The following is a 55357-nucleotide window of genomic DNA, read 5'->3' as shown; positions in this document are numbered from 1 at the left end:
CGGGCGGACGCCGCCCGCCGCCGGCGCGAGGACCGCGTCGACGAGGAGCCGGCGCCCGGGCCCGCGCCCGCGGTCGACGACACGCTCCAGCTCTACTTCCTGTGCGCCCACCCGTCGCTGACGCCGTCGTCCGCGGTGGCGCTCACCCTGCGAGCGGTCGGCGGGCTGACCACCCGCCAGATCGCCCAGGCCTACCTTGTGCCCGAGGCGACCATGGCGCAGCGCATCAGTCGGGCCAAGCGCACTGTCTCCGGCGTGCGGTTCGACCAGCCCGGCGATGTCGCCACCGTGCTGCGCGTCCTCTACTTGGTCTTCAACGAGGGCTACTCCGGCGACGTCGACCTCGTCGCCGAGGCCATCCGGCTCACCCGGCAGCTCGCAGCCGCGATCGACCACCCAGAGGTGGCTGGGCTGCTCGCCCTCATGCTGCTCCACCACGCCCGGCGCGCCGCCCGGACCGCGTCCGACGGCAGCCTGGTGCCGCTCGCCGAGCAGGACCGCGGCCGCTGGGACACCGAGTCGATCGCCGAGGGCGTCGAGATCCTGCAGGCGGCCCTCGCCCGCGACCGGCTGGGCGAGTTCCAGGCCCAGGCCGCCATCGCGGCGCTCCACGCCGACGCGCGCACCGCCGAGGAGACTGACTGGGTGCAGATCGTCGAGTGGTACGACGAGCTCGCACGCCTGACCGACAGCCCGGTCGTCCGACTGAACCGCGCGGTGGCCGTCGGCGAGGCCGACGGACCGCGCGCCGGCCTGGCCGCGCTCGCGGCAGTGGACGACACGCTGCCCCGCCACACCGCGGTGGCGGCCTACCTCCACGAGCGGGACGGCGACCTGACCGCGGCGGCACAGCTGTACACCGAGGCGGCCCAAAAGGCCCCCAACCTCGCCGAACGCGACCACCTGACGCGCCAGGCCGCCCGGCTCAACGCCCGCGGGGGTCGTTGACGGTCGCTTTCGGATTTGCCCGCGGCACTCGGCGCGGCCCCGTGGCCAGAGCGGGCGCCTCCATGTGAGCCAGAGAGGGCGCCTCCACGTGAGTAGGCGGTCGAGACCAGCTGCACGACGCGTTGCCGGTGGGGAAGCCAAGGTTGAGGCTGCCGGAGTGTCCGAGGGCGCCGACACACACCCGACCCACTCCGGCTCGTCGCCACCGTCCCCACCCACCGTTGCCGGGCGGGTGCCGCGCACGAACTCGGGGGTGGGTCAACGCCGTCCGTGCGAAATCGACGCCAGTACCAGAGGGTCGTGTTGTCGGGGGCGCCGATACCGGGCTTCGGCCACTCCGGAGAGTCCTGTGACCACGACGTCCATCCCGTCCGACCGCAAGATCGTCCTCGTGACAGGGGCGTCCAGCGGCGTCGGCGAGGCGACGGCCCGCCACCTGGCCGCGGCCGGCCGCCACGTCGTCCTCGGGGCCCGGCGCGCCGATTGCCTCGCACTGCTGACCAAGGAACTGAGTGCGGCCGGGCACAGCGCCGGGTACGCCGGACTGGACGTCACCGACCCGGCCGGCGCCCATGTCTTCGCAGAGGCGGCACTGAGCCTTTTCCAGCCTGATCCGGTGGCTTTCAAGACAGCACTCGCCGGGCTGCTCCCGGGCTCAACTTCCCTCGGGATCGAGCCGCTCGGCGGCTTGGAGCACGTACTCGGGGAGCTTCGACGTAGCGGCCAGGACCTCGATGCCGATAAGACGGCCCTGCTCGTCGAAGTCGAGGTTGATCATGCCGTCGACGTCGATCGGATCGCAGGGATAGGTATGTGCTGATCTCACGCTGACCTGCGGGTCGGTGAAGTATATGTACGCCGCGTTCGCGGTCTTGTCGTAGGTGACTTTGACGTCAGGCACGATGCTGGGGTCCCTTCTGTGTTGTTGATCCCGGTCTCGTCAGTGCGCTGCGAGTTGCAGGGCGAGGATGGCCTTGACGATCGTGGTGATGCGGGTCGTACTGCAACGGAGTTTGCGCAGGAGCCGCCAGGTCTTGAGGGTGGCCATGGCCTGTTCGCCGAGGGCTCGGATCTTGGCGTGGGAGGTGTTCACGGCTCGCTGGCCTGCGGAGAGTTTGTCCCAGCGACCGCGGTAGGGGACGCGGATGGTGCCGCCGGCTCCTTGGTACGCCTTGTCCGCCCAGCAGCGGACGCCGGTTTGGGTCAAAGCGGCGGGGATGCCGTGGGTGCGGGCGGCCTTTATGTCGTGGACCGCTCCCGGTAGTGCTGGCGAAACCCAGAGCAGGCGGCCGAAGGGGTCGGTGATGACCTGCACGTTCATGCCGTGCTTCTTGTGCTTCCCGGAGTGTGCGCCGTGAGGCGCTCGTTGTTCGAGTGGCGGTGAAAGGACGCCACCACCGTCCTGTCGCAGCAGGGCGGTTGAAGCTGGGGGCAGCCTGAACCGGGAGGTGCCGGGGAGGGCGGGAAGCAGCCCCGACAAAGCCGGGACGTGCCAGTACTGCCAGATGGTGCGGGTCCGGCAAGCGAGACGGAGAGGAGTACGCGAGGAACCGGCGTCTACGCCTCCTTAAGGCACGCCAGCTCGAACCTGGTGGATGAGGGCTGGATGCGGTGCGTCCCTGCTGGATATTCGGCTGGCGGGGAACTTCCCGGGTGGTCTATTTCGGTCGCGAGGGGAGGCCACGGTGAAGTGCTGCGGGGTAGCCGTGGCGAGGCCGCGGGGGCATAGCCGGGCTCCTACTCCGACGATCGAACAGCGAGCGAACACGGGAACCGTCCCGGTTCCGCCCTCCTGCCGCGTGTCCAGCTCGGGCGGAGGGCTGGGTCCATCGTCGGCCGATCAGACCGGGACGGGGCGGAGCCGCCGTAGTACTCCGAGCCGGGGAGAGCCCGGCACATGGGGAAGGGCGGCAGCGGTTTCGAGGAGGGAAGGAGGCTGCAATGCCGAAAGACGCACCGCTGAACAGTGGTGCTCCCGAGGCCCCGTTGGGGTCTCATCAGCGGGTATCGGGGATGCAGACCAAGCTTCACCGTTGGGCGGTGGCTGACCATGGCCGCAGGTTCGACGATTTGTTCAACCTCGTATGCGACCCGGCGACGCTGCTCGTGGCGTTCGAACGGGTCGCGGGCAACAAGGGAGCCCGGACCCCGGGTGTCGACGGCCTCACGGTCGTCAACGTCGAGCGGGAACTCGGTCTCCCGGGCTACCTGGAGGACCTGCAACGCGTACTGAAGACGGGTGAGTTCCGCCCGTTGCCGGTACGCGAACGCAAGATCCCCAAGCCCGGGGAAGCGGGAAGGTGCGCAAGCTCGGCATCCCGACCGTCTCCGACCGGGTGGTCCAGGCAGCCCTCAAGCTGGTGCTGGAGCCAATCTTCGAGGCCGACTTCCTGCCGGTCTCCTACGGTTTCCGGCCCATGCGGCGCGCGCACGACGCGATCGCTGAGATCCACCGCTATGGCACCAGCGGCTATCGCTGGGTGCTGGATGCGGATATCGAGGCGTGCTTCGACTCCATCGACCACACGGCCCTAATGGACCGGGTGCGCGCGAGAGTCAAGGACAAGCGCGTGCTGCGGCTGGTCAAGGCGTTTCTCAAGGCTGGCGTCCTCACTGAGGGCGGCGGCCGCGAGGAGACCTTCACCGGCACTCCGCAGGGCGGCATCCTCTCCCCGCTGCTGGCGAACATCGCCCTGTCCGCGCTCGACGGCCCTGTTCCAGGCGGATGTAGTAGTCGGCGCTCACGCCCGCCGGCACGGCGACCTCTTCCCGGCGCGGGCCCTTCACGTGGCGGGTGCCGCCGCCGGGCAGCCCGACGTCGGAGGGGATCCAGGCTGCGCGAGCGGCCGAAGGCGTTGACGGCGCCCGCGGACCGACACGCCCGGCCCGTCGATCAATCAGGCGTCTCCGCCGACTCGGTCGGCTCGGAGTCGTTGGTCGGCGCGGACCGCTCGATGTCGTCGTCGGCCGCGGCCCGGCTGGCCAACAGGTTCAGGGCCTCTCGCGAGGGTGACCCGGGCTCGGCGGTGTACGTGAGAAGGCTCTGGCCGGCGTCGGTCCCCAGTGAGAAGGCCGCGAAGGGCAGGTCGAGGTCCCCGACGACCGGGTGATGAAGGAGCTTCACGCCCGAGGTGTGGATCCGGACGTTGTGGGCGGCCCAGCGACGACGGAACTCCTCACTGCGGGTGGACAGCTCCCCGATGAGGTCCGACAGTCGCCGGTCGTAGGGCTCGCGGCCCACCTCGGCGCGCAGCATGGCGACCGTGTCGCCTGCGACCTTGTCCCAGTCGCGGAAGAACTCGGTCGCGCCGGGGTCGAGGAAGACGAACCTGGCGTTGTCGGGCGGCCGCACCGGGTCTGCGTAGACCGGCGAGAACAGCGCGCGCCCGAGAAGGTTGGCGGCCAGGATGTCCAGGCGTCCGCTGAGTACGAACGCGGGCGTGCCGAGCATGGAGTCGAGGACACGCTGCACCGTGGGGCGGACGCGCTGCTGGGCTGGGCGGCGGCGCGGCGGACGGGTCGTGTTGGCGCCGCGCAGGAGGTCCAGCAGGTGGGTTCGCTCAGCCTCGTCGAGCCGCAGCACTCGCGCGATGCCGTCGATGACACTCTCGGAGACGCCCGTGGCGTTGCCGTGCTCCAGGCGGGCGTAGTACTCGCTCGAGATGCCCGCGAGGAGGGCGACCTCCTCGCGGCGCAGCCCGGTCACTCGTCGGCGGTTTCCGTACACGGGCAGTCCGACCTGCTCCGGGGTGACCCTGACCCGTCGCGTGCCCAGGAATTCCCGGATCTCCGCGCGGAAATCGCCATGGATTTCGCGGTCGGTGTCGTAAGGGACGTTTCTGCATGCCATGGGCTCCACGAGCGCTTCCGCACGGCTGGGGGTCCCTCTCCGACGGTGTCGCCTACATGGTCACCCGGCCCCGCACCATCGGCGAACTGTGGATCACGCCCACCGACCAAGCCTGAGCCCGTCCGACCCGGGGTCATTCTCGTCACCGGCGCCGGACGCGGGCTGGGCACGCACATCGTCCGCGAAGTCCTCGCCGCCGGCCACCAGGTCGTCGCCACCGGCCGCCGCCCCGAAGAAGTCGAGAAGAGCTTGGGCGGATCGCAGGACAACCTGCTGGTCACCAAGCTGGACGTCACCAGCCTGGAGGACGCCGAAGCCGCCGCCCAGGCCGCCGTCGACCGCTTCGGCCGCATAGACGTCCTGGTCAACAACGCCGGCAATTTCTTCGCCGGTTACTTCGAGGAGATCACGCCCGCGCAGATGCGCCGGCAGATCGAGACCAACCTCTTCGGTCCGATGAACGTCACCCGCGCTGTCCTGCCCGTTCTGCGGAAGCAGCGCGCCGGCCACATCATCACGCTCTCCTCCTCCGCCGGTCTGATCGGCCAGGAGTTCTGCGTCGCGTATGCCGCCTCCAAGTTCGGCGTGGAGGGCTGGATGGAGTCGCTGCGCTACGACGTGGAGCCCTACGGCATCCGCACCACGGTCGTGGAGCCCGGCTTCTTCCGCACCGAGCTGCTCGTGGACGCCTCCACCACCTGGCCCGAGCCGACCATCGACGACTACGCCGAGCGCACCACCGCCACCGTCGCGGCCTGGAAGAACATGAACGGGCGACAGACCGGCGACCCCGCCAAGCTCGCCCGCGCCCCGCTCGCCATCGCCGACCAGGACAAGCCGCTGCTGCGTTTCGTCGCCGGCGCGGACGCCATGGAAGGCGTCGAGGCCAAGGCCAGGGAACTCCTCGCCCAGGCCCAGGCCTCGCGCGAACTGGGCGGCAACCTGGCATACGACGACACCACCGCCTGAACGGGGACGCGGTTGGTGCCGCCGACGCCTCGCTGGTCTCGGCCGTGCGGACCGGTCAGGCCGGTTCACTGGGATCGCCGTGCGGACCGTGCACACCGGCGTTGTTGATCAGGACGTCGACACGCCTCCGTCGCCGCAGCGGCGACGGAGGCGTCGCCTCCTGGCCGGTGTTCGCACACAACGGTGACGACATTCGCAGCACACCGCCGCTTCGGCGTCACCGAACCGGTGTCGACGGACGAGCCGATGACGCCGCGCTCCGGGGCCGCCAGCAAGAATAGGTCGAAATGTCGAAATGCGGATGCCCGCCAATTCCGCCCTAAAAGCCCAAAACCCCGCGCCCGATCCGGCTGTCGACTTCGCCCTGGTCGAGGCGCTGTGCACCGAGATCCCCGCGAAATTCCGCCAGCACGGCATCCGCGTGGAGTCGGCAGTGGCCGGGTTCACACTCGGCCGTCATCGGAACGATTCGGGCGGTCGCTTCACACTGTCACCGACTTTCCCCGCAACGTAGCGAGTACATTTCGACGGTGTTTCCAGCGGTGTGCCGAACTTGGGATTTGGTCAAGAATGGGATTCAACCCTTGTCGCCCGTCGGATCACCGACACACCATGTGCCGAACATAACGACGCTTATCAGCAGGAGGCCCGGGTGTCCGCTGGTCTGTCCAAAATCGAGGTGGATACCACCACTCTCGCAGCGGAGTCCGAGCGGAACAAACTCCGCAAACACTTCGGCCGCTTCGACATCCTGTTCTTCCTCGTCTGCACCCTCGTCGGCCTCGACACCATCGGTACGGTGGCCGCTTCCGGAGCGGAGGCGTTCACCTGGCTGATCGTGCTGGCCGTCATCTTTTTCGTCCCGTCAGCGCTGCTCACGGCGGAACTGGGCACGGCCTTCGCCGAGGAGGGCGGTCCGTACATCTGGACCAGCCGGGCCTTCGGACGGCTGGCCGGAGCGGTCAACAACTTCCTCTACTGGGTGACCAATCCGGTCTGGCTCGGCGGCACTCTCTCCGTCTCGGCGGTCGCCGCGTTCACCACCTTCTTCAATGACGGCAAGGATCTGAGCACCCCCGCCTTCTACGTCTTCACCCTGCTCTTCATCTGGGTGGGCGTGCTCGCGGCGATCCTCTCCTTCGATGTCGGCAAGTGGATCCCCACCGCCGGGGCGTGGTCCCGCTTCGTGCTGCTCGGCCTGTTCACGCTCACCGTGGTCATCTACGCCTTCAAGCACGGCCTGCACGGTTTCGGCTTCGGCGACTTCTCCCCAACGTATGCCGGATTCGTCGGTCTGGTCCCGGTCCTGATGTTCAACTACGTCGGCTTCGAATTGCCCAACACCGCGGGCGACGAGATGACCGACGCGCAGAAGGACGTCCCGTACGGCATCTTCCGCGCCGCCGGGCTCGGCGTGCTGCTGTACGGCCTGCCGATTCTCGGCATCCTGCTGGTCCTCCCGGTCAAGGCCATCACCGGTCTCGGCGGCTTCCTCGACGCCATCCGCCAGGTTTTCACCGTCTACGGCGGCCACGTCGCCTCCGACGGCACGGTCACCCTCAGCGGAGCCGGGACCGTGCTGGGCGATCTGGCCGCAGTGCTGTTCATCCTGACTGTGCTCTCCTCCGGCGTCACCTGGATCATGGGATCGGACCGTGCGCTGGCGGTCTCCGGGTACGACGGCGCCGCGCCGCGCGGCCTGGGTGTGATCTCCGAGCGGTTCGGCACGCCGGTCCGGGTCAACCTGCTCAGCGGAGTGCTCTCCACCGGCGTACTGATCCTCGCCCACCAGCTCACCGGCGGTAACGCGGGCAAGCTCTTCGGCGCCGTGCTCGGGCTCGCCGTCTCCACGACCCTCATCAGCTACCTCGGCATCTTCCCGGCGCTGCCGGTGCTCCGCCGCAAGTACCCACAGGTGGAGCGTGCCTACCGGGCTCCCGCTGCCTGGCCGATCACGATCGTGCTGACGCTGCTGATCCTGTTCGCGTCGGTGCAACTGCTGGTCCCGGGCGCGCCCTTCGACTGGTTCAGCTCGGACTTCCGACCGGACGGCTGGAACTACAGCGAGCGCTGGACCTATCTGCTGACGGAGGCGGTGCCGCTGGCCGTCTTCATTGTCACGGGCGTGATCTTCTGGGCACTCGGCGCACCGACCCGCGCCAAGACCAAGAAGACGACCGCCACAGGAGTGACCCAGGGGTGAGCACCTGACCACTGGCCGAAGTCTGAGGCCGCGCTCCCCGTGGTGAACCGCGACCTGATGGCAACCCTGCCCGGCCCGCACCCGTGGGAACACAAGAAATGAGCGGAAACGGGGCGGGTCTGGCGGCCGAGTTCGTCGCGGTACTCGAGCTATGGGCCTGCCGTTCTCCGAGCCGATCGAGGCGCAGTTCGGGAAGCTGAGGTGATCTGGGGCTTGTTGAGGGACTGACCTGGGGCGGAAGGGGCGTCGACCTCTGGTGGCTGGTCTCCTGGTTCCCCGGTGTTCCCCGCAGTTCCCCATACGATCTGGCACGCGTCTGGCACGACCTCTTCGTCCCGAACTCTCGGCGGGTAGGTCATTGATGGTTCCCGAGCTGCTCAATCAGCCGTGGACGGCTGTTGGGGTGCAGCCTTGGTCACTGAGGTTGCTGTACTTCCGTGCTGTACAGCTTCGGCCTTCTGACGGGCGCTTGTGTAAGTGCACTGTGCAGGCGGCTTCTGGGCAGTGAAGGCGCCGCTGTCGGCGTCGGTCGACACGAACGGCCCAGGCGCCGCTGCACCCGTTGGGAGCGGCGGGGCCTGGGTCCGGTAGCGGGGTCAGTCGGGCGGGTAGATGAGTGTGCCGGAGTCGGTGTCGTTGACGTATCGGCCGGCGAGGTCGGCGTAGTACGCGTCTCAAGTGATGCTGGCCATCGTCGCTTGCGGTGTCCCCGTTGACGCTCTGGTCTCCGTAGAGGACCAGCGAGCCGGTGGGGTTTGAGGTGGAGGTGGTGACGTCGATGCCGGAGAGGTACGGCAGACCAGCGTACGTGGTCTGCGTGTAGTGGGCTGCGGCTGTGTCACTGGTGCGGTTGGCGTGGTCACTGACCCGAGGCCCAGGTGCCGACCCAGTGCTGGGCGCTGGATCCGCTGCCGGTGACGGTCATCGGCCGTACGCCCAGCCCGATGATGTGCAGGGCGGGTTGGCCCGCCTGGACACCGTTGGTGAACTGGGGAAGGGAGATGCTGCTGATGACCGAACCGGGGCAGGCCAGCGGGACGCTGATGGCGTAGGCCTTCGGGCCGGAGCTCGGGCTGGTCTGGGTGTTGTTGCTGTGGTTCTCGTGGACCAGGGAGATCGAGGCTGCGGAGGACGGGCCGGAGAGCCAGTCCGGCACGGTGTCCAGGCGGTAGTCCTGGTCGGTGGGGTCGCGGTTGGGGTTCAGGCAGTTGTTCTTGGCGTAGGTGATGGTGCCGGTGGCGTCCTTGGCTGCTGCGCCTGTGGCGAACGCGAGGAAGACCACGGCGTCGCCGGTGTTGACCACGCTGCTGCCCGGCAGGGTGACGGTCTGCCCGGAGGCCGGCATGTTGTCGTAGGTGCCGGTGCCGAACTTCGGCAGCGTCATGGTGGCGCCGTCGATGGTTACGGTTTTCCGCCCTGCCAGCCCGCTGTCCGCGTCAGGTCGTCGGCGTTGAAGCTGTTGCCGGAGCCGTCGGCGTCGGCAGGGCTCGTCGTGGTGGTGAAGGTGCTGGTGGCGGTGTTGTTCAGGCAGCCGCTGGTGTCGTTGATCGCACAGCTCAGTTGGGCCGCGGACTGGGAGCCAGTGCTGTTCGATGTAGTACGGGGTACTTGAGCGGGCGTGTCAGACGCCGCGTGGGCCGGCGCCGTGGTCGACAGTGACCCGGCAGCCAGGGCGGCGGCCACGACAGTGCCGGCGACGATCGGCCTTGACGCGGGACGTCTGGAGGCAGGCACGAGTAAGCGAAAGACGGACATGGACGTCGGGATCCTTCCCGGGGCACAGGAGTCCCCCGTGGGTCCGCGCCGCTGTGCATTCTGGGAGGTCGGTATGTGCGCGGTCCATCGCAAATTGATCGCCGCGCTCCGGCCTGAGTCCGGTTTGGGGATGTGTGGCTAGAGATGCACCCCATGGTGGGTGATTTCCTTTATGCTTCCCGGGAAGATTCTTTGCGCTCTGTTTCGCCTTCGGGGCCGGATCCGCGTGCGGCCAGGTTGTGGGCCGTGCACTCGAAGATCGAGCGGGTGCGGTCGAAGCCGAACCGGATGATGGCGAGGGGCTGCCTGGCAGGCCCTGTCGAACTCACCACCTGCGGACCCCGGTTCCGCGTGAGTCCCCGTCTGTTCCGGCGCGAGAGTAGTGCGGCCCACAGACCGCTGCTGTTATCCGAGAGTGCGGAGACCACGCCCCCGAAGCATCCGGAAGGCCAGGACCGCCACCGTGACTATCAGCGCAAGGTTGAGAGCGTCCACGACCATGACGACAGGGTGTGGAGCGTGCAACAGGTGGGGCACCTTGGCGCCGATCAGCTCCATGCCCATGAGCAAGGGAAGCCAGGCCGCGGAGAAGCGACTGCCCTGATCGGGACTTGCCCGCTCTTTGGCCTTGGTCCGCTCCCACCACCAGCCGCCGAGACTCGCGAAGACCAGTACGCACCCCAGCGCTAACCTCGTGCTTTCACGAGGTGGCCTGTCCGAGGCTTGATCAGAAACGCGAGAAGTGCTCCTGACCTGGAACGATAGGACTTGTCGAGGGTCCAGATCGTGCCGTGGAAAGAAGCACTTCTCAGGTGAAGAAGCGTATCGGGTCGTACCCGCGTGTCCGCGTTGAGGGCAGCGGTCGTGGAGTGGTCTCGCAGGCCGGGGCCGTGCTGCTGGTGGAAACGGTCCGCAAGACGGGCCTGGATACTGCGATATCGGGGGCTCTGGCGCCCTGGCGCTAGCCGCGGGCGGTGCATGATCCCGGCAAGATCCTGCTGGATTTGGCGCTCGCGGTCGCCCTCGGCGGCGACTGCCTGGCCGATGTCGGCATGCTACGGGCCGAGCCGGCCGTGTTCGGGCCGGTGGCCTCGGACCCGACGGTCTCTCGGCTGATCGACACGCTCGCCGCGGGCGGCCACCGCGCCTTGAACGCGATCCGTAGCGCGCGGTCCCAAGTGCGTCAGCACGTATGGAAGTTGGCCCGGCAGACCGCGCCGGATGCGACCGGGTCTGTGACCGTGGACCTGGACGGCGTCCTGGTGATCTCGCACTCCGACAAGGAAGACACGGCTGCGACCTGGAAGAAGACCTTTGGCCACCACCCACTGATGGGCTTCGTCGACCACGGGAAGGGCGGGTCCGGCGAGCCGATGGCCGCTCTGCTCAGGCCCGGGAACGCAGGCAGCAACACCGCCGCCGATCACATCACCGCCACCCCACTGGCCCTGACCCAGCTGCCCAAGTCCTATCGGCGCGGGCGCCGGACGCTGATCCGCACCGACTCCGCGGGCGGCACCCACGAGTTCGTGGCCTGGCTCGCGAAACGCGGCCGGTGGCTGTCGTACTCGGTCGGCATGACCATCACCGACGCAATCCACCAGGCCGTACTCAAGGTGCCGCCCGCGGCATGGACGCTGGCCGTCGAGCCCGATGGAGAGATCCGCGACGGGGCCTGGGTCGCCGAACTCACCGGCGGCATGCTCGACGGCTGGCCGAGGGGCATGCGACGGTCGTTCGAAAGGAACGGCCGCACCCCAGTGCCCAGTTGAGGATCACAGACGCCGACGGCATGCGGATCACGTGCTTCGCCACCAACACCACCAGCCGGCCCGGCTGGGGCAGCCCTGGCGCTGGAAATGGGACACGTCGAGCCGGCTCCTGTACCTCACAGTGTTCAGGTCCCGTCTCGGCAGATGTTCCTGCGCCGTCGTTCGAGTTGTGGGAGCCGGTGTTCGGGCGGCTGGGATCGGTGGCCGCTACCGCCCAGCCGTCGTCTTATTGGGGGTTGCGGCGCGCCGAGCTGCGCGGTGGGTCTCGTGTGAGGACATCCCTGATGAGTTGTCCCATGGCATCGGGGATGTCCCGATCGGGGTCGTTCAGAAGGAGAAGAAGGCGCGGGGAGCAGTTTGCAACCTTGGCCGGGGCGTCCTTCTGATCGAGAACATCCCCGCGGGCGCGGGGAGCAGGCCGGATACCGCGCCGAGCAGGTCGACGCCTGGGGATCATCCCCGCTGGCGCGGGGAGCAGCGGTACTGCACGGTCGGCCAGTTCGTCGAGCCGGGATCATCCCCGTTGGCGTGGGGAGCAGACTGTTTGACCTGGGTGTTTGACTCCGAGGTGACGGATTTCAGAGCACTTTTCCTGAATCCGACAATCAGCCCAAATCACCCCAATGCCTTTTAGGCTCTTCCGAAGCGTCGGCGTTTGGCCGCCTTGCTCCATCCGGGAGGAGCCGCGGCGGGTTGGGGCTCCTGCGGAGGTGGGGGTTTCATGTCAGGGCGGTGGATGAGGGTGACGCCGTCGTGGTCGACGGGGTGCCATGCGTGATCGTAGGTGCGGCAGGTGAAACCCTGTTCGTTGTTGGTGGTGTGGGCGAGCAGGGCGCGTCCTTGGCCGGCGTATTGCTGGACCTCGTGCCAGAGCGCGTCGCGGATGCGGGCTGACGGGTTGCCCACGAACACGCCTGCGGAGATTTCCAGGAGCCGGCGGGTGAGGAAGCCGCCGCAGGATCAGGTGCCCACGTCGTTCGCTGCCCGTGCGGCGAGTTGCGGGCTGCGGCTGTCCATCCAGTTCTCCTACGCCGAGACCCTCGACAAGGCCATCGCGGGCCGCCGGTGAAACCCAGACAGGCCACGGCGGCAGCAAGGCATGCGGCGACAATGGTGCGCATAGTCGATCTCCCACAGGACGAGCGAAGGCTCAGACATCCGATGAATGTACGGAACCATGTCTCCAAGTCCTGGACTCGGGACGGAATTTGTATGACGACATCCGACCTGTCTCGGGGTGAGTGCGGCAATGCGGCGATGTTCACCGGCTTCGACGACTTCTCCACTCCGAGCGTCCTGTGCGCTTCCGGGCAGCCCGAAGGCACTGACATCGATGTGCGGTGTCGCCGTCAGTGCCTTCGGGGGTTCAGGGGAATGTGGCGAACGGGAGAGGCTCCCCCTCGGTGTCGTCCACACACTCGCGGTGCACGGGTTTCGACGCGATCAGGCCTTGCGGGCCCGGATCTCCTCCGTGAGACGGGGCACGACCTCGAACAGGTCGCCGACCACGCCGTAGTCGGCCAGGTCGAAGATCGGTGCCTCGGCGTCCTTGTTGATCGCCACGATCGTCTTCGAGGTCTGCATGCCGGCCCGGTGCTGGATCGCGCCCGAGATACCCGCCGCGACGTACAGCTGCGGTGACACGCTCTTGCCCGTCTGGCCGATCTGGTGCGCGTGCGGGTACCACCCGGAGTCGACGGCCGCGCGGGACGCGCCCACCGCCGCGCCGAGCGAGTCGGCCAGGGCCTCGATGATCCGGAAGTTCTCCGCTCCGTTGACACCGCGGCCGCCGGCGACGACGGTCTCCGCCTCCGTCAGCTCCGGGCGTCCCGTCGATTCGCGCCGGGTCCGCGAGGTGATCCTGGTGCCGGTCGCCTGGTCCGAGAAAACCACCGCCAGCTCCTCGATCGTGCCGGCGGCCGGGGCGGCCTCCACCGGGGCCGAGTTGGGCTTGACGGTGATGACCGCGATGTCCCGGGTCACGCGCGAGCGGGTGGTGAAGGCGGCGGCGAACGCCGACTGCGTGGTGACCGGGCCCTCGGGGCCGGCCTCGACGTCGACGGCGTCGGTGACCAGGCCGGCGCCGACGCGCAGCGCCAGGCGGGCGGCGATCTCCTTGGCCTCGGCCGAGGAGGGCAGGAGGACCGCGGCCGGGGACACGGCGGCGCAGGCGGCCTGCAGCGCGTCGACCTTGGGGGCCACCAGGTAGTCGGTGTACTCGGGGGCGTCGTGCGCGAGGACCTTGACCGCGCCGTTGTCGCCCAGGATCCTGGCGGCGGCCTGCGCGCCGGCGCCGAGATACACGGCGACCGGCTCGCCCAAGCGGCGGGCCAGCGTGAGCAGTTCGAGGGTGGGTTTGCGCACGGCTCCGTCGACGTGGTCGACGTAGACGAGGATGTCAGTCATGGACGTGTCTCCTGCGAAGGAAGAAGAAGGACGTGGGCGGGTGGGCGTCGGCTGGACTCAGATGTACTTCTGGGCCGCCAGGAACTCCGCGAGCTGCTTGCCGCCGTCGCCCTCGTCATTGACGATCGTGCCTGCGGTGCGGGCCTGGCGCTCGGCCACCGCCTCGACCGCGGTCCAGGCGCCCTTGAGGCCCACCTCGTCGGAGTCGATGCCGAGATCCGACAGGTCGAGGGACTCCACCGGCTTCTTCTTGGCCGCCATGATGCCCTTGAACGACGGGTAGCGGGCCTCACCGGACTGGTCGGTCACGGACACGACCGCCGGCAGGGACGCCTGAAGCCGCTCGGACGCCGCGTCGCTGTCCCGGCGGCCCGTGACCTGACCGTCGGCCACCGAGACCTCGGACAGCAGGGTGGCCTGGGGGACGTCCAGGCGCTCCGCCAGCAGTGCGGGCAGGACCCCCATGGCGCCGTCGGTGGAGGCCATGCCGCAGACGACGAGGTCGTAGCCGATGTGTTCGAGGGCCTTGGCGAGCACGAGCGAGGTGCCCAGCGCGTCCGTGCCGTGCAGGTCGTCGTCCTCCACGTGGACGGCGCGGTCGGCGCCCATGGAAAGCGCCTTGCGCAGCGCCTCCTTGGCGTCCTCGGGCCCCACCGTCAGTACGGTGATCTCCGCGTCGTCCGACTCGTCGGCGATCTGGAGGGCCTGCTCGACCGCGTACTCGTCGAGCTCCGAGAGAAGACCGTCGACGTCTTCACGGTCGACCGTCGAGTCGTCGGCGAAGTGCCTGCCGCCGGTCGCGTCGGGCACGTACTTCACACACACGGCGATCCTCAGGGGCATGACTGTTCTTCCTTCTGCTTGCGCGTTGTCGTGCGATTCGTTCGTCGTGCCGGGGGGGCGCGGGCCGTACTCCGCCGTCCGGTCCGGCAGGGCTCTGGCCGTGGGTGGCTTTCGGCGTTCGGTGGCCGGCGTCGGGCCCGTCGGAGGAGGCTCGGCCGCGCGGGCCACAGCGATCCGTTCCCGAGTGCGGTGCGGGGGGCGCTTGCCTCAGGCGCCGGCGATCGGCGGGACGGCGCCCGGTTCGGTGAGCGGCAGGCCGAGATGCGCGCGCTCGGTGACCCAGCGGGTCGGCCGGTACCGCGGGTCACCGGTGCTGCGGTGGAGCCCTTCCTGGAGGGCGAGCAGGCGCTGGGCCCCAATGCGGTCGCCCCAGGCCAACGGGCCGACGGGATAGCCGAGTCCCGCCGTGACCGCGATGTCGATGTCGCCGGGGGCCGCGATGGAGCGCTCCGCGACGGAGGCCGCCACCGAGATGATCGACGCCAGCACCCGCTGGGCGACCGAGCCCGCCGTGTCGCGCACGACGGACACCGGGACGGCCGCGGCACCGCCGGCGGCCCGCGCCAGCACCGCGCGCGCGTCGCGCACCGCGGTCTCGTCGGACGCCGGGGTCATGGACAGCACCCGGCGACGGGCGGTGAGGGACAGCGGGTCGACGCCCAGCGTGCGCTCGGCCGGCAGACCGTCCTCGGCGATCGCGCAGGCGACGGTCGTTCCCCAGACCGGGGACAGCACGAGAGCCTGCGCCGAGGGCGCGGATGCCATTTCGAGGGCCGCCCCCGACTCGCTGAGCACCGTGCGCAGTGTGTCGCTGTCCCGGCTCTCGCCGGCGACCCACACCGGCCGGTCGGCATCGCCGGTGACCGGTTGTTCCGGCAGGTCGGCGGGGGCCGGGATGCCGGGCCCGTACGCGTAGAAGCCGCGCCCGGTCTTGCGGCCGTGCAGGCCCGCCGCTACCCGGTTGGGAGCGAGGTAGGAGGGGCGCAGCCGGTCGGAGTGCCGGAAGCCCTGCCAGATGGAGTCGGTCACCGCGGCGGTCACGTCCAGGCCGGTCAGGTCCATCAGCTCGAAGGGGCCCATGCGCAGTCCGAGGACGTCGCGGACGATGCGGTCGATGCCCGTCGTGTCGCAGACGGACTCCTCCAGCAGCGCGAACGCCTCGGTGATCAGGCCGCGGCCGACGTGGTTGATCAGGAAGCCGGGGGTGTCCGACGCGACTACCGCGGCGTGTCCGGTACCCCGGACCAGTTCGCCGAGGGTCTGGGGGATCTCGGGGCGGGTCAGCGCGCCCGGAATGACCTCGACGGTCTTCATCAGCGGCACGGGATTGAAGAAGTGCAGGCCGCAGAGGCGGGACGGATCGAGGAGTCCCGACGCGATCTGCGTCACGGGCAGCGAGGACGTGTTGGTCGCGAAGATCGCACCCGCGGGCAGGACGTCCTCCAGCTGCCGGAACAGCTCCGTCTTGGTGGCCAGGTCCTCGCGGACCGCCTCGATGACGAGCTCCACGTCGTCGCCCGGCGCGGCCGGCGAGTCCACCGGGAGCAGCCGCGCCGCAGCGGCTCCGGCGGCCTCATCGGTCATCCGCTGCTTCTGCGCGGCGCGTTCGAGCATGCGCCGGACGAACCCGATGGCCTCGCCCACGGCCTCCTGCCGTACATCGGCGACTTCGACGGTGTGGCCGGCGACCGCCGCCCACTGGGCGATACCGCGGCCCATGGCACCGGCGCCGACAATCCTGATTCGCATGTGGATCTCGCCTCCCTCTCGGTTCTCGGATTTCCGCGCCCGCTCCAGTGGTGCGGGAGCCGGATCCGTCCTGCTGACCCGGTCGTTGCGGTCCGCAGCCGCCGGTGGAAACGCCCGCCCTCCCTGCCTCCCGCGCCCGGGCCGCGGTGACACCCGACGCATCGTGGCCCGGGCGCGGTGACCACCCACCGCCGGCGCACCCCTCCGGACCGCCGTCGGCCTGACCGCTCCGCTCTGGGAGACGCAAGTCCGCGCGAACGGCCGCCGTCCGAGGCGGACGGACGTGTCCGCCGGTGTGCCACGCCAGAACGCCCGTCACATGTCGCCAGGCCGGGCCTGCGCGGAGCGGTTGGGCGGACGGTCTTACGGTGCCAGCCGTAATCCATTAATGTCCAATACTAAATGGCACACGCTTTGAGACGTTCATTCGATGAATGACCGGGATGCGTCCCGGAGTCGGAACAGTGGGAACCACCATGGAACTGCGCCGCCTGGTCGCCTTCGTAGCCGTCGCCGAAGAGCTGCACTTCGGCCGTGCCGCCAAGCGGCTCCAGATGGCCCAGCCACCGCTGAGCCAGCAGATCCGGCAGTTGGAGAAGGAGCTGGGGGTCCAGCTCTTCGAGCGCAACACCCGCTCGGTCAAGCTCACCAGCGCCGGCCAGTCCTACCTGGAGCCGGTGCGTACCGTGCTCAAGGACCTCGACCTGGCCACACGGGCCGCCAGGGCCGCCGGGCTGGGCCAGTACGGGCAGGTGACCGTGGGCTTCGCCGGCGCCTCCAGCCATGAGAGCCTGCCCCGGCTGACCCGGGCCGTCAGGGCCGTCCACCCCGGCATCGAGCTGGTCCTGAAGGGGCAGACCTACGCCAACGCGGCCCTTGCGGGCGTCGCGGAGGGCTCGCTGGACCTCGGTTTCGTACGGCTTTCGGCCACTCCCCCGGGCGTGACACTGCGGGTCATCGGAGAGGAGGAGATGATCTGCGCGCTGCCCTCCTACCATCCCCTGGCCCAGCGCGATCGCATCCCGATCGCCGCCCTGGGCGAGGAGCCCTTCGTGAGTTTCCCCGCCAACGCCGGGTCCAGCCTGCGCGACGCGACGTTCCAGGTCTGCGACACGGCCGGGTTCACGCCGCGGGTGGTCCAGGAGGCTCCGGACTCCCACACCATCCTGGCGCTGGTGGCCGCCGGGGTCGGGGTGACGCTGACCCTGACGTCCTGCCTGCACGTCCAGCAGACCGGCCTGGTGTACCGCCCGCTGGCCGGGCCTCCCATCCGGCTCCAGGCGGCGCTGGCCTGGCGTACGGACAATCCGTCGGCCGCGCTGCACTCGGTCCTCGCCGTGGCCGAGGACGCCCTGCCGACCCCCACCCTGAGCACCTAGACGATTTCCGTCCGAGTCTGACGTGAATCAGGTATTGGATCTTCTTGGTGTCGGAGTGCGAGGCTCGGCAGGAACGGTTCCGCCGTAGAACTTCCCCACCAGGGAAAGGCAGTCGCATGTCCGAACAAGCCGATGTCGTCATCTGCGAGCCGCTGCGAACGCCGATCGGCCGCTTCGGCGGCGCGCTCGCGGGCCAGCGGGCGGCCGGTCTCGCGGCGCTCGTCATCGCCGAGATCGTCGGCCGCACCGGGATCGACCCCCAGCGGATCGACGAGGTGATCCTCGGACACGCCTACCCGACCTCCGACGCCCCCGCGATCGGGCGGGTCGCCGCCCTCGACGCGGGGCTGCCCGACTCGGTCACCGGCATCCAGGTCGACCGCCGTTGCGGATCGGGCCTCCAGGCCGTCCTCGACGCCGCCATGCAGATCCGCAGCGGCTTCAGCGATGTCGTCGTCGCGGGCGGGGTGGACGTCATGAGCGCGGCCCCCTTCTACACCCACGACGGCCGGTGGGGCATCAAGACGCCGAGCCTCGAACTCCACGACTCGCTGGCGCGCGGCCGGGCCACCGCCGGCGGTGTCAACCACCCCGTCCCCGGCGGCATGATCGAGACCGCGGAGAACCTCCGCCGCGCGTACTCCATCTCCCGCGAGGACCAGGACGCCCTCGCGGTGCGCTCGCAGCAGCGCACCGCGGCCGCCATGGCGGCCGGGCTGTTCAAGGACGAGATCGTCCCCGTCGCGGTGCGCACCCGCAAGGGCGAGGTCACCGTGACCGAGGACGAGCATCCCCGCCCCGGCACGACGGCGGAGCAACTGGCCGCGCTCCGGCCGATCATGGGCAGGTCCGACCCGGAGGCGACCGTCACCGCGGGCAACGCCAGCGGTCAGAACGACGCGGCGGCCGCGTGCCTGGTGACCACCCGCGCCACGGCCCAGCGGCTGGGCCTGACCCCGCTGGTGCGACTGTTGTCCTTCGCCCGCGCCGGGGTGCCTGCCGAGACCATGGGGCTAGGCCCGGTGCCGGCCACCCGCAAGGCCCTGGAGAGGGCCGGGCTCTCGCTCACCGACATGGGCCTGATCGAGCTCAACGAGGCCTTCGCCGCCCAGGTACTGGCCTGCACACGGGTGCTGGGTCTGACCGACGCCGACCACGAGCGGATCAACGTCAACGGCTCCGGCATCTCGCTCGGCCACCCCGTCGGGGCGACCGGCGCCCGGATCCTGGCCACCCTGGTGCGCGAGATGCACCGCAGGGGGACCCGCTACGGCCTGGAGACGATGTGCATCGGCGGAGGCCAGGGCCTGGCCGCGGTGTTCGAACACATCACGGGCTGACGCCCCACCGGACCGTAGGCACCGGTCGGCCGATGGCCGGCCGTCATCCAACGAGGCACTGAGCCAAGGAAACCGGAGTCCATCGTGACACTGACCGTCAACGGCATACCGGAGATCGCGAAGCTGGCCGGCCGCGACCTCGGACACTCCGAGTGGAGGGAAGTCACCCAGGCGCTCATCGACACCTTCGCGGCGGTCTCCGGCGACGGCCAGTGGATCCACACCGACGTCGAGCGCGCGGCCGAAGGCCCGTTCGGGCGCACGATCGCGCACGGCTACATGGTGCTCAGCTGGGGCATCCCCATGGTGGCGGAGCTCCTCCAGGTCACCGGCGTGGGCATGGCCCTCAACTACGGTGTGAACAAGGTGCGTTTCCCCACGCCCGTGCCGGTCGGCAGCAGGATCCGCCTGCACGCGGAGATCACCGAAGTACGCGAGGTGAGCCGGGGCGGGATCCAGGTGCACCGCGCCTTCACCTTCGAACTCGAAGGATCCGACAAGCCCGCCTGCGTCGCGGAGTCCCTCACGCACTACTACCCGTAAAGTGAGCCGTCCCCGGAAAACAACGACCTTGGCGGCCAGGCACCCTCGATTCCTCTGGCCGCCAAGGTCGTTCCTATGCCTCCGGCGGGTGACGTGCGACGCCCGGCAGAACCGCGCCCCCGGCCGCGAACCCGGCCACCTGTCCGTCACCCGCGCCGTCACGGTCCCGCGGCGGCGCGGGACGGCCGAAGACGTCGGGGAGGTACGAAGCATCCACGAGCGACGACACGGGCCTCAGATGGGCGAGTACGTCCGAGAGGTGGGTGTGTCGTGCCAGGGGTGGCACGAGGGCGAGGTGGGCGAGGCAGTCGAGGTCGTAGCGCAGCGCGGCGAGGCCGGGTTCGGTCAGTTCGACGGCGCCGGAGCGGCGGTGGGCCCGGCGGGAGCCGTTTCCGTAGACCGGACCGAGCGCGTGTCCGGGACGCGCGGTGAGGAGCGTGGTGCCCTCGTCGTCCGCGTCGGGGAGGAACGCCCGGTCATGGGCCCCGGCCTCGGCCAGGGCCCGGGCGAGGACCGCGGGTTCGATCAGCGGCAGGTCGGCGGGGAGCGCGGCGACACCGCACCCGGGATGGCCGGCGCGGGCGGTCAGTTCGCCTTGGCGCAGGGCCCCGTTGAGACCCGGGCCGGTCCCGAGGACGTGTCCGACACCGAGGCCGGCGACGGGTTCGAGGTCCTGGATCCGGTCGACCACGACGATCACCGTGGACACGCCGGGCGTGTGCCGCGCGGCGGCCACGGTGTCGCGGAACAGGGCACTCGCGACCCGCTGCCGGTCACGGGAGTCGAGTGCGAGGCGGCTCTTCGCCAGGCGGAGGTCCTTCTGCGGGATGACAACGGCCCAACGCACTTCGGAGCGCGCACGGTTGTCGCGGTGTCCGCCCATGCCGGCCGGGTGGTGGGCCCGGCCGTCCGCACCCCCGTCCGCGTGGCCGTGGTCGTGCCGGCCGGTGGTCATCGTACGAATCCGACACTCAGGGGTACGACCCGGTGGACTTCCGTGTCGAACCGGCGGGCCGCTTCCGCGCGTTCCGCGCTGACCTGGCCGTAGGTCGTCGAGCGCTGCCGGGCCGGCCGGCCGGCCGCTGCGGCGAGGGCCTCGATGTCCGCGATGGTCTTCATCGACCCGTTCGTCGAGCCCGCCATCCGGCTGATGGTCTCCTCCATCAGCGTCCCGCCCAGGTCGTTGGCACCCCCGCGCAGCATCTGTTCGCACTGCTCGGGCGACAGCTTGACCCACGAGCACTCGATGTTGTCGATGTACCCGTGCATCAGCAGGCGCGCGAGGGCGTGGACGGCCCGGTTGTCCCGGTGGGTCGGGCCCGGCCGGGCGATCCCGGCGAGGTAGATCGGGGAGGAGTGGTGCACGAAGGGCAGCGGTACGAACTCGGTGAACCCGCCCGTCTCCCGCTGGATGTCGACCAGGGTCCGCAGGTGCCCGACCCAGTGCCGAGGCTCGTCGACGTGTCCGTACATCATGGTCGCGGTCGTGGGGATCCCCAGTCCGTGCGCGGTCTTCACCACCCGGATCCACTCCGCGGCGGGGAGCTTGCCCTTGGTCAGGATCCAGCGGATCTCGTCGTCGAGGATCTCCGCCGCGGTGCCCGGCACGGAGTCCAGCCCCGCCTCGCGCGCCCCGGCCAGCCACTCGGACACGGAGATCCCCATCCGGGACGCGCCGCTGATGATCTCCATCGGGGAGAACGCGTGCAGGTGCATGTCGGGGCAGCGTTCCTTGACCGCGCGGGCGAGGTCGTGGTGGACGCTGCTGGGCAGGGCCGGGTCGATACCGCCCTGCATGCACACCTCCGTCGCGCCCACGGCCCAGGCCTGTTCGACCCGGTCGCCGACCTCGCCCAGCGACAGCCGGTAGGCGTCCGCGTCGGTCTCCCGCTGCGCGAACGCGCAGAACCGGCAGCCGACGTAGCAGACGTTACTGAAGTTGACGTTCCGGTTGACCACGTAGGTGACGGTGTCACCGACTGCGGACCGGCGGACCTGGTCCGCGAGCCGGCACATCGCGTCGAGCTCCGGACCGTCCGCATGGGCCAGCGCCAACGCCTGCGCGTCCGTGATGCCCGCAGGGTCTCGCTCGGCCGCCCGCAGGGCGTCGGCGACGTCGCGGTCGAGGCGCTCCGGCCCACTCGTGCCGGCCCCGGCGGGGAGGCTGCTGACCTGGTCGGCAAGGACCTGCCAGTCGCCGAACGCGTTGTCGAAGTCACCGCGCGCGGTGGTGAGGCGGCCTTCCCGGTCGATCGCGGTGTGCAGGTCGGTACGCCCGGACGAGACGGCCTCGGCGGCTTCCTGCCACGGCCTGCCCACCGGCAGCACGTCGGCGGCGAGGCCGGTGTCCGGGTCGGCGAGTGCCCGCAGGTGCGGCTGGACGCGGGCGTCCGCCCACGGGCTGCCCGCACGGATGTACTCCGGCTGCGCCGCGAGGCGTTCGCGCAGTTCGAGTCCGGCTCCGGCGGTGAGTTCCGCGAGGCGCTCCAGCTGCGGCCAGGGCCGTTCCGGGTTGACGTGGTCGGGTGTCAGGGGTGACACGCCGCCCCAGTCGTCGACGCCGGCCGCGAGCAGGAGCCGCAGCTCGTTCGGGTCGGACAGGTTCGGCGGGGCCTGGATCCGCATCTTCGGCCCCAGCAGGATCCTCGCGACCGCGATCGCCGCGAGGTACTCCTCCAGGTCCGCGTCCGGCACCGACTTCATGGCCGTGTCCGGCTTGGCCCGGAAGTTCTGCACGATCACTTCCTGGACCGCCCCGTACTGCCGGGCGATGCGGCGGATCTCCAGGATCGACTCGACCCGGTCCTCGGCGCTCTCGCCGATACCGATCAGGATCCCCGTCGTGAAGGGGATACTGCTACGGGAGGCGTCCTCGATCGTCCGCAGCCGCACCGCGGGGTCCTTGTCCGGGGACCCGTAGTGGCAGCCCCCCGGCTCCGCCCACAGCGACCGTGCCGTCGACTCCAGCATCAGGCCCATCGACCCTGCGACGGGCTTCAGGCGCTGCAGTTCCGTCCAGCTCATCACCCCGGGGTTCAGATGCGGGATCAGGCCGGTCTCCTCCAGCACCAGGATCGCCATCGCCCGCACATACGCCAGGGTGTCCTCGTAGCCGTGTACGTCCAGCCACTCCCGGGCGGCCTTCCACCGGGCCTCCGGACGGTCCCCGAGCGTGAACAGGGCCTCCTTGCAGCCCAGTCGGGCTCCCTCCCGGGCGATGTCGAGGACCTGCCCGGGTGTGAGATAGGCCTCCTCGACCCGGCCCGGGGTGGTCGCGAACGTGCAGTAGTGGCACCGGTCCCGGCACAGCCGGGTCAGCGGTACGAACACCTTCCTGCTGTAGGTGACGATGCCGGGCCGCCCCGCGTCGAGGAGACCCGCCGAGCGCACGGACCCGGCGACCTCGCACAGCGAGGCCAGGTCGTCGCCGCGCGCCCCGAGCAGGGCCGCCGCCTCCCGGCGGTCGATGTTCTTGCCCGCCCTGGCCCTGGCCAGGGCACGGCGTACGGGTGTGGAAGTCACCGCGGTCTCCTCACGTGGACGCTCGTGCATGGTCAGTGGGCGCGCAGGCCCATGGACCGCGCGATGAAGTTCAGCTGCACCGACGGCGGTCCGGCCACCACCCGGGCGATGATCCCGTCCGAGTGGTGCATCGGCAGCGTGTGGTCGCGGACGTAGCCGTACGCGCCCTGCAGCTGCACCGCCAGCGCCGACGCCTCGGCGTAGATCTGGCCGCACAGGAACTTGGCCATCGTGCTTTCCGTCTCGCACGGCAGGCCCGCGTCGAAGAACGCCGCCGACCGCTGCACCGCGCAGCGGGCCGCGTCCTTGCGAACGAACATCTCCGCGAGCGGCAGCGTCACACCCTGGTACGACGAGATCGTCTTCCCGAACTGCTCGCGCTCGTTGGCGTACTCGACCGTCATGTCCAGGACCTGTCCGACACTGCCCAGGAACCCCGAGCTGATCATGATCCGCTCCAGGACCAGCCGCTCCTTCAGGATCTGCCAGCCCTGGCCCGGCTCGCCCAGCAGGGCCTCGTCGGGGACCAGCACGTCGTGGAGGAACACCTCGTAGATCCCGCTGATGTTGCGGCCCAGGGCCGGCATCCGGCGGATCTCCACACCCGGGTGGTCTGAGGGGACCAGGAAGACGGCGAGGTCGTCGCGCTTGCGGCCGCTGTCGCCGGTCTTCGCGAACAGCTCCATCACCGTGCCCGGGATCCCCGCACCCTCGCAGTAGGTCTTCTGCCCGTTCAGCAGCCAGCCGCCCTCGACGCGTTCCGCCGTCGTCGACACGCTCGCCGCGTCCGAGCCGACGTCCGGTTCCGAGACCGCGATGGAGAACCTGCCGTCGCCGCGCAGCACGGGCTCGGCGTACTTCTCCCGCTGTTCGAGGGTGCCCCAGCGGATCAGGTCGCGGATCCCGCTGATGTTCAAGTTCAGCAGCGCGACCAGGTCCGAACTCGCCCGCCCGACCTCCTCGCACAGCGCGATCAGCAGGCCGGCCATGCCCTCGAGGGGTTCGTCGTCCGCGACGATGTCGTACCAGCCCAGCTGGGCGATCTCGCGGTAGAGGTGCTCGGGGTAGGAGCCCTCCTCGTCCCAGATCCGCACGTCACGCTGGGGAGCGTGACGTGCGATCACCGCACGGGCCGTGGCCCGCAACTGCTCCTGGTCCTCGGATTCGATGAAGGGGTTCGCGCTCATGGTTGTCGCCTTTCCGAAGGGGATCGGGCGGCCGGGTGGATCGGGTGGTCCGAACGGTGCGGTCGCCGCGGGGGAAGTCAGGTGGTGAGAGCCGTCCGAAGGGTCCGGACAAGATCGGACGGTGCGGCCGCGAACTGCTCGGCGAGGTGCCGGGCCCGGTGGCCGAGGTCCGCGGCCTCGACTACGTCGACCAGGCCGAGCCGGGCCAGGTCGTCTCCGGTGAAACGTTCATCCGCCACCAGCAGCCGGAACGCCGCCGCGGGACCGACGGCGGCCCGCAGGCGGCGGACCGTCTGGTCCGGGGGCAGGAAGCCCAGCCGGAGCTCCGGGAAGCGGAACATCGCGCCCGGAGTCGCCAGCGTGGCCACGGCAGCGACGGCCAGGGCCCATCCGCCGCCGACGGCCGGGCCCTGCACGGCGGCGACCGAGGCGGGGAACGCTTCGACGAGGTCGCACGCCTCCTCGATCAGTTGCCGGCGCAGGCCGGGCCGGCCCCCCGCGGTGCCGTCGTCCGACCGCACGTCGGCACCCGCGCAGAAGGCCGGGCCCTCCGCCTTCAGCAACAGGACGTCGACGCCCTGTCCGCGGGCGTCCTTGAGCGCCGCGACCAGCTGCTGGAGCAACGGGATGTTCATGGCGTTGCGCGCGTCGGGGCGGTTCAGCGTCACCGTCGCGACGCCGCTCACGATCTCCGACAGGCACAGCGGTGTCTGGTCCGCAACGGCGTTCATATGAGCTCCGGAAGGACTTCGGTGGTGAGCAGGTCCACGGCTTCCGCCGGGTCCGGGCCGACGGGGGCTCCGACGTATGCCTCGGTGAAGCCGGCCCCGCGGGCGTAGTCGAGGAGTTCGGCGAGCAACGCGATGCAGTCGCCGGGCGTTCCCGAGATGACGAGCTGGTCGGCCACGTACTGGGGCAGGAGTTCGGCCGCTGCGGCGATCCCCTTGCCCGCGTGGACGGCCTCGCGGGTCGCCGCGTAGTCGGGCTGTTCGAAGCCGACCTGCTGCAGGCTCTCGTGCGGCTGCTGGGAGACGATCAGGGCGGCCTGCCGGCGGGCGGCGGCGTTGGCGCGGTCACGGTCCGCCGAGACGGACACGTTCACTCCGTATATGCGGGTGAACTCCGGGCGGTCGCTGCGCTCCCGCCCGGCGTCGAGGCGGTCCAGGTTGCTGACCGCGTCGAACTGGCCGCTGCGGAAGGCCGCGAGGCTGTGCGCCGGGAAGTTGCTCGCGCAGATCACGCCGTCGGCCAACTCGCCCGTCATCTCAAGGACCTTGGGACCCGTGCCGGCCACGATCACCCGGACCGCGGGGTCGTCGACCCAGTCGAGGGACGCGCGACCGTCCGCACGCAGGCCCAGGTCCGCGCAGGTGAGGGGGTAGTCGCCCATGCGGACGCTCTCACCCCGCCAGAGCGCGCGGCAGAACCGGATGAGTTCGGCGACGCGGCCGACGGGCTGCCCCCGCTCCATCAGGGCGCGCACCAGGCCACCGCCGGTGCCGATCCCCATGCTCACCTGGCGGCCCGCCGGCATGAACTCGGCCAACGTGGCCATCGTGGACGCCTGTTCCAGGGGGTTGCGCCCGAACGGGAACGTCACCGCAGTGCCGACACCGGCACCGGTCCTGGCCGCGATCGCCCCCAGGACGGCGCCCACTCCTCGCGACTGCATCTGGTCGGTGACCCAGATCGTCTCGAAGGTCCGAGCGGCGACCTCGGCGACCTCGACCAGGCTCGGTCCACCTGCCCAGGCGTGTAGCTGAATACCCTTGATCATCGACTCTCGATTCACGACGGTGAACTTTGTCCACGATGCTGAATAAAAGGGATGCGCGAATCCATTCCGGCCGAGATTTCGAACATCTGTCGGCCGGTCATGGCGAGGCCGAATGCACGACCGCATCCGGCCTCGCCGGAGAATCAGCGACGAGCTGCCACGTAGTCGGGCTCAGTGAGGTACGTGCTCACGATTTCCTCGATCAACGGGCCATCGGCCTCACTGCGTTCCTTCAGCTCGATCCACCGCGGATCCGCCCTGAAGGCATCCCAGAACACGACTGCTGCGTTCACGTCATCGAACGCGCACAGGTAGTAGATCCGCCGCCGGTCGTCGACGACGTGCCAGAAACCCCTGAGGTCCAGACCGAATTCCCTGAAGAGGTCCAGGGTCTCGTCGGCGAAGCGCCGGTGCAGGTCCTCAGTCCGGTCCGGCAGCGCGATGTACTCGCGCAGTTCGAGGATCATGCCGGGATCCCGGAGACCGAGACGCCCGAACGGGTCTTGTAGCGCCGGTTGATGTTGATGAGAACGGCGGTGAGCGGCTCCAGCTGACGGGCCAGGCGCAGGACACCGCCGTCGATGCCGGGGCGGCCGGTGATCGTCGCGGCGAGGGCGGCGACCTTCTCCTTGGCGTCCTTGTCGTCGCCGACCACCAGGACGTCCTCGTGACCGAGGGGGCCCTCGGCCTCCCACAGGGAGACGGCGGACAGGTGGTGGAACGCGCCGACGACCACGGCGTCGGGCACGAGCCTCTGCGTCTGCTCGGCGGCGCTGCCGTCCTCGACGTCCAGGCCGTACGCGCCGCGCTTGTCGAAGCCGAGCGGGTTGACGCAGCTGATGACCAGCTTCCCCGCCAGCACCGGCGCGAGAGCCCCGATCAGTTCCTCGTGGCCGTCCCACGGCACGACGATCAGGACGGCCTCGGCCGCCTCGACGGCACCCCTGTTGTCCAGGCCGAGGACGTCGACGGCCGAGCCGACCCGCGCGCGGATCTCGGCCGCGGCCTCCTCGGCGCGCCCGGCTGAGCGGGATCCGATGACGACCTTGTGGCCGGCGCGGGCGAAGTGCAGGGCCAGGCCCTTGCCCTGTGGACCGGTACCTCCCACAACGGCGATAGTGTGGCTGTCCATGGTTCGTGCTCCTCAAGAAGGTGTCCGCGACCGGCGGTGCGGGTTCACAGGGCCGGCGGTGCGGGCGCCAGGCCTGTGGGTCTGGTGGGATCAGCCGGCGGATCGCTCCGGGCCCGCCTCCGGGTAGTCGGCCGGTACCCGGCCGCCACTGCGCACCGTGATGGCACGCGCGGCGGTGACCAGGTACGGGGCCAACTCGTCGATGTCCTGCGGCGTGAGATCCGTTCCCACGCCGAGCAGGCTGATCACGAGGCAGGGCTGCCCGTCACGGTCGAAGACGGGGAAACCCATGACGTTCAGCTCGGGGGCGTACTCCCCGAAGACGACTCCGAAACCGCGGGAGCGCACTTCCTCGCGGCGCGAATCGTCGTCCGCGGCCGGCACGCCGTCACGCCACGCGTCCGTCAGCCGGCTGAGCAGTGGCGCGTCCCGGTCGAACCGGGAGCCGATCTCGATGGTGATCTTGATGTCCTTGCGGCTCTCGATCTTCGCGATCGCGGTGAAGTGCCCGTCGGGCATCGGCGAGATCGCGAGACACGCCAGCTCGGTCCGCTCGGCCAGCCGCTCCATGAACGGCCGTGCCTCGGCGACCGGGGTGGTCCTGGTGACCGCCGCCACGCCGTACTCCACGAGCAGCGGTCCCAGGTTGTAGCGCCGGGTGTCGGAGCTGTACTCGATGAGACCTTCACTGACCATCGTCCGGATCAGGTTCGACGCCGTGCTCTTGGCCAGCCCACACGATTTGGCGAGCTCGGTGACCGTCGCCCCGTCGGCGTGCCGGACCAGGTGGTCGAGTACCCGTACCGTGCGCGACACCGCCGGCACGAGAACCCCGGCTCCCTGGTCGGCATCGTCGTCGACGACCACGTCGCTGGATTCGGAAGGCCCCTTCGCCACGACTCCTACTTTCCGGTCAGGGAAGTCTCAGTGCTTGGCTGAGTTCCCTACCAACTCGACAAAGTGGAACAGCGTACCGTCGGGGTCCGCCGCGAAGAGGATCTTCCACCCGTTCACCCCGTCGGGAGCCATGACGGTCTGAGGGGTGTGCAGGAACTTGACGCCCGCGACGCTCAGGCGGTCGTACTCGCCCTGGATGTCGTCCGTGAGGATCGAGAAGCGGCACAGGCCGGGGTTGACGGTGTCGGCGACGGACCGCTCGCGGGTCGCCGGCACGTCGCGCCACTCGATGATGTCGAGCATCGCTTCATCGGGCGCGTTGTTCAGGCGCATGTGCGCGAAGCGCAGCTTGCTGCCCTGGTCGATCATGAACGCCCGCGCGAGGTTGGCGTCGTCGACCTCCTTGTCCTGCACGACCTCGAAGCCCACGAGTCGGTAGAACTCGATGGTGCGGTCCATGTCGGTGACGTTGAGACCGACATGCCAGAATCTACGCATAGGTGGTCCCTCTCGTGATGTGTGTCTGTACGTGATGTGTGTCTGCAGGTGCCATCCGGGCACGCGCGCCGCCGGGCCGCCGTCTCGGGCGGCAGCGCCGCGGAAGGGAGCCGGTCAGTGCCGGGCCGGTGCGAGTTCGCGCCGCAGGAGCTTCCCGGTCTCCGTCCTCGGCAGGGACGAGACCACTTCGAACTCACGGGGTTTGGCGTGCGGCCCGACCGTGGCGGCCACCAGGTCGCACAGCTCCGAGCGGAGCGCCTCACCGACCTCACCGCCGGCCTCACCGTCGGTGAACCGCAGGAAGACCTTCACCCGCTGACCGATCCTGTCGTCCGGGATGCCGACCGCGGCGGCCTCGGCCACCAGCGGGTGGTTCACCAGGGCGTCCTCGATCTCCGAGGGGCCGATCCGGTAGCCGCGGCTCTTGATGACGTCGTCCGCGCGGCCCAGGTACTCCAGGCGCTGTCCATGAGCACGCCTGGCCAGGTCGTTCGTCCGGTGCCAGTCGCCGGCCGGGGGCACCGGGCCCTCGGTCCTCGCATCCCAGATCCCCAGGAGCGCGACCGGGTCGGGAAGCCGCAGGGCGATCTCGCCGACCTCACCGTGAGCGACCTCCCGGCCGTCCTCGCCGAGCAGCGCGATGGTGTGACCCGGATACGGGGCACCCATCGTGTCGTCGTCGACGGAGCCCAGCGCCGCCGAGTCACCGATGAGACCGTTCGCCTCGGTCTGGCCGTACGCCTTGTTCACGGCCTGCGACAGGTGCAGCCGGGACCACGCCATCTCCGAGCGCCCCGCCGGCTCGCCGCCGGTGACGACGGCACGCAGCCTGCGCTCGGGCGCCCGGCCGTTCGCCTGCAACAGGCGCAGGACGGAAGGCGGCAGGAAGGCGGTCGTGACACCGCACCGCGCGAACAGGTCCAGCGTGGCGTTCGCATCGAAACGCGTCTGCCGCTGCGCGACGACCGGGACGCCGAACGACCACGGGACGAGGAGCCCCAGCATGAGGCCACCGATCCACCCCCAGTCGGCCGTCCCGTAGTAGACGTCCCCGGGCTGGAACAACTCGAAGGCGTAGTCCACTCCGGCGTGGCCGAGCAGCACCTGGTGGCCGTGCAGGATGCCCTTGGGCGGACCGCTGGTGCCCGAGGTGTACATCAGCAGCGCGGGGGTCGTCGGACCGGCCGGCCAGGGTGCGGCGGAGTGGTCGTCGACCTTACGGCCGGCAATCCCCTTCCCCTCGGTCCCGTCGACCGTCAGCACGGCGAGGCCCTCGACGTCGCAGCCCGTCGACCGCAGCCGGTCAAGACCCAGCCCGTCGGTGACGAGCACCTTCGCCCCCGAGTCGCTCAGGCGGTGAGCGACCGAGCCGCCGGCCATGAGACGCGGGATCGGAAGGAGCACCGCCCCGGCGGCCAGCACTCCGAAGACGGCCTCCGCCGCGGCCGGCGAGGGGTCGAGGTAGAGCGCGATCCGGTCGCCCGGGGCGACGCCCTGCGCCCGCAGTACGTCGCCGATCCGCAGCGCGGCCTCCTGGACCTCGCCGAACGTGATCTCGCCGACTTCCTGCGGTCCGGCCGTGAGCACGGCCACCGCGTCCGGATCCTGCGCGAAGAGCGCGTCCTGCGCGATCGAGTAGTCCGCGGCCGGCGACCACCGGGAGACACCCCGAAGGTCCCGCAGGCGGGCGACGACCGGGACGTCGGCGCCCTGCGGCGCTAGTCCAGACGTGCCCATACGCTCTTCTCCTTCGTGAAGCTCTCGATCGCGCTGCGACCGAGGTCACTGCCGTAGCCGCTGTGGCGGAACCCGCGGTACGGCGAGGCCGGGTTGAGCACGCCCCAGCTGTTGATCCACACGTTCCCCGCGTCCAGCGTCCCCGCGAAGCGCAGGGCCCGGCCGACATCGCGGGTGAACACACCGGCCGCGAGGCCGTAGATCGTGTCGTTCGCCAGCTCGATCGCCTGCTCCTCGCCCTCGAACGGCAGCACACCGAGGACGGGGCCGAAGATCTCCTCGCGAGCGATCCGCATGTCCGGGGCCACGTCCGCGAACAGCGCCGGCCGGTAGAAGAAGCCCGGACCCTCTGCCGGAGCCTCGGTGCTGCCCGCCAGCAGACGGGCACCCTCCTCGGCGCCCGACACCACATAGGAGTGAACCGAGTCGCGCTGCGCCGCGTTGACCAGCGGGCCGATCTCCGTCTCGGGGTCGAGCGGGTCGCCGACCCGGGCCGCGTCGACCCGTGCCTTGACCAGCTCCACGACCTCGTCGTAGATCGGGCGCTCGACCAGGAGCCGGCTGGGCGCGGTGCAGGTCTCGCCCTGGTTGCCGTACATGGCCGTGAAGACCACGTCGGCGACCGCCTTCGGGGAGGCGTCCGCGAAGGCGACCAGCGCCGACTTGCCGCCCAGCTCCAGGGAGGTGGTGATCAGCCGGTCCGCCGCCATCCGGCCGATCTCCTGGCCGATCTCGGTCGAACCGGTGAAGGTGACCTTGCCGACGCCCGGGTGCTGGACCAGCGCGTTTCCCGCCACCGAGCCGCGGCCCGGCAGGACGTTCACGACGCCGGCGGGGATGCCGGCCTCCAGGGCCAGCTCACCCAGCGCCACCGGCACGAGGGGTGCCAGCTGCGCCGGCTTCAGGACAATGGAGTTGCCCATCGCCAGGGCCGGCGCGATCTTCCAGATCGACTGCACGGCGGGGAAGTTCCACGGGGTGATCGCACCGACCACACCGATCGGCTCGCGCACCGTGTAGTTCAGGAAGCGGCCGGGGGCCGGGGTCGTCCGCCCCTCGATCTTGGTCACGAGGCCGGCGAAGTACTCCACGGTCTCAACCATGACCGGCAGGTCGATCGTCGCGGACTCGCGGATCGGCTTGCCCATGTCGCGGGTCTGCAGCTCGGCGAGCCGCTCCTTGTTCGCTTCGATGAGCGCCGCGTAGCGCAGCATCAGACGGGTGCGCTGCGAGGGCCGCATCCGCTGCCACGCCTTGGCGCCGGCTCGCGCGGCCTCGACGGCGCGGGCGACGTCTTCCACGGTCGCCTCGGCGACCTTCGCGATGACGCTGCCGTCGGCGGGGTTGACGGTCTCGAACGTGGCTCCGTTCGAGGCGTCTGTGAGCTGGTCACCGAGGACCAGCGGAACACTGGAGGTGAGTGCACGCATGATCGGGTCTCCTTCGTTCGGGCCTCAGGGGAGACGGTGCGCGGTCGGCAGGACCGCCTCGGCGAGGGCCTGCAGTTCCTCCATCGCGGACTCGAGCGTGGCGTGCTCGAACGAGGTGTCGCAGATGAAATGGGTGACACCGAGGTCGCCGTACGCCTCGATCGTCTCGGCGTTGTAGGGCGCCTTGCGCAGCGGGCGCGCGGTGAGCGTGATCTCGCTCATGTCGCGGCCGGCCTGCTCCACGTACGACTTCAGCGTGGCGAGGTAGCCCGCGTAGTCCTCCGGGCCCACGGCCAGCGGGTGCCAGCCGTCACCGATGGCGGCGATACGGCGCAGCGACGCCTCGCTGTAGCCGGCGAACCAGACCGGTATCGTGCCGCGCACGGGTTTGGGGAACATCATGAAGTCGTGCAGGTTGTAGAAGTCGCCGTCCCAGGAGACCTCGTCCTCGGTCCACATCTGACGCATGGCCTTGACCATCTCGGTCACCCGGCGGCCGCGGTCCTTGAACGGCGCGCCCAGCGCCTCGAACTGCTCCTTCATCCAGCCGACGCCGATGGCGACGGACAGGCGGCCCTTGGACAGGACGTCGATGCTCACCAGCGTCTTCGACGTCTGTACCAGCGGGCGCCACGGCAGGATCAGGCAGGACGTGCCCAGCTCGACGGTCTCCGTCGCGGCCGCGGCCCAGGTCAGCGCGGTGAGGCAGTCCAGGTAGGGGGTTTCGGGCGCCCAGAGGAACTTGCCGTCGGCGGTGTACGGGTAGGCCGTCTCCACCTTCGTGGGCAGGGCCACGTGGTCAGTCATCCACAGCGAGTCGAAGCCGATCTTCTCCGCGTAGCGGGAGACCTCGCTGATCGCGTCCGGTCCGGCCCAGGGACCGGCGCCGGGGATCCTGATACCAACCTTCATGTGATGCTCCTGTCAGGACGTTGTGAGTTCAGCGGACGACGCGCGCGGCCAGCAGCCGTGCGATGTCTTGGTCGTTGTGGCCGAGCTCCTTGAGAAGCTCGGCGGTGTGCTCGCCCAGGGCGGTCGGCGGACGCTCCACACGGCCGGGAGTGTCCGACAGCTTGATCGGCAGGCCCGGCACCCGGACCTCGCCGAGGGCCTTGCTCTCCAGGTCGACGACCAGTTCGAGCGCGCGGATCTGGGGGTGCTCCACGGCCTCGTCGTACGCGAGGACCGGGGCGCAGATGATGTTCTGGTCGGTGAGCAGGGTGACGATGTCGTCCCGGTCGCGCTCGGCGAACCAGGGTGCGAGCACCACGTCGAGTTCCTCGCGGTGGGCCAGCCGGCTCGCCGCGTTCGTGAACCGCTCGTCGTCGAGCAGGTGCTCGGCGCCGGCCGCCTTCACGAACCGCTCGAAGTGCCGGTCGTTGAAGGCGACGACGTGGACGGCCCCGCCGTCGCGCGTCGCGTACGCGTTGTACGGCGCGTAGAAGTTGCTCGCGTTGCCGACGCGCGGTGCCACGTAGTCGGCCAGCATGTACTGGCCCAGCCACGGCGACTGAAGGTGGAACAGCGAGGCCACCAGTGACACCGAGCCGTTCTGGCCGGCTCCGGTCTTCTGCTTCGCGAAGAGCGAGACCAGGGCCGCGATGGCGACCAGGTATCCGGCCGAGCTGTCGGCCACCGGCGGGCCGGCCTTGATGCCGCGGCCGTCGGAGTCCCCGGTGGCCTGGATCATGCCGGTGAGGGCCTGGGCGACAGGATCCAGCGCGGGCCGGCCGGCCGACGGGCCGCTGTCGCCGTAACCGCTCACGTTCAGGCAGATCAGGTGGGGGTGGCGCTCCCGGAGCTCCTCGGCGGTCAGGCCGAACTTGGCGTGGGCAGCGGGGAGCATGTTCTCGATCAGCACGTCGGCGCTGGCGCACAGCTCGTGGAAGAGCTCCCGGCCCTCCTCCGTGCGCAGATCGAGTGCGATCGCCCGCTTGTTCCGGTTGACCCCGGCGTAGACACCGCTCATGCCGTTTCGGCCGGGGCCGAACGTACGGGACTCGTCCCCTGCGATGGGCTCCACCTTGACCACGTCGGCACCGAAGTCAGCCAGGATCGACGCGCCCAGCGGGCCCGCGACCATCGTCGCGGCGTCGATCACCCGCGTTCCTGCCAAAGCCCGAACCTGCTGAGTCACCCTTGACCACCGTGTTCATTATCTCGAACTCGCGCCAGCATTTGGAACGACGATAGGTAGGGTGTTCATCGGCGTCAAGACTCGCCTGGGGACTTCCTGAGAAGGCCCTCTGGCCCCGGGGCCCTGACGCCGGGGCGCCGACGACCGGACCGAAGGGCCGGCGCGCAGGCCTGACACATCGCCAGATCGCTACACCTGACGGCAACTTGGAGTCGAACTGATGGCGCATCACCGGAGAGTGGCGAGGACCCCGGCCGAGCCCGGAGGAGCCGCGAAGAGACCTCGGCCAACGGGAGTCGATCAAGGAATCCGCCGCTCGCCGGGAGTTTCGCTCGCACGTCCAGCCGCACCGGCGACGGCGTGTACAGTGCTGCCGATCACCCACACCCCCCGGGAATTGGCCCGTTCTGCCGCCTTTGCCCTGCCGTGCGGGAGATCCTTCGGTACCCCGAAGCTCCCGGGCTTCCAGCGCCCCGCACGGTCGGCGGCCGGCCCGCCGGGCCACCCACATCCACACAGCGGACATGTGGCGCATTCCACACCAGCAGCATCATTCCGGCCGGGTCGCGACAGGACGTCCTTGCAGCGACACCCCCGTCCCGGACACACCTCCGCCGGGCCCGCCCGGATGCGACCGGCGAGCGGACCGCCTACAGGACACAGCCACCTCTGAGGAAGGCGTTCATGCACACGATCGATCTCGCCTACGTGGGGCGCGGTCCCCACGAGGAGCTAGTCACCTACATCGCGGACCAGCAGGACTTCTACGCCGACGCCGGTGTCCACGTCGCCCTGCGGGACGGCTCGATCTGGGACCCGGAGCGGCTGCGCCGCGGGGCCGTCATCGGCCTGGGCCGGACGCTGCTGTCCCGGCTGGTCGGCGGCATCCCATGGGTCGCGCTCAATGTGAACACCCAGCAGCCCCAGTTCTGGTTCCTCGCCCGGCCCGGCCTGGACTCGCTGGCCGACCTGGCCGGGAAGCGTCTGGCCGTGCATCCGCACCACACCGGGCCCGGCTGCTTCACCCGCATCATGCTGCGCCAGGCCGGACTGGACCCGGACCGCGATGTCGAGACCATCGTCCGTGCACCCGGCGACTACGGCATGGACCTGCGCAGGCTGCGCGCGGGCACGATCGACGCCGCGGTGGTGGGCGACACCCTGGTGCCCGAAGCCGTGGCCGCCGAGAACGGCTGGCGGGTGCTGGCCTTCGCCGGTGACCTCTTCCAGATCCCGACCGTCGGTGTGTCCGTCGACCCGACCTACACCGATCCGGAGGACCCCGCGGTCCAGGCCGTCGTGCTGGCCCACCGGCGCGCGCTACGGGTGATCCGGGACGAGCCCGACACCACGGTCAGGTATCTCCAGGCCTTCCTCAACGGACACACGGAAGAGGAAGTCCGGGCGCACTACGAGAGGTTCATCGCCCCGTCGTTCGGCATCGACGGTCAGGCGGACCTCGCCACCGCCGAGACGGCCGTCAAAGCGGTCGCCGCCGAACTGGGCGTGCCCGCCACGTTCACCGCGGCGGATTTCTATCGCACCCGACCCACCACGGCTTAGGCCGCGGTGTCTTTTCGCAGCATCAGAGAAAGGCTGGCTTGTGAAAGAGTTCCTGATCGAGGTCACCACCAACATTCCCGACGGAACCGAGGCGGCCGAGGTCGACCGCCGTCGCGCCGCGGAGGCCGCCCGGGCCGTCGAGTTGATCGCCTCCGGCCACCTGGTCCGGATCTGGCGTCCGGTGGGTGAGATGCGCAGCATCGCCCTGTGGCGGGCCAACGACGAGGCCGAGTTGCGTGACAGGATCCTGAGCACCTTGCCGCTGTGGTCCTGGATGACGTCCGTCGTCACCCCTCTTGAGTCGCACCCGAGCGACCCTGGCAAGGCGGACACCACCGTCTGACTTTTCTTCCTCCGTGCACCTGCCCGGCTGCGGTCGGAGCGGTCGGCGGGTGTGCGGGGCAGTGCGTGCCCACGGAGGGAGACCGGGGTTCCCGGTGCCGCCTGCCGCGGTCGCGAGACCGGGAAGCCGATTCCGGAAGTGGCTGGGGATCTGGGCATCCACCCGGGGACGTTGCGCAGCTGGGTGTCGCGGGCGAGGCGCAACGGTTCGCCGTCGTCGGATCGGCCGGTGGCCGAGCCATCGCCCGGCGGCCGTCTTCGGGAGAGCGAGCGGTCTGAGCTGGAGCGGCTGCGGGCCGAGGCCCGGGAGAAGGACAAGCGCATCCGCGAGTTGGAGATGGAGCTTCCCAATCTCGTTGTCAATCGGTAGGCGTAACAGACGGTGTTGATGGGTAGCGCTGTCCGTCACGGATCATCGCCCACAGGACGTTGACGCGGCGGCGGGCAAGGGCAAGCAGGGCTTGTTGGTGCCCTTTCCCCTCGCTGCGCTTCCGGTCGTGGTACGCCTTGGATGCCGGGCAGCCTCGCAGGCTGACCATGGCCGAGAGGTACATGGCTCGCAGCAGTCCGCGGTGGTAGCGCCTGGGCCGGTAGAGGTTGCCGCTGACGCGGCCGGAGTCACGGGGTCGGGGCGCCAGGCCAGCGAAGCCGGCCAGCCGGTCTGCGCTGCCGAAGGCGTCCATGTCGCCGCCGGTCGCGGCGATGAACTCGGCGCCGAGTCCGGGGCCCATCCCGGGCAGGCTGCGGATCACCTCGGCATTCGGATGCTCGAGAAACCGGGCCTCGATCAGAGCGTCGCGTGATGTGTGCAAGCGATTCGTGGCGTTGTGGGTGAAGTAGCTGAGGCAGACCCGGCTGTCGCGGTCCGGGTGATCAGCAGCTGCAAGCCCGAGCAGAAGATTCCCTACCGCACCGCCTGCCGGGCGCTGGGGTGTCCGAGTCGTGGTTCTACAAGTGGCGGGATCGTCCGCCGACAGCGCGTGAGGTGCGCCGGCGGCAGCTGGCCGAGGAGATCGAAGAGGTCTTCCACGGCTCGGGTGGCACCTACGGCTCGCCGAAGGTGTTCATCGAGCTGGTGCGCAGAGGCTGGCGAGTGTCGGTGAACACGGTCGCGAAGGTCATGGCCGAACTCGGGCTGGCCGGCCGGAAGGTGCGTCGCCGCCGGTCGCTGACGAGACCGGGCAAGCGGCCGGCCGCCGCGGACTTCGTACGCCGGGACTTCACCGCCGAGGAACCCGATCTCGTCTGGGCGGGCGATCTCACCGAGATCGAAACCGGCGAGGGCAAGCTGTACTTGGCGACGGTCATCGACCTGTTCTCCCGTCGCCTTCTCGGCTACGCGATGGCCGCCCGTCATGACGCCGACCTGGTCGTCGCGTCCCTGAACATGGCCGCGGCCACCCGCGGCGGCGACGTGCGCGGCGTGATCATGCACACGGGGCAGCGAGTACTGCTCACGACGGTTCAAGCGGGCTTGCCGAAAGCTCGGCATCGTCCAGTCCATGGGCAGAGTCGGATCTTGTTTCGACAACGCCGTGAGCGAGGCGTTCAACAGCGTGCTAAAGGTCGAGTACGTCCACCGGCATGCCTTCCGGACCCGCACCGAGGCCCGCATCAAGATCGCCACCTGGATCACCGACTTCTGCAACGCCAGAAGGCTACACAGCGTGTGCGGGTTCAAGAGCCCGATCGACTACGAACGTGACTACCGAGCCACCCTCGCCGAGGGACTGGCCGCATAGACCGTCTCCACGCTGCGAGGGGATTGACACGCAGCGGCAGCACCATTGGCGCCAGGCCCGCCGGGGCCGCAGACGCTCGCTTTCGCCGTCGGCGGCACATCAGACCACGCGCTCCTTGGCGTTGGTCCTCGCCGTCGGAGTCTCGGCCGGTGTCGGGTGGATTCCGGCGAAACCGAGGAACGCACCGAAGGCCGTCAGGCCGGCGGCGATGGTGAAGCTGAAGGCGTAACCGTGTGCGACGGCGGTCACCGGGTCGGTGCCGGCACGTTTCAGCACGGCGGCGTGGCCGGTGCCCAGTGAGACCAGGGCGGCCAGGCCGATGGCGCTGCCGATCTGCATAGACGCATTGTTCATGCTGGTGGCGATGCCCGCGTCCTCACCGGTGGCGCCGTCCACTCCGGCGACAGTGGATCCGACGAGGACGAGGCCACCGCCCAGCGGCACGAGGATCAGTCCGGGCAGTACGTCGGCCGCATAGGTTCCGTGGCTGCTCAGCCCGGCAAGGAGGAGGTAGCCGACCGTGGTGACCGCAAGCCCTCCTCCGTTCAGGGCCCGCAGGCCGAACCGGGGAAGGAGGCGGGGGGCCATCACGGTGGCGCTGAAGAGAATGACCAACCCGAACGGTACGAAGGCGAATCCGGTCGCCAGCGCGGAGAAGTGCAGTATGTGCTGGACATACAGGCTCAGCGAGAAGAAGAGGGTGGCGAAGCCGACGTAGTAGCAGATGCGAACGACGTTGGCGATGCTCCGGTTACGTGAGCGCAGGAATGCGAGAGGCACCAGGGGCTGGGCCACGTGAGCCTCCACCAGCACGAAAGCGATCAAGCAGAGCACACCGATCCCGAGGCAGCCCAGGACGGGGAACGAGAACCATGTGTGGCCGTCCTTCTCCAGGAGGCCGAACACGACCAGGAGCAGACCGAGAGTGACGGTCACGGCGCCGAGGACGTCAGGCCGACCCCGCTTGGTGGCCCGGCTTTCGGAGACGAGCTTGAAGGTGGCGAAAAAAGCGACCGCGGCGATGGGCAGATTGATGAAGAATATCCAGCGCCAGGAGGCGATGGTGGTCAGGACGCCCGAGAGCACGACGCCCAGCGCCACACCGACTCCGGCCAGGCCGCTCCAGATGGCCATGGCCCGTGCCCTTTCCTGCCGCTGTGTGAACAGCAGCGTCACCAGGGACAGGGCCGCCGGGCTGACGAGTGCCGCACCGACGCCCTGTACGAAGCGGCCGGCGATCAGTACACCGGCCTGCTGGGCCGCTCCGGCGCTCGCCGACGACAGCGCGAAGATCGCCAAGCCGGTCAGGAAGAGGCGTCTGCGGCCGAGCAGATCGCCCAGGCGCCCGCCGAGCATCAGCAGCCCACCGTAGGTGACGGTGTAGCCGTTGACGACCCATGCCAGGCCCGTGGTCGTGAAGCCGAGATCGTGCTGGATGGGAGGCAGCGCGACATTGACCACGGTCACGTCGAGGAGCAGCATCACCTGCACCAGGCAGATGATCCCGAGCGCGCGCCATCTGCGCGGATCCGGTTCGGGAGTGGGACTGATCGGAGTCATCACTGATTCCCTTCTGTTCGGCCGGGCCGCCGCCGTGCCCCCGGACGCCGTCTCAGGAGGCGAGGGCGCGAGCCGACCCGGCGCACGGACATTTCCTGAGGTGTTCAACTCGCAGGCGCCGGGTGTGCGTGGCCGCGGACCAGGACAGGGAGGGTGCACATGTGGTCTTCGCTGCGGGCTCGTCGCCGATCCCGGTGCCGGTACCGGGATCGACACCGGAGCGGACCCGAAACACCTTCGGGTGCCGCCGCCTCCGAGAAACGGCGTCGGCACCTGCGGTGTCCCAGCAGGGATGCAGGGGTCAGCCCCGCGCCCTCATCCCCCGGCGGTACCCCGGGTGCGCCCGATAGGGACTGACACTCGACTCGCCCAGCATCCAGAAGCGCCAGGGGAACGAAGCAGCAGGACCGCCCACCCCCGTCCGCGGCCCTTGGCCAACTCGCGCGGACGCGACGCCCCCGGCGGGCTCCGCGAGAAACAACTCGGCCCCTGCATCGCATGCTGACTGCCCGTCATGGCGCAGATCGCCGATGCCCAACGCCCGGGCGAGGTTGGCCGGGCCACGCGCCAGGTCGCGCGCCCGCACCCCAGGCCCCCGGCGTTCTTGCGCCACGTCTGCTCCCTCCACGACGGTGCCGGCCCGGAGCAGCACCGAAGCGGGACGCCGCCCCGGTCCGCAGACGGCGTTCAGGCACCGATGCACTGCGTGCGTCCGGTACACATAGAACGTCCCCGGGGCACCGAACTCCGCTCGATTGGTCCGGTTCGGGCCCCGGAACGCGTGCGAGGCCGGATCGTCCGGCCCCTCGTACGCCTCGACCTCGGTGATACGCACCGCCGTCACGCCGCGCTGCGAGCGCGAGACCACGAGAGCCCCGAGGAGTTCGGGAGCCACTTCAAGGGCGGGCCGGTCGAAGAAGTGCTCGCGCAAGGCGGGCCGCCCTGCCGACGCCGCCCCTGGCCCATCGAACGCTCGCAACTGCTCGTGACCGGTCCCGCCCGGGACCGTCATGTTCTCTGTCAAGCCGCTGCCTCCTGTCGAGATTCCGGGTCGCCGGATCCCGCGACCTCACAGTCCCAGCGCACTCCTTGCGTCACTCCATGGCCGTAGAAGCTGCCGTGGAGCGCTCGGATACGGACTTTCGAGCCAGATGCCCGCCATGCCGTTGGAAGAGGGAACAGGCTTCGGAGCGAGGTGACTTCGAGGCGGAGCATGCGATCTACGCTGTGGACGCGATGCTGGACCATCCGCGGTCGGGTGACCGTTTCCGGGGCCGCGAGACGATCGCGGCGCAACGCGGCGGGCACCCGGCCGACCGGCACTTCCCCCTGCGCATCACCGGCCACGCGCATGTATGGGTGAGCGAATGCGTCACCATCTACGACGGTGCGCCTTCGTACGCGGTGACTGTCATGGGACTCGTCGGCCATCAGGTCGGGCACGAGACGCAGTACTTCGCCGCTCTTTTCGGCACGCCCGCGTGGCGGGCCGCGCTCGCGGAGCCGACGCCGGGGCGGACCATCGAGGAGGCCTGATCGGCCTCGTCCGGCAAGGCCGGGCTGTCGGATTCCGGCGATTGCCTGTGTTCGCCGGACACCTCCAGGGCATCAGGCGCGTTTGCCGTCGCCCGCGGTGTGCGTGGTACGGAAGCGTGCCCGGTAGGCCCCGGCGTGGTGTCCAGGTTGCGCGTGAAGGCGCGGCGCAGCGACTCCGGTGACCCGAAGCCGGTGCGCCGGGCCACCGTGGCCATGGGGTTGTCGCTTTCCTCCAGCATCGCCTGGGCGGCTTCCATGCGGACCTGCTCGACATAGCGGGCCGGGGTCATGGTCATATCGTCGTGGAACAGGCGCGTCATGTGGCGGGGGCTCACACCCGCCCGGCGTGCCATGGCAACCAGGGTGTGGGGGGCGGACGGGTCCCCGGCGACCGCGTCCAGGATCCGGCGCAGCATCTCCTGTCTCCCGTGCGGGGTGTGAGTACGGACACTGAACTGCGACTGGCCGCCCGGCCGCTGCATGAACACGACCATGTCCTTGGCCACGGCGCGGGCGACATCGGCGCCGAGGTGCTCTTCGACCAGGGCGAGCGAGAGGTCGATGCCCGAGCTGACGCCGGCCGAGGTCATGATGTGGCCGTCGCGCACGAACAGGGCGTCCATCTCCACGGTCACCTGCGGGTAGCGCAGAGCCAGCTGGTCGGCGAAGCGCCAGTGCGTGGTCGCCTTGCGTCCGTCGAGCAGGCCGGCCGCGGCGAGGAGGAACGCCCCGGTGCAGACGGACGCGGTGCGGCAACTGCGTGCGTCGAGCTCCCCTATGGCGTCCAGCAGGGCGTCGTCCTTGATGAGAGACGGCCACTCCGGGCCGCCGGGGATGATGACCACATCGCTGGCCCCGCGCACCTGCGCGGCCGCCAGGTCGACGCGCAGTCCGGTGCCGGATGCGGTGACCACGTCGGCGCCGTCCGAGGAGACCATATACACGCGGTACCGGCCGCCGAACTCGTTGGCCGTCGAGAACACCTCGATCGGACCGGTGACGTCGAGCAGCCGGACGCCCGGGAAGACCAGCACGGTCACCAGCAGCGGCTTCCTGCCTGTCGGCCTGTCCTTCATCGTGCGCCTCCCGAATGGGCTGGGACCCACAGTGAGGGACACCATCATCCGCCCGGGGACGTCGCCCGCGCCCGTGCTGAGCGCCGTCCGCGTCGCCGCGGGATGATGCTGCGTTCCTTTGTATGGGTCGAGGCGTCGAGTTTCGGCGCCTCACCCGCTTTCAGCGGTTGCCTGCAGTGGCGTCATGGCCACATATGCGGCCACAACACGCTCGGATGAGGGCATCAGCATCCGGCCGGCACGTCTCACGGGTCTGCTCGGTGCTCGATGTCCTGGTGCGAGGGCGTCATGGCGCGTGCTGTTCTGTGGCGGGAGCGGTGCTTCGACACGGCGTCGAGGCCGCCAACAGGCCGAAGTCTCCGTGGCGGCCGGTGAGAGCCAGCCACGCCCCCTGCCGGTCGCCCGGCGACGATCCCCTCGGCGCCTGCGTCACCGGCACCAGCGCGCTCGCCGCCCGTACCGGCTCGAAGCTGTTCGTCTGGACTGCCGTCGTCCTGTACGTCCTGCTCATCGCGGCCTGGGCGGTGGTCGCGTGGTACTCCCTGCGCCATGCCGTCCGGCAGCGTGCGCGCGCCCGAATGACAGGGCCCGTGCAACGCTCCGGATGACACTGAGACAGCGTGACCCCGCCCCTACGGCAGCGCCCCGGGCGCCGTCGAGGCCGTGCTCTGCGGGCGGGCCGTCTGCCCCGCACCGGCGGATCCGTGCGCGGTCGTGGGACGGGCCCGGAGCTTGGCGGCGACCATGGCGGCGAACACGACAGCCCAGAACACTGCGGCGATCCAGACCTCCCAGCGGCCCACGCTCGTCATCCACGAGGTAGTGGTCGCGCGTCCCAGCTCGTGCGTGGTGACCGCATACATGCCGACCGGGAAGACGAGGTTCCACCAGCCGAGCTCGTAGCGCAGAGGGATGCGGCCCAGCGTGTGCCGCCATACGCCCAGTGCCAGCAGGAGCGGGATCAGCCAGCTTGAGAACGCCCACAGGACGACGGACGCCCCGATGACGAGCGGACGCGACAAGATCGTGCTGCCGAGCGGGAGTGCGATCAGCCGGACTCCGGCGAGCACGGCGATCGCCGCCGCCCCCATGAAGATCCACACGGACGTCATGAGGCCTTCCGGCCGCACCGGTCGGGCCAGCAGCCGGGCCAGGACCAGTGCGGCGGTCAGCAGGTACTGCATCATGCCGACGGCCCAGCACACCACCGCCAACACGGCCAGTACGTGTCCCGGGGTCACCCGGGCCAGCGAGGACGCTGCGACCGCAACCGACTCCGATCCCACTGCCCACAGGAACCAGGTGCCGTTCACCTGGTCGAGCGAGGGGCCTCGCTTGAGGGTGGTGATGAGCGCGAGCGGGATGCCCTAGTGGCGTACGCCTGCTTCGCCGCGGCGACCGCAGCGTCGACCTCGTCGGTGCCGGCCATCGCAACCTGCGCGGTGACCTCTTCGGTCGCGGGGTCGGTGACGGGGCCCCAGGTGCCGGAGGCGCCTGAAGCGTCTCCGAACGGCTTGCCATTGATCCAGTGGCTGACGGTCTTCATCGGCGGAACTCCTTCAAGGATGACGGCGGCGGGCGGCGCGGTTCTTGTTCGGACGCCCCACCACGCCCGTGTGAGTAGGGCTGCTGACATCGAAGCTACCGAGCCGATTTGCACGTGCAGGCGCTGCGGAGCCTCCCGGCCCGAAGTGCCTCCCTCAGGTCCCGTACGGTTGTGGCGTGGTTCACCCGCCTGCCGAGCGCCGCCGTGTTCGCCACGTGTTCGAAAATGGCCTGGGGCGGGGCCGGCTTCTACGGCTGAGGCGCATCGCTCTGCCCGTTGACCGGTACTCAAAGGGCCGCTCAGGGCCGAATCTCCTCCGCCTCTGCGCACAGGGCATCACCCTCGGTGCCGAGCTTGCCCTTCGCGTATCGCTGCAAGGCGGGCCATTTGCTCGCCCATGCCGCGCGTCCCGGCCAGCGGCGTGCGGGCGTGCGGCCAGACCGTGTGGACCAGGGCCGTATGCCGCGCGCCACCGAGGGCGACGAAGGGGTCGAGGTGTACGACGTTGCGCTCGGTTGCCTGTTCCAGGAGAAGCCGGGCTGTTGTCGAACCGGCCGTGCCATGGGGTGTGTCGTACCCACCTGGCGTCGAGTCAGGTGGTGCCCGTGTTCGGGACTTCGAAGTCCGCGACGACCGCGTCTGGACCGCCTCGCCGTCTCCAGCAAGAACCATCGGCACTCGCTCCAACCCGCAGGTCGTCATCACGCCGCTGGTCGGCTGGTGGTGGCGAGAGGAGCGCCTATGTGGAAGGCGCCTTGTGGTCAGACCGGTACGGGCGTCTCAGCACCGGGTCCGTGAAGGCGAACTGACGGGTGTGGAGGGTCTGGTGTGCACCGGCCCGCAGTCGCCTTGACACACCGTTGACCACTTGTCGGTGATCCCGCCACTGGCTCTGCTCGGACGGTTGACCGGCAATGAACCGCAACACCCTGGGGGGCGACGCAGCACCGCGCTGTCCGTGTCAGGACCTACCCTGGGCGCATGATCAATGGTGGGCACATCATCGTCTACAGCCGTGATGCGGAAGCGGACCGGGTCTTCTTCAGGGATGTCCTGGAGTATCCGCATGTCGACGTGGGAGGTGGCTGGCTGATCTTCAAGCTTCCGCCGACCGAGATCGCCGTACATCCCACGGACGGCCCGGAGACACAGGAGCTCTATCTGATGTGCGACGACGTCGACGCGACCGTGCGGAGCCTGACCGCGAAGGGAGTGGAGTTCACGCAGCCCGTCACCGACGCGCGCTGGGGGCGGCTGACCAGGTTCCGTCTGCCGGGTGGCGGCGAGGTGGGCCTGTACGAGCCCCGCCACGAGCGGGCTACCGACCTGTGAGGCATCCCGGCACTCGGGATTCGTTCCCGACCTCACTCACGAGCAGGGGGCGCGGATCGACGCGACCGCCGTCGCACTCCTCGGTCAGGGGAACCACTTGGGGCGGCGAGCCTCTCGCCCGATGAGCAACGATCCGTAGGGGGAGGGGTCGCTGGCCGGCGGTGACGCTCATGTCCGGTACCAAGGAAATCTCGCGCTTCGCGCCGATCGCGACTGGAGCGGGGCAGCCTGCGTCGGATGCCCTGCCGATCGTCACTGCGGCTGGCGCAGTCCGGCGATGAGGAGGCCGACCAGTCGCCGTGCGTCGTAGCGCGGATCGCTGTCCGCACCGACGCAGAGGTTGCCCACACCTCGCATCAGCTCAAGGCCCTCGAGGCCGGAGCGGATCTCGCCGCGCCCTGCCGCGGCGTCGAGCAGTTGGTTGCACACGGGCACGAGCCGGTCGAGGAAGTAGGCGTGCAGCGTGTCGAAACCGGCGTTGTCGGGCTGCAGCACGGCAGCGAGACCGTGCTTGGTGACCAGGAAGTCGACGAACAGGTCGATCCACTGCCCCAGCGCGGCGTATGGACTGGCGCAGCTCGCCAGAAGAACCGGACCGGCCTCGGCGCAGGCGTCGACCTGGTGACGGTAGACCGCGATGATGAGGTCCGCCCGTGTCGGAAAGTGCCGGTAGATCGTGCCCATCCCGACACCGGCCTTGGCCGCGATGTCGCGCACCGGCGCCTCTACGCCCGAGGTGACGAAGACTGCGGCGGCCGCGTCCAGCAGGCTCTGTCGATTCCGCCGGGCATCCTTGCGCTGGGATCCCGCTGCACTTCCCGCGCCCTGACCGCTGTCGTTCACCGCGGCGATCCTTCCATGAGACTTGCGAAACGGAACAGTGCCTCGTATCTCCTACGGAGCAAAGTTCCGTTTTCGTGCATTGTGGCAGACCCGGGACCGGCACCCAAGCCGTCCGCCGTCGACAGGCTCCGCCCGGACGAAAGACGCGCACTCGCCGACCGGCCTGTGCGCCGGCCTGACCCCGTCCGCCGGTGAGCCAGTCGCTTCGCCGGCTCGCCGCGACACGAGTGAGGCGGGCTGCCGGTGAGCCCAGCCCGAAGATCACGGCACGTACCCTGACGCACATGGTCGAGCATCGAATGGTTGACGTGAACGGCGTTCGGCTGCACATCGCCGAACAAGGCGACGGCCCCTTGGTAGTCCTCCTGCACGGCTTCCCCGAGTCATGGCACTCCTGGCATCACCAGTTCGGCCCTCTGGCCGATGCGGGCTTCCGCGTGGTCGCCCCCGACCAGCGTGGCTACGGACGCAGCGACCATCCCGACGACGTCGACGCGTACACCATCCTCCACCTGGTCGGCGACGTCGTCGGACTGATCCACGCCCTGGGCGAGGAGAAGGCGTACGTCGTCGGGCACGACTGGGGCGCGCCGGTCGCCTGGCACACCGCGCTGCTGCGACCGGACATGGTGCTCGGGGTGGCGGGTCTGAGCGTGCCGCCCCCGTTCCGGGGGACGGAACCTCCGCTGGCCGCCATGGAGAAGAGGTTCGAAGGCCGCTTCTACTGGAACTACTTCAACCGCCCCGGTGTCGCCGACGCCGAGTTCGCCAAGGACACCCGCACCGCGTTGCGGAAGTTCTTCTATTCGGCCTCCGGCGACGCTCCGGGCGCCCACGAGGGCAGGCAGCCGCTGGTCGACCCCGAGCGGGGCTGGCTCGCGACCATGCCGGACCCCGAGGTACTGCCGGACTGGTTCACCGAGAACGATCTCGACGCGCTCACCGAGAGTTTCTCCAAAGGCTTCACCGGGGCCCTCAACTGGTACCGCAACGTCGACCGCAACTGGGAACTGACCGCTCCCTGGCACGGCGCCGTCGTCACCCGGCCCGCCCTGTACATCTACGGCGACCGCGACATGGTCCCGGCGTTCCCCGGCACTCCCGAACTCATCGAGCGCCTTCCCGACCTCATGCCCAACCTCTGGCGCAAGCCCCTCAAGCTGGCCGGCTGTGGACACTGGACTCAGCAGGAACGCCCGGACGAGGTGAGCGCGGCGCTCATCGAATTCCTCAGGGCCTGTGCCTGAGCCCGGCCTGAGCCCGGCCTGAGGTGGCTCTTGAGGTCCATGGTGCTGGTGGGATCCGTGACGGCGAACGGTGGTGCTACGTGGTGCTCTCGCGGCGCGTCGCGCCCGCCGTGGTGAGGAGAGCGGCAGTTTCGGGACGAGAGCCCTTGAGTGCCCACTCCAGTGGTGACCAGCCTGTGCCGTGATCTTCTCGGAGATGCGGATCGGCGCCGTGCGCCAGCAGTTCGCGCACTGTCTCGCCGTGCCCCCAGCATGCGGCCGCGCACAGAGGTGTGCCGTCCGCGCCGAGTCCGCTGCTCTCGGTGTCAGGGGAGGCCCCGGCCGCCAGGAGCACGCGGGCGATCTCGGCTTCCCCGTTCACGGATGCCTCGTAGAGAGGGGTGGTGCCCCCGCTGGCGGCTCGTTCCGGGTCGGCCCCAGCCCTCAGAACCGCCTTCACGCGGGCGGTGTCACGCACCAGAATCGCTTCGAAGAGACGGCGGGAGAGCTTCTTCTGCTGCCGCTGGTTCATGACGGCCGAGGTGAGCGACCGGGCGCGTGGCGGGGCCACTCATATCCACCCGTTGATGGCCGCGAGCAGCATGGTTGTCGCGTAGCGGACCGCGAGCTCGAAATTTCCCTTGGGAACGTGGCACGGGGCGCGGCAGGATGGTCGCGTCGCCAGCCGCACGAGGGGAACGGTGGATGAGGCGAAACCGGCTTGGGAAGAGCAAGGTGCAGGTCACGGAACTGGGCTTCGGTGGCGGACCACTCGGGGGACTCTTCGCTCCGCTGGACGACGAGACCGCCGCGGGAGCCCTTGAGGCAGCCTGGGACAGCGGGGTCCGCTACTTCGACACCTCTCCGCACTACGGCATCGGACACTCCGAGCGCCGCACCGGTGGGCTGTTGCGCGGAAAGCCGCGTGAGGAGGTGACGTTGTCGACGAAGGTCGGTCGGCTGCTGGTCCCGCAGGACCCGGCGGGCCGGATGGACGAGAGCTTCATGGTGCCCGCCACACATCGTCGCGTGTGGGACTTCACGCGGGACGGCATTCTGCGCAGCATGGAGGACTCGCTCGAGCGGATGGGCGTCGACCGTATCGACATGCTGTTCCTGCACGACGCGGAGCCCTCGACGAACTGCTGCCCGCCTGCACGGACCGGGGGGTCTCGGTACTCGCGGCATCGGTCTTCAACTCCGGGCTGCTCGCCACGGCGCGACCTGCCGAGGGTGCCACCTTCGATTACGCGCCCGCCGCGCCGCGGACGCTGGAGCGCGCGCATCGCATCGCCGATGTCTGCGACACACACGGTGTGACGCTCCCGGAGCTGGCCATGGCCTTTCCGCTCCGCCACCCCGCCGTCTCGGGCATCGTGGTCGGCATGCGCACCGCCGACGAAGTGCGCCGCAACATGGCGGCGTTCGGCCCGGAGATCCCGGCTCAGGTCTGGGACGATCTGCGAAGTGAAGGCCTCTTGGACGAGCGGGCACCAGTACACGTCTGACGATCACCGGAACCATGATGCGCCGACCAGTCCTCAGTCCCTGTCCGGCGTGTCTCCCTGGCCCGGCGGTTCGCGGCCGAGCGGCGTGACTTGACGCAGGGCTGAGGGCCCCATGCAGCCCATCGCGCCCGGAGCCGGAGCCGGATCGCCGTGACGGCTACGGTGCCCTGAAATTCGGGGATGCTGAGCTTGATCCGGCGTCGGCCGCCGGGGCGGCCGTCGTGGACGGAGGCTTGGGCCGCACGGGAATACGAAGATCATCACCCGGGTTGCCGCTCCCCTACGGCCCATACCCGAAAGGCCGTGACGATGAGGGAGCGTCGCATGCGGGCGGTCGGGTTCCGAGTCAACGGAGGCGTCGAGGTACTGGAGACGCTCGATCTGCCCGATCCGTGGCCGACTGCCGGCCAGGTCACTGTGCGGGCCGCCTTCGCGGGCGTCAATTTCGCGGAAATCCAGCACCGCCGGGGCGAGTTCGGCACTCCGGACCGGCCTGGTGGAGTGGACGTTCCCGGCCTGGAAGTGGCTGGGACTGTTGCCGCGCTCGGTGCGGGGGTGAGCGGGCTGGAGGTCGGTGAGCCCATTGCGGCGTACCTACCGGCTTTCGGCGGCTACGCCGAGGTGGTGACCGCGGACACACGGTTCGTCAGGTCTCGGCGCACCGGGGCGGGAGAGGCAGACCTGGCCCAGGCAGCGGGGCTGCCGTGCGTCTTTCCGACGGCCTTCGGTGTGCTCAAGGACGCCGGTCGGCTGAGGGAGGGAGAAGATGTGCTGATCCACTCCGCGGCGGAGGGTGTGGGCTCTGTGGCCGCGCAGCTGGCCCGGGAGCCGGGGGCCGCCCGGGTATACGGCACGGTCGGCTCGGTGGAGAAGATTCCGTATGCCGCCGAGTTGGGCTACGACGGAGTGTTTCTGCGTGAAGGCTTCGCGGAGCGGTTGGCCGCGGTGACCGGTGGCCGGGGCGTGGACCTGGTCCTCGATCCCGTCGGCGGGCCGATACGTGAGCAAAGCCTGACCGTGCTGGCGCCGTTCGGCCGCCTGGTGGCCTACGGAGACCTCGGTCGACACGAGCAGTGGACGGCCTCGGTGTGGGACTTGTGGAAGGGCAACCGGACCATCGCCGGGTTCAACATCGGCGACCTCGCTCGTCGGGCTCCCGAGCGGATAGGCGACCACCTCGGCGAAGCACTCCGGTTGCTCGCGGCGGAGTGGATCCGTCCCGGGGTGACGCGGACCCTGCCCCTGGCCGAGGCGGCGAAGGCACACCACCTCCTGGAAACCGGGACAGGACGAGGCAAAATCCTTGTCTCGCCCACCTGACCCCACGTCAACGTGCCCGACGGGGCGCCTCACTTCCAGGAACGATCGACGACCAGCGCCGACGCCGCTCGTACACCGTTCTCCACTTGCCGAAACGCACCGGCAGATCTCGCCACGCCCCCCGTGCGATGCCGGTGCGGGATCCCGTTGACGCATCTTCGATGGGGAGTCCGGTGCGAAAGGCGGTGGTGGTGTTCCCGGAGCGGGTGGCCGGGCTGCGGCAGCAGCACACCCGTCGCCCTCTACGTCACCGAGCACCCCCACCAGCACCAGCCCTGTGACACAGCTCAGCCAACGCCCCGCTCGTGGCCCTCCCAATACGGCTCCCGCAACTTGTACTTCTGGAGCTTGCCAGTCGTCGTACGCGCCAACTCCTCCCGGAACTCGACCGAAGTAGGCGCCTTGAAACCGGCAAGACGCTCCTTGCAGAACCGGATCAGCTCGTCCTGCGTCACCCGCGCGCCGGGAGCAAGAACCACCAGCGCCTTCACGGTCTCGCCCCACTTCTCGTCAGGCACCCCGATCACCGCGACCTCGGCCACCGCCGGATGGCTGAAGAGGACGTCCTCGACCTCGATCGACGACACGTTCTCCCCGCCCGTGATGATCACGTCCTTCTTGCGGTCACTGATCGTCAGATGGCCGTACTCGCCGATCGATCCCCCGTCCCCCGTGTGGAACCAGCCCCCGGACAACGCCCGCGCACTCTCCTCCGGCTGCTCCCAATACCCCTCCAGAACCACGTTCGAGCGCGCGAGAATCTCACCCTCGGCGTCCGTCCTGAGCGTCACGCCCAGCGCGGGAGCACCGGCGCGCACCAGCTTCTCCGCCCGCTCCGCAGCGGCGAGGCCGTCCCACTCGGCGCGGGCACGGTTGACGGTCAGCAGTGGCGAGGTCTCGGTCAGGCCGTAGATCTGAATGAACTCCCACCCCAGCTCCGACTCCACGCGCGCGACCGTCTGGGTCGGCGGCGGAGCGCCCGCGACGATGATCCGCACCCGATCACGGCCGGGGATCTCCCCCTGCCAGGACTCGGCGGCCGCCAGCACCGCCCCCACGACCGCGGGCGCCGCGCACATCACCGTCACCCCGTGCTCGGCCACCCGACGCAGGATCTCGGCCCCGTCCACCTTGCGCAGCACGATCTGTGGCACGCCCAGCGCCGACATCGCGAACGGCATGCCCCAGCCGTTGGCGTGGAACATCGGCAACGTGTGCAGATACACGTCCCGGTCCGTCACCCCGGCGTGCAACGCGAAGGTGATCGCGTTCACCCAGATGTTGCGATGGGTGATCTGCACCCCCTTGGGGCGGGCCGTCGTACCACTGGTGTAGTTGATGGTCGCGGTGGCGTTCTCGTCCGGCTCCCAGGCCTGCGGGGCAGTGCCGAAGCGGTACAGCTCGGCGTCGGCTGCGGCGCCGAGCGTGAAACGGTGCCTGCAGCTGACATCGGCCAGACGCTCCGTCAACTCCGGGTCGACAAGGAGCACATCGGCCCCCGAGTGACGGACGATGTAGCTCACCTCGTCCGCCGTCAGGCGGAAGTTGACCGGGACCAGCACCCGCCCGTAACCGCTGACACCGAAGAACGACGTCAGAAGCCGCGCGCTGTTCGGCGAGACCACCGCCACGCGAGCGCCCAGCGGCACACCCAGCGCATCCAGTCCGGCGGCCTGAGCCCGCGCCAGCTCCCCCACCCGCCCGTACGTCAGCCCCTCCCAGACCTCGGCCGGTTGGTCCGGCTCGTCCACCACACCCACCCGGTCGGCATACACGGTGACGGCACGGTCCAGAAAATCACGGACCCCGAACGGGACGATCATCACAGCCTCCGAAGGTTGAACGACACAGAGCCTCTATCCCGCCACGCCTCGCGTATCCCGACAAGCCGTCCGACACCCTGCGAACAACTCCGTACCACCCGACCGTGTCGGCCGAAGCGGCGACCACCGCGACGCCCCGAAACCGCCTCCGGTCCGGTCGTCGCGTACGGTGCGCGAACCGTCCTGCAGGGCCATGCTGACGGTACTCCGCGTGACGTGCCCGACCGCGCCGGCCGCGAACCCGATCCCGTCGGTCGCCAGTCGCCGAGGCCCCGCGACGGTGTTGTCGACGATCGTGGCGCTCGACCCTGCCGGCGAGCGGTGCCGGCGCCGCGCACGGTCCGGTCCCCGTTGTGATCCGCGGCTATCGTGCCGGCGTGACTGGTTCTCCGCAGCGTCCGCTGCTGTTTCTCGATGTCGACGGACCGCTCATCCCGTTCGGTGCGGCGCCCGGGCAGTATCCGGCCCATACCGGCTGCCTCGAACCGCTCGATGTCGATGCGAATCCGCTCCTGGCCCGACTCGATCCCGAGCACGGGCCTCGGCTGGCGGCGCTCGCGTGCGAGGTGGTCTGGGCCACGACATGGATGGCTGACGCGAACGAGTGCATCGCCCCGCGCATCGGTCTGCCGCAGCTGCCTGTGGTGGTCTGGCCGGAACCGTCCGACATCGATGATCAGGACGAGCGGAACGGACTGCACTGGAAGACCCGCACCCTTGTCGAATGGGCGGCGGGACGCCCGTTCGTCTGGGTCGACGACGAGATCACCGACTCCGATCGGGCGTGGGTCGCCGCTCACCATCCAGCGAACGCCCTGCTCCACCGGGTCGACCCCCGCCGTGGTCTGACTGATCACGACTATGCGGTGATCGGGTCCTGGCTGAGGCGGTTGTTCTGACTCCCCCGTCGAGCAGGTGAGGTAGCCGTCGGCCCATCGCCGGGCCCCACCTCGGTATGGGCCCGTCCAGCCTGTGGCATGGTCCGATTCGCGCGGCAGAACCGCGGATCACCGATGGTCGTCCTTCAAGTACGGATCCCATTCCGCCCCGTTGGCACCTGACGCGAGCCGAGCGATGGGCAACCGCGCCGCATCCGTGCCCTGTTGGTCGGATCACCGGGAAGCCGGGGCGGGCCCACCCCGCGGTCTCCTCCCCGTACGTGACCCGCATCACGCGCCGGAAGTGCATAGCGAGGTGCTCACCAACGTCTTTCTCCAGGTGTACGAAGCTGGCAAGTGCGGGGACGGTGCGGATGGAACGGGCTCAGGCCGAGAGTTTCGACGGGTTCGTTGCGGCCCGTTGGTCGGCGTTGTTCCACCTCGCCCGTCTGCTCTGCGGAGGTGACCGGCACCGTGCCGAGGACCTGCTCCAGGAAGCCCTGGTCAAGCTCTGGTTCGTCTGGCCGAAGGTCGCGGACGAGGCGCCCGAGGCGTACGTACGCAAGGTCCTGGCCCGCGCGGCCGCCCGTTCCGCCCGTCGGCGGTGGTGGGGTGAGCGGCCCGTGGAGCAGCTGCCCGACCTGGCACAGACGGGGGACGAGTCCGCCGCCGTGGTGGAGCGGACGCGGCTGGAAGCGGCCCTCGCCGAGCTGCCGCCCCGGCAGCGGGCCGCCGTCGTGCTGCGTTACTACCAGGACCTGCCCGAGAAACAGGTCGCGGAGGTTCTGGGATGCCCGCTGGGCACCGCCCGGTCCCACGCGTCACGCGGTGTGGCGCGACTGCGTCAGATCCTGGCCGATGTCATCGAGCCGGTGGGGTGAAGGGAAGCATGGATCACTTCGAGCGGGAGTTGGCGCGGATGATGCGCGACACCCAGGAGTACACCCCTTTTGAGCCCGCACAGCAGGACCGGCTCAGGACGGGAGTACTCGTCCGCCGCCGGGTCCGCGCGGCGCAGAAGGCCGTGGGCTCCGTGCTGGTGGCCGCCGGGCTCGGCGTAGGCCTGGTCCTGCTGCCACACGCGCCGGACCGCGACCAGCCCCAGGCCCCCGTGCCGCGGCCCTCGACCGGCTCCTCCTCCGCGACCATCACGCCGTCTGCGACCCAACCCCCCAGCACCAGCCCTACCGGGTCGGTCCCCACCACGCCCACGGCACCGATCACGACACAGAGTGCGACAGAGAGTTCGAACTCGGTCGGCACCGCGCCCTCCGGGACCGCGCCTGCCGGTCCGCCGGCCACCGTCCCGGCCACGCCGAGCGGAAGCGTCACGCCGTCGTCCCCGCCGACGACGACAGACGAGCCCTCGTCCTTCGTCAGCGCGACCGGCACCGGGTAGCCGCCGAGCGCACGGCCGGCCGTCCCGGCCGCTCCCCCACTGAATTTCCGCGCCGCCCCTTGTCCCTGCTCCGCCCCGGCGTTACTCCCCGATCGCAGCTCCGCCGTGAGCGCCTTCGGTATGCCCTTCGACAGCACAGAAACCTGGACGAACCATGACCAAGACCGCACGGTCCGCCCCGATGAACCTCGCGACGGGACTGCCCATGGACCGACTGCCGCTCCGCCTGCCGCTGCCGGCGAACCACCCGGAACCCGTACTGGACGTGGTCGTCCCCGTGTTCAACGAGGAGAGGGATCTGGAGCCGAGCGTGCGGCGGCTGCACGCGCATCTGCGGGAGACGTTCCCGTACCCGTTCCGCATCACCGTCGCCGACAACGCCAGCACCGACGACACTCCGCGGATCGCGGCCCGGCTGGCCGCCGAACTGCCGGAGGCCGAGTGGATACGGCTGGCCGAGAAGGGGCGTGGCCGTGCCCTGCGCGTCGCCTGGTCTCGCTCGCGGGCTCCGGTACTGGCCTACCTGGACGTGGACCTGTCCACCGAACTGAACGCGCTGCTCCCGCTGGTCGCCCCGCTGATCTCCGGACACTCCGACATAGCCATCGGCACCCGTCTGGCCCGTGGCTCCCGGGTGATACGCGGTCCCAAACGGGAGATCATCTCCCGTTGCTACAACGTCCTGCTGCGATCCATTCTCGCCGTCGGCTTCTCCGACGCGCAGTGCGGCTTCAAAGCGGTCCGGCGCGACGTCGCCGAGCGGCTGCTGCCCCTGGTGGAGGACTCGGAGTGGTTCTTCGACACCGAACTGCTGGTGATCGCCGAGCGGGCCGGGCTACGCATCCACGAGGTGCCCGTCGACTGGGTGGACGACCCCGACAGCCGCGTCGATCTGGTCTCGACGGCCATGGCCGACCTGCGCGGCATCGCCAGGATCGGCAGGGCGCTCGCCCGTGGCACGCTCCCTACGGCGGGGCTGCGGCGTGCCACCGAAGGTGATCCACCGGGCCCACTGGCCGCCCAGTTGCTGCGCTTCGGCGCCGTCGGCGTGGTGAGCACCGTCGGGTACGTCCTCCTCTACTCGGCCCTGCGCCCGGTGGCGGGGCCCCAGAGCGCCAACGCGTGGGCGCTGCTGATCTGCGCCGTCGCGAACACCGCCGCGAACCGACGGCTCACCTTCGGGCTGCGCGGGCGGGGCGGAGCGCTGCGGCAGCAGGCCAAGGGTCTGGTGGTCTTCGGCCTCGGTCTGGCGCTCACCAGCGGCTCGCTCGCCGCGCTGCACCGCTGGGCACCGGGGCCCGCGCGGCCCACGGAAGTCGCGGTGCTCGTCATCGCCAACCTGGTCGCGACGCTGCTGCGCTTCCTGCTCCTGCGGGCCTGGGTGTTCACCGCCGCCCTCCGCGGCAACGGAACAGGAGCCGAGCCCCGATGAACGACCCGCACCTCGCGAACGCTCCGTCGTACGAGGGCAACGGGCTCCACGCCGAAGGCCGTTCGCCCGCCACGGAACCGCCGTACACCACCGGTGTGCCCCCGGCCCCGTCTCCCTCCCCCACCTCCCTCACCTCGACCGCCCACCAGCGGTGGGC

Annotated in this window: 50 protein-coding genes and 10 pseudogenes (2 of these 60 only partly in view); 27 read left to right on the top strand and 33 right to left on the bottom strand. The window is 69.8% G+C overall.

Annotated features, from left to right (window positions below):
* A protein-coding gene (locus AAFF41_RS48275; RefSeq protein ID WP_319752739.1) for an RNA polymerase sigma factor crosses the window boundary here: on the top strand, positions 1-948 show its 3' portion. 198 nt of this gene lie to the left of the window's left edge; 948 of the gene's 1146 nt are visible here — the last part of the coding sequence; its start codon lies off the left edge, out of view; its stop codon occupies positions 946-948.
* Between the two features lie 64 nt (positions 949-1012).
* Positions 1013-1534: pseudogene (locus tag AAFF41_RS52015) on the top strand (SDR family NAD(P)-dependent oxidoreductase); the annotation flags it as partial.
* 69 nt (positions 1535-1603) lie between these two features.
* Here AAFF41_RS52015 and AAFF41_RS52010 read toward each other — a convergent pair.
* Together AAFF41_RS52010 and AAFF41_RS48260 are read right to left on the bottom strand one after the other, a co-directional pair.
* Positions 1604-1849, bottom strand: coding sequence for a DUF2283 domain-containing protein (locus tag AAFF41_RS52010; RefSeq protein ID WP_078992781.1), 246 nt, complete (start codon positions 1847-1849; stop codon positions 1604-1606).
* Between the two features lie 39 nt (positions 1850-1888).
* Positions 1889-2296 (bottom strand): annotated as a pseudogene (locus AAFF41_RS48260) (transposase family protein); the annotation flags it as partial.
* Positions 2297-3248: 952 nt separating this feature from the next.
* Between AAFF41_RS48260 and AAFF41_RS48255 the strand changes: the two are divergent.
* Positions 3249-3608: pseudogene (locus AAFF41_RS48255) on the top strand (reverse transcriptase domain-containing protein); the annotation flags it as partial.
* 233 nt (positions 3609-3841) lie between these two features.
* Here AAFF41_RS48255 and AAFF41_RS48245 read toward each other — a convergent pair.
* The gene (locus AAFF41_RS48245) at positions 3842-4798 is read right to left on the bottom strand and encodes a helix-turn-helix domain-containing protein (RefSeq protein ID WP_319752688.1); all 957 of its coding nucleotides are present in this window, start codon (positions 4796-4798) and stop codon (positions 3842-3844) included.
* Between AAFF41_RS48245 and AAFF41_RS48240 the strand changes: the two genes are divergently transcribed.
* The 4 genes from AAFF41_RS48240 (at position 4792) to AAFF41_RS48225 (ending at position 7970) form a co-directional block, all read left to right on the top strand.
* The gene (locus AAFF41_RS48240) at positions 4792-4914 is read left to right on the top strand and encodes a hypothetical protein (protein WP_319752747.1); all 123 of its coding nucleotides are present in this window, start codon (positions 4792-4794) and stop codon (positions 4912-4914) included. The genes AAFF41_RS48245 and AAFF41_RS48240 overlap by 7 nt on opposite strands.
* A gap of 19 nt (positions 4915-4933) precedes the next feature.
* Positions 4934-5767 (top strand): SDR family oxidoreductase, encoded by an 834-nt coding sequence (locus AAFF41_RS48235; protein WP_319752741.1) that lies wholly within the window; start codon positions 4934-4936, stop codon positions 5765-5767.
* Between the two features lie 301 nt (positions 5768-6068).
* Complete coding sequence (locus AAFF41_RS48230; protein ID WP_343326072.1) at positions 6069-6281, top strand: hypothetical protein; 213 nt, start codon at positions 6069-6071, stop codon at positions 6279-6281.
* Between the two features lie 165 nt (positions 6282-6446).
* Positions 6447-7970 (top strand): APC family permease, encoded by a 1524-nt coding sequence (locus AAFF41_RS48225; protein WP_319752690.1) that lies wholly within the window; start codon positions 6447-6449, stop codon positions 7968-7970.
* An 859-nt stretch (positions 7971-8829) separates the two neighbouring features.
* Here the strand turns inward: AAFF41_RS48225 and AAFF41_RS48220 are convergent.
* Positions 8830-9354 (bottom strand): hypothetical protein, encoded by a 525-nt coding sequence (locus AAFF41_RS48220; protein WP_319752691.1) that lies wholly within the window; start codon positions 9352-9354, stop codon positions 8830-8832.
* Between the two features lie 17 nt (positions 9355-9371).
* The gene (locus tag AAFF41_RS48215; protein ID WP_319752692.1) at positions 9372-9725 is read right to left on the bottom strand and encodes a hypothetical protein; all 354 of its coding nucleotides are present in this window, start codon (positions 9723-9725) and stop codon (positions 9372-9374) included.
* Positions 9726-10537: 812 nt separating this feature from the next.
* On the opposite strand from AAFF41_RS48215, the pseudogene AAFF41_RS48210 reads away from it, so the two are divergent.
* A pseudogene (locus AAFF41_RS48210) lies at positions 10538-11559 on the top strand (IS1380 family transposase); the annotation flags it as partial.
* 568 nt (positions 11560-12127) lie between these two features.
* Here the strand turns inward: AAFF41_RS48210 and cas2e are convergent.
* Positions 12128-12448 (bottom strand): annotated as a pseudogene (gene cas2e, locus AAFF41_RS48205) (type I-E CRISPR-associated endoribonuclease Cas2e); the annotation flags it as partial.
* Between cas2e and AAFF41_RS48200 the strand changes: the two are divergent.
* Positions 12438-12566, top strand: a complete 129-nt coding sequence (locus tag AAFF41_RS48200) for a hypothetical protein (protein WP_319752693.1) — start codon at positions 12438-12440, stop codon at positions 12564-12566. The pseudogene cas2e and the gene AAFF41_RS48200 sit on opposite strands and share 11 nt — an antisense overlap.
* Before the next feature lie 374 nt (positions 12567-12940).
* Here AAFF41_RS48200 and AAFF41_RS48195 read toward each other — a convergent pair whose 3' ends face one another.
* The 3 genes from AAFF41_RS48195 to AAFF41_RS48185 all read right to left on the bottom strand — a co-directional run bounded on the left by AAFF41_RS48195 (position 12941) and on the right by AAFF41_RS48185 (position 16495).
* Complete coding sequence (locus AAFF41_RS48195; protein ID WP_343326071.1) at positions 12941-13903, bottom strand: electron transfer flavoprotein subunit alpha/FixB family protein; 963 nt, start codon at positions 13901-13903, stop codon at positions 12941-12943.
* 57 nt (positions 13904-13960) lie between these two features.
* Positions 13961-14746 (bottom strand): electron transfer flavoprotein subunit beta/FixA family protein, encoded by a 786-nt coding sequence (locus AAFF41_RS48190; RefSeq protein WP_319752695.1) that lies wholly within the window; start codon positions 14744-14746, stop codon positions 13961-13963.
* 207 nt (positions 14747-14953) lie between these two features.
* Complete coding sequence (locus AAFF41_RS48185) at positions 14954-16495, bottom strand: 3-hydroxyacyl-CoA dehydrogenase (RefSeq protein ID WP_343326070.1); 1542 nt, start codon at positions 16493-16495, stop codon at positions 14954-14956.
* 476 nt (positions 16496-16971) lie between these two features.
* Between AAFF41_RS48185 and AAFF41_RS48180 the strand changes: the two genes are divergently transcribed.
* From AAFF41_RS48180 to AAFF41_RS48170, 3 genes are all read left to right on the top strand, one after another.
* Positions 16972-17874: a LysR family transcriptional regulator gene (locus AAFF41_RS48180; RefSeq protein ID WP_319752742.1), complete on the top strand. Its 903-nt coding sequence runs from the start codon at positions 16972-16974 to the stop codon at positions 17872-17874.
* Positions 17875-17990: 116 nt separating this feature from the next.
* The gene (locus AAFF41_RS48175) at positions 17991-19214 is read left to right on the top strand and encodes an acetyl-CoA C-acetyltransferase (protein WP_343326069.1); all 1224 of its coding nucleotides are present in this window, start codon (positions 17991-17993) and stop codon (positions 19212-19214) included.
* 84 nt (positions 19215-19298) lie between these two features.
* A complete protein-coding gene (locus tag AAFF41_RS48170) occupies positions 19299-19757 on the top strand; it encodes a MaoC family dehydratase (RefSeq protein ID WP_319752698.1) in 459 nt (152 codons plus the stop codon).
* Between the two features lie 73 nt (positions 19758-19830).
* Here the strand turns inward: AAFF41_RS48170 and cofC are convergent, their stop codons facing one another.
* The 13 genes from cofC to AAFF41_RS48105 all read right to left on the bottom strand — a co-directional run bounded on the left by cofC (position 19831) and on the right by AAFF41_RS48105 (position 34074).
* Positions 19831-20712, bottom strand: a complete 882-nt coding sequence (cofC, locus tag AAFF41_RS48165) for a 2-phospho-L-lactate guanylyltransferase (RefSeq protein ID WP_319752699.1) — start codon at positions 20710-20712, stop codon at positions 19831-19833.
* Positions 20709-23309, bottom strand: a complete 2601-nt coding sequence (locus AAFF41_RS48160; protein ID WP_343326068.1) for a bifunctional FO biosynthesis protein CofGH — start codon at positions 23307-23309, stop codon at positions 20709-20711. Before AAFF41_RS48160 ends, cofC begins: the two co-directional genes overlap by 4 nt.
* Before the next feature lie 2 nt (positions 23310-23311).
* Positions 23312-24466 carry an acyl-CoA dehydrogenase family protein gene (locus tag AAFF41_RS48155; RefSeq protein WP_319752701.1) on the bottom strand — a complete coding sequence of 385 codons (1155 nt, stop codon included), beginning with the start codon at positions 24464-24466 and terminating at the stop codon, positions 23312-23314.
* A 77-nt stretch (positions 24467-24543) separates the two neighbouring features.
* A complete protein-coding gene (locus tag AAFF41_RS48150) occupies positions 24544-25197 on the bottom strand; it encodes an enoyl-CoA hydratase/isomerase family protein (RefSeq protein ID WP_319752702.1) in 654 nt (217 codons plus the stop codon).
* Entirely contained in the window at positions 25194-26243 is a 1050-nt protein-coding gene (locus AAFF41_RS48145) for an LLM class flavin-dependent oxidoreductase (RefSeq protein WP_319752703.1), read from the bottom strand. Before AAFF41_RS48145 ends, AAFF41_RS48150 begins: the two co-directional genes overlap by 4 nt.
* A 143-nt stretch (positions 26244-26386) precedes the next feature.
* Positions 26387-26710, bottom strand: coding sequence for an NIPSNAP family protein (locus tag AAFF41_RS48140; RefSeq protein WP_319752704.1), 324 nt, complete (start codon positions 26708-26710; stop codon positions 26387-26389).
* Positions 26707-27375: an NADPH-dependent F420 reductase gene (gene npdG / locus AAFF41_RS48135; RefSeq protein WP_319752705.1), complete on the bottom strand. Its 669-nt coding sequence runs from the start codon at positions 27373-27375 to the stop codon at positions 26707-26709. The genes AAFF41_RS48140 and npdG overlap by 4 nt, the downstream gene beginning before the upstream one ends.
* A 90-nt stretch (positions 27376-27465) precedes the next feature.
* On the bottom strand, positions 27466-28272 hold the full coding sequence (locus tag AAFF41_RS48130; protein WP_319752706.1) for an IclR family transcriptional regulator: 807 nt from the start codon (positions 28270-28272) through the stop codon (positions 27466-27468).
* 27 nt (positions 28273-28299) lie between these two features.
* Complete coding sequence (locus AAFF41_RS48125; protein WP_319752707.1) at positions 28300-28770, bottom strand: VOC family protein; 471 nt, start codon at positions 28768-28770, stop codon at positions 28300-28302.
* A 114-nt stretch (positions 28771-28884) separates the two neighbouring features.
* A complete protein-coding gene (locus AAFF41_RS48120; RefSeq protein ID WP_319752708.1) occupies positions 28885-30507 on the bottom strand; it encodes an AMP-binding protein in 1623 nt (540 codons plus the stop codon).
* Positions 30489-31937, bottom strand: a complete 1449-nt coding sequence (locus tag AAFF41_RS48115) for an aldehyde dehydrogenase family protein (RefSeq protein ID WP_319752709.1) — start codon at positions 31935-31937, stop codon at positions 30489-30491. Before AAFF41_RS48115 ends, AAFF41_RS48120 begins: the two co-directional genes overlap by 19 nt.
* Positions 31938-31961: 24 nt before the next feature.
* Entirely contained in the window at positions 31962-32849 is an 888-nt protein-coding gene (locus tag AAFF41_RS48110) for a TIGR03619 family F420-dependent LLM class oxidoreductase (RefSeq protein WP_319752710.1), read from the bottom strand.
* A gap of 28 nt (positions 32850-32877) precedes the next feature.
* A complete protein-coding gene (locus AAFF41_RS48105; protein WP_343326067.1) occupies positions 32878-34074 on the bottom strand; it encodes a CaiB/BaiF CoA transferase family protein in 1197 nt (398 codons plus the stop codon).
* A 684-nt stretch (positions 34075-34758) separates the two neighbouring features.
* Here AAFF41_RS48105 and AAFF41_RS48100 point away from each other — a divergent pair.
* The 3 genes from AAFF41_RS48100 to AAFF41_RS48090 are packed head-to-tail and all read left to right on the top strand — an operon-like array spanning position 34759 to position 36349.
* Positions 34759-35637 (top strand): ABC transporter substrate-binding protein, encoded by an 879-nt coding sequence (locus AAFF41_RS48100; protein WP_343326066.1) that lies wholly within the window; start codon positions 34759-34761, stop codon positions 35635-35637.
* Positions 35638-35677: 40 nt separating this feature from the next.
* Positions 35678-35980, top strand: coding sequence for a muconolactone Delta-isomerase family protein (locus tag AAFF41_RS48095; protein ID WP_095856953.1), 303 nt, complete (start codon positions 35678-35680; stop codon positions 35978-35980).
* Between the two features lie 51 nt (positions 35981-36031).
* Positions 36032-36349, top strand: a complete 318-nt coding sequence (locus AAFF41_RS48090) for a transposase (protein WP_319752713.1) — start codon at positions 36032-36034, stop codon at positions 36347-36349.
* On the opposite strand, the pseudogene AAFF41_RS48085 reads toward AAFF41_RS48090, so the two are convergent.
* Positions 36339-36776 (bottom strand): annotated as a pseudogene (locus AAFF41_RS48085) (transposase); the annotation flags it as partial. The gene AAFF41_RS48090 and the pseudogene AAFF41_RS48085 sit on opposite strands and share 11 nt — an antisense overlap.
* Positions 36777-36910: 134 nt before the next feature.
* On the opposite strand from AAFF41_RS48085, the pseudogene AAFF41_RS48080 reads away from it, so the two are divergent.
* Positions 36911-37405, top strand: a pseudogene (locus tag AAFF41_RS48080) (DDE-type integrase/transposase/recombinase); the annotation flags it as partial.
* 76 nt (positions 37406-37481) lie between these two features.
* Positions 37482-37721, top strand: coding sequence for an integrase core domain-containing protein (locus AAFF41_RS48075; protein WP_343326065.1), 240 nt, complete (start codon positions 37482-37484; stop codon positions 37719-37721).
* A 99-nt stretch (positions 37722-37820) separates the two neighbouring features.
* Here the strand turns inward: AAFF41_RS48075 and AAFF41_RS48070 are convergent, their stop codons facing one another.
* From AAFF41_RS48070 to AAFF41_RS48060, 3 genes are all read right to left on the bottom strand, one after another.
* Positions 37821-39281: an MFS transporter gene (locus tag AAFF41_RS48070; protein ID WP_319752714.1), complete on the bottom strand. Its 1461-nt coding sequence runs from the start codon at positions 39279-39281 to the stop codon at positions 37821-37823.
* A gap of 301 nt (positions 39282-39582) precedes the next feature.
* Positions 39583-40293, bottom strand: a complete 711-nt coding sequence (locus AAFF41_RS48065) for a DNA-3-methyladenine glycosylase (RefSeq protein ID WP_343326468.1) — start codon at positions 40291-40293, stop codon at positions 39583-39585.
* Between the two features lie 418 nt (positions 40294-40711).
* Positions 40712-41893: a GlxA family transcriptional regulator gene (locus AAFF41_RS48060; RefSeq protein WP_343326064.1), complete on the bottom strand. Its 1182-nt coding sequence runs from the start codon at positions 41891-41893 to the stop codon at positions 40712-40714.
* A 371-nt stretch (positions 41894-42264) separates the two neighbouring features.
* Here AAFF41_RS48060 and AAFF41_RS48055 point away from each other — a divergent pair, with 371 nt between their 5' ends.
* The gene (locus AAFF41_RS48055) at positions 42265-42501 is read left to right on the top strand and encodes a hypothetical protein (RefSeq protein WP_319752717.1); all 237 of its coding nucleotides are present in this window, start codon (positions 42265-42267) and stop codon (positions 42499-42501) included.
* Positions 42502-42525: 24 nt separating this feature from the next.
* On the opposite strand, the gene AAFF41_RS48050 is transcribed toward AAFF41_RS48055, so the two are convergent.
* The gene (locus AAFF41_RS48050; RefSeq protein ID WP_319752718.1) at positions 42526-43206 is read right to left on the bottom strand and encodes a tellurite resistance/C4-dicarboxylate transporter family protein; all 681 of its coding nucleotides are present in this window, start codon (positions 43204-43206) and stop codon (positions 42526-42528) included.
* Positions 43207-43268: 62 nt separating this feature from the next.
* A pseudogene (locus AAFF41_RS48045) lies at positions 43269-43439 on the bottom strand (methylmalonate-semialdehyde dehydrogenase (CoA acylating)); the annotation flags it as partial.
* A gap of 981 nt (positions 43440-44420) precedes the next feature.
* Here AAFF41_RS48045 and AAFF41_RS48040 point away from each other — a divergent pair.
* A complete protein-coding gene (locus AAFF41_RS48040) occupies positions 44421-44771 on the top strand; it encodes a VOC family protein (RefSeq protein ID WP_095850307.1) in 351 nt (116 codons plus the stop codon).
* A 252-nt stretch (positions 44772-45023) separates the two neighbouring features.
* Here AAFF41_RS48040 and AAFF41_RS48035 read toward each other — a convergent pair whose 3' ends face one another.
* Positions 45024-45614 carry a TetR/AcrR family transcriptional regulator gene (locus AAFF41_RS48035; protein WP_097288280.1) on the bottom strand — a complete coding sequence of 197 codons (591 nt, stop codon included), beginning with the start codon at positions 45612-45614 and terminating at the stop codon, positions 45024-45026.
* 284 nt (positions 45615-45898) lie between these two features.
* On the opposite strand from AAFF41_RS48035, the gene AAFF41_RS48030 reads away from it, so the two are divergent.
* Entirely contained in the window at positions 45899-46861 is a 963-nt protein-coding gene (locus AAFF41_RS48030) for an alpha/beta fold hydrolase (RefSeq protein WP_343326063.1), read from the top strand.
* Positions 46862-46937: 76 nt separating this feature from the next.
* Here the strand turns inward: AAFF41_RS48030 and AAFF41_RS48025 are convergent, their stop codons facing one another.
* The gene (locus tag AAFF41_RS48025) at positions 46938-47372 is read right to left on the bottom strand and encodes an ankyrin repeat domain-containing protein (RefSeq protein ID WP_319752720.1); all 435 of its coding nucleotides are present in this window, start codon (positions 47370-47372) and stop codon (positions 46938-46940) included.
* Between the two features lie 137 nt (positions 47373-47509).
* Between AAFF41_RS48025 and AAFF41_RS52005 the strand changes: the two are divergent.
* The 3 genes and pseudogenes from AAFF41_RS52005 to AAFF41_RS48015 form a co-directional block, all read left to right on the top strand.
* Positions 47510-47923, top strand: a pseudogene (locus AAFF41_RS52005) (aldo/keto reductase); the annotation flags it as partial.
* Complete coding sequence (locus AAFF41_RS52000) at positions 47872-48348, top strand: aldo/keto reductase (protein ID WP_425526214.1); 477 nt, start codon at positions 47872-47874, stop codon at positions 48346-48348. The pseudogene AAFF41_RS52005 and the gene AAFF41_RS52000, both read left to right, overlap by 52 nt.
* Before the next feature lie 324 nt (positions 48349-48672).
* Positions 48673-49668, top strand: a complete 996-nt coding sequence (locus tag AAFF41_RS48015) for a quinone oxidoreductase family protein (protein WP_343326062.1) — start codon at positions 48673-48675, stop codon at positions 49666-49668.
* A 46-nt stretch (positions 49669-49714) separates the two neighbouring features.
* Here AAFF41_RS48015 and AAFF41_RS48010 read toward each other — a convergent pair.
* Positions 49715-49832 (bottom strand): annotated as a pseudogene (locus AAFF41_RS48010) (transposase); the annotation flags it as partial.
* 123 nt (positions 49833-49955) lie between these two features.
* Positions 49956-51491 carry an AMP-binding protein gene (locus tag AAFF41_RS48005; protein WP_319752722.1) on the bottom strand — a complete coding sequence of 512 codons (1536 nt, stop codon included), beginning with the start codon at positions 51489-51491 and terminating at the stop codon, positions 49956-49958.
* A gap of 377 nt (positions 51492-51868) precedes the next feature.
* On the opposite strand from AAFF41_RS48005, the gene AAFF41_RS48000 reads away from it, so the two are divergent.
* Complete coding sequence (locus AAFF41_RS48000) at positions 51869-52390, top strand: HAD domain-containing protein (RefSeq protein ID WP_319752744.1); 522 nt, start codon at positions 51869-51871, stop codon at positions 52388-52390.
* 353 nt (positions 52391-52743) lie between these two features.
* Positions 52744-53250, top strand: coding sequence for a SigE family RNA polymerase sigma factor (locus AAFF41_RS47995; RefSeq protein ID WP_343326061.1), 507 nt, complete (start codon positions 52744-52746; stop codon positions 53248-53250).
* 13 nt (positions 53251-53263) lie between these two features.
* On the opposite strand, the gene AAFF41_RS47990 is transcribed toward AAFF41_RS47995, so the two are convergent.
* Complete coding sequence (locus AAFF41_RS47990) at positions 53264-53938, bottom strand: hypothetical protein (RefSeq protein ID WP_343326060.1); 675 nt, start codon at positions 53936-53938, stop codon at positions 53264-53266.
* 35 nt (positions 53939-53973) lie between these two features.
* Here AAFF41_RS47990 and AAFF41_RS47985 point away from each other — a divergent pair, with 35 nt between their 5' ends.
* Positions 53974-55200 carry a bifunctional glycosyltransferase family 2/GtrA family protein gene (locus AAFF41_RS47985; protein WP_319752745.1) on the top strand — a complete coding sequence of 409 codons (1227 nt, stop codon included), beginning with the start codon at positions 53974-53976 and terminating at the stop codon, positions 55198-55200.
* A protein-coding gene (locus AAFF41_RS47980) for a hypothetical protein (protein WP_343326059.1) crosses the window boundary here: on the top strand, positions 55197-55357 show its 5' portion. Its footprint extends 1237 nt past the window's final position; the window shows 161 of its 1398 coding nt (coding positions 1-161); the start codon lies at positions 55197-55199; its stop codon lies beyond the right edge, outside the window. The genes AAFF41_RS47985 and AAFF41_RS47980 overlap by 4 nt, the downstream gene beginning before the upstream one ends.

This window comes from Streptomyces mirabilis (assembly GCF_039503195.1).
Lineage (GTDB): Bacteria > Actinomycetota > Actinomycetes > Streptomycetales > Streptomycetaceae > Streptomyces > Streptomyces mirabilis_D.
The sequence above is the reverse complement of the archived record's forward strand: the minus strand, read 5'-3'. Positions and strand labels throughout refer to the sequence as shown.

Coding starts and splice junctions, on each gene's coding strand:
- AAFF41_RS48040 (WP_095850307.1), top strand. CDS start 44,421: ATGATCAATGGTGGGCACATCATCGTCTACAGCCGTGATGCGGAAGCG.
- AAFF41_RS47985 (WP_319752745.1), top strand. CDS start 53,974: ATGGACCGACTGCCGCTCCGCCTGCCGCTGCCGGCGAACCACCCGGAA.
- AAFF41_RS48005 (WP_319752722.1), bottom strand. CDS start 51,491: ATGATCGTCCCGTTCGGGGTCCGTGATTTTCTGGACCGTGCCGTCACC.
- AAFF41_RS48115 (WP_319752709.1), bottom strand. CDS start 31,937: ATGCGTGCACTCACCTCCAGTGTTCCGCTGGTCCTCGGTGACCAGCTC.
- AAFF41_RS48140 (WP_319752704.1), bottom strand. CDS start 26,710: ATGATCCTCGAACTGCGCGAGTACATCGCGCTGCCGGACCGGACTGAG.
- AAFF41_RS48190 (WP_319752695.1), bottom strand. CDS start 14,746: ATGCCCCTGAGGATCGCCGTGTGTGTGAAGTACGTGCCCGACGCGACC.
- AAFF41_RS48150 (WP_319752702.1), bottom strand. CDS start 25,197: ATGAACGCCGTTGCGGACCAGACACCGCTGTGCCTGTCGGAGATCGTG.
- AAFF41_RS48065 (WP_343326468.1), bottom strand. CDS start 40,293: ATGACGGTCCCGGGCGGGACCGGTCACGAGCAGTTGCGAGCGTTCGAT.
- AAFF41_RS48145 (WP_319752703.1), bottom strand. CDS start 26,243: ATGATCAAGGGTATTCAGCTACACGCCTGGGCAGGTGGACCGAGCCTG.
- AAFF41_RS48030 (WP_343326063.1), top strand. CDS start 45,899: ATGGTCGAGCATCGAATGGTTGACGTGAACGGCGTTCGGCTGCACATC.
- AAFF41_RS48180 (WP_319752742.1), top strand. CDS start 16,972: ATGGAACTGCGCCGCCTGGTCGCCTTCGTAGCCGTCGCCGAAGAGCTG.
- AAFF41_RS48240 (WP_319752747.1), top strand. CDS start 4,792: ATGCCATGGGCTCCACGAGCGCTTCCGCACGGCTGGGGGTCCCTCTCC.
- npdG (WP_319752705.1), bottom strand. CDS start 27,375: ATGGACAGCCACACTATCGCCGTTGTGGGAGGTACCGGTCCACAGGGC.
- AAFF41_RS48110 (WP_319752710.1), bottom strand. CDS start 32,849: ATGAAGGTTGGTATCAGGATCCCCGGCGCCGGTCCCTGGGCCGGACCG.
- AAFF41_RS48195 (WP_343326071.1), bottom strand. CDS start 13,903: ATGACTGACATCCTCGTCTACGTCGACCACGTCGACGGAGCCGTGCGC.
- AAFF41_RS48100 (WP_343326066.1), top strand. CDS start 34,759: ATGCACACGATCGATCTCGCCTACGTGGGGCGCGGTCCCCACGAGGAG.
- AAFF41_RS48185 (WP_343326070.1), bottom strand. CDS start 16,495: ATGCGAATCAGGATTGTCGGCGCCGGTGCCATGGGCCGCGGTATCGCC.
- AAFF41_RS48125 (WP_319752707.1), bottom strand. CDS start 28,770: ATGCGTAGATTCTGGCATGTCGGTCTCAACGTCACCGACATGGACCGC.
- AAFF41_RS48060 (WP_343326064.1), bottom strand. CDS start 41,893: ATGAAGGACAGGCCGACAGGCAGGAAGCCGCTGCTGGTGACCGTGCTG.
- AAFF41_RS48025 (WP_319752720.1), bottom strand. CDS start 47,372: ATGAACCAGCGGCAGCAGAAGAAGCTCTCCCGCCGTCTCTTCGAAGCG.
- cofC (WP_319752699.1), bottom strand. CDS start 20,712: ATGACCACCGGCCGGCACGACCACGGCCACGCGGACGGGGGTGCGGAC.
- AAFF41_RS48220 (WP_319752691.1), bottom strand. CDS start 9,354: ATGACGCTGCCGAAGTTCGGCACCGGCACCTACGACAACATGCCGGCC.
- AAFF41_RS48245 (WP_319752688.1), bottom strand. CDS start 4,798: ATGGCATGCAGAAACGTCCCTTACGACACCGACCGCGAAATCCATGGC.
- AAFF41_RS48120 (WP_319752708.1), bottom strand. CDS start 30,507: ATGGGCACGTCTGGACTAGCGCCGCAGGGCGCCGACGTCCCGGTCGTC.
- AAFF41_RS48215 (WP_319752692.1), bottom strand. CDS start 9,725: ATGTCCGTCTTTCGCTTACTCGTGCCTGCCTCCAGACGTCCCGCGTCA.
- AAFF41_RS48075 (WP_343326065.1), top strand. CDS start 37,482: ATGGGCAGAGTCGGATCTTGTTTCGACAACGCCGTGAGCGAGGCGTTC.
- AAFF41_RS47995 (WP_343326061.1), top strand. CDS start 52,744: ATGGAACGGGCTCAGGCCGAGAGTTTCGACGGGTTCGTTGCGGCCCGT.
- AAFF41_RS48070 (WP_319752714.1), bottom strand. CDS start 39,281: ATGACTCCGATCAGTCCCACTCCCGAACCGGATCCGCGCAGATGGCGC.
- AAFF41_RS48230 (WP_343326072.1), top strand. CDS start 6,069: ATGCCCGCCAATTCCGCCCTAAAAGCCCAAAACCCCGCGCCCGATCCG.
- AAFF41_RS48155 (WP_319752701.1), bottom strand. CDS start 24,466: ATGAGCGCGAACCCCTTCATCGAATCCGAGGACCAGGAGCAGTTGCGG.
- AAFF41_RS48015 (WP_343326062.1), top strand. CDS start 48,673: ATGCGGGCGGTCGGGTTCCGAGTCAACGGAGGCGTCGAGGTACTGGAG.
- AAFF41_RS48175 (WP_343326069.1), top strand. CDS start 17,991: ATGTCCGAACAAGCCGATGTCGTCATCTGCGAGCCGCTGCGAACGCCG.
- AAFF41_RS48160 (WP_343326068.1), bottom strand. CDS start 23,309: ATGCACGAGCGTCCACGTGAGGAGACCGCGGTGACTTCCACACCCGTA.